This window comes from Streptomyces sp. NPDC111802 (assembly GCF_055634335.1).
In genome coordinates this window covers 1-43072 of sequence record NZ_JBVKCZ010000056.1, presented here as the reverse complement: position 1 = coordinate 43072, position 43072 = coordinate 1, and the positions used below count along the sequence as shown (strand labels likewise).

The following is a 43072-nucleotide window of genomic DNA, read 5'->3' as shown; positions in this document are numbered from 1 at the left end:
TCGGTGAGGGTGCGGATGGGACGGTGTGGGGTGAGGGTGCGGGGATGCTGGTGTTGGAGCGTCTTTCCGATGCCCGCCGTAACAATCACCCGGTTTTGGCGGTGGTGCGGGGGAGTGCGGTCAATCAGGATGGTGCGTCGAATGGGTTGACGGCGCCGAATGGTCCGTCCCAGCAGCGTGTGATCCGCCAGGCGTTGCGGAGTGCGGGGGTGGAGGCCGCGGATGTGGATGTGGTCGAGGCACACGGCACAGGCACGGCGCTGGGGGATCCGATCGAGGCGCAGGCGTTGCTGGCGACCTATGGTCAGGGGCGTGGTGCCGATGGGCCGTTGTGGTTGGGTTCGGTGAAGTCGAATCTTGGGCATACGCAGGCGGCCGCGGGTGCGGCCGGTGTGATCAAGATGGTGCTGGCGATGCAGCGGGAGTGTCTGCCCGCGACGTTGCATGTGGATCGGCCGTCGTCGCATGTGGACTGGGAGGCCGGTCAGGTCAGGCTGTTGACCGGGTCCCGGCCGTGGCCGCGTGGTGAGCGGCCCAGGCGGGCCGGTGTCTCCGCGTTCGGGATCAGCGGCACCAACGCCCACGTCATCCTCGAAGAAGCCCCCGAGCCGGAGCGGCCCGAGCGGCCCGGCACCGACGAGCCGCTCCCGCTCGTTCCGTGGGTCCTGTCGGCCCACCGGCCGGAGTCGCTGGCGCGGCAGGCCGGCCGTCTGGGCTCCGCGCTCACCGACGACCTCTCCGCGCATGACATCGGCCACTCGCTGGCCACCACCCGCGCGGCCCTGACCCACCGCGCCGTCGTCCTGGGACCGGACACACCGACGATGGCCGCTGCCCTCACGTCTTACGCAACCGGTACGCCCACCCCGCACATCGTCAGCGGCACCCTCACCGAGGGCGGCACGGCGTGGCTGTTCACCGGGCAGGGCAGCCAGCGCCCGGGAATGGGGCGGGAGTTGTACGGCCGGTTCCCTGTGTTCGCCAGGACCTTCGACGAGGTGTGCGCCCACCTCGACGGGGAGTTCGAGGGCGCCGCCGGCTTCACGAAGGGCGTACGGGACGCGGTGTTCGCGCCGGAGGGCTCGGCGGAGGCCGCGCTGCTGGACCGTACGGGCTATGCGCAGGCGGCGCTGTTCGCCGTACAGGTGTCTCTGGTGGAACTGCTGCGCTCGTGGGGGACCGTGCCCGACTGCGTGGTCGGTCACTCAGTGGGCGAGTTTGCGGCTGCGTATGCGGCCGGGGTGTTCGAATTGCCGGACGCCGTACGGCTGGTTGCCGCTCGTGCCCGGTTGATGCAGGCCCTCCCGGAGGGCGGGGCGATGGCGGCGATCGAGGCCACCGAGGAGGAGGTTGCCGAGGCGCTGCACCCGGGCGTCACGCTGGCCGCCGTGAACGGGCCGCGGTCCGTGGTCGTGTCGGGCGCGGAGGGCGCCGTCGAGGCCGTGGTCGCCGACTTCCGGGAGCGGGGGCGCAGGGTGTCCCGGCTGCGGGTCAGCCACGCCTTCCACTCGCCGCTGATGAAACCGGTTCTTGACGACTTCGCCGCCGTGGCCGACGGCATCGCCTACCGCATGCCGGCCGTGCCCGCCGTCAGCTCCGTCACCGGGAAGGCTCTGCGGGAGGGCGACTGGGCCACCGCCCGCTACTGGGTGGATCAGATCGTCGAGCCCGTGCGCTTCCACGACGCGCTCACCACCGCCACCGGTGCGCAGGGAGCCGGCAGGCTCCTGGAGATCGGCCCCGACCCGGTCCTCTCCGCGCAGGCGCCCGTCGGGACCGCCGTCGCCGTCAGTGTGCTGCGCCGCGACCGGGCGGAGGTCGCCGCGCTGTTCACCGCCCTCGCCGAGGTCTTCGTCCACGGCACGGACGTCGACTGGGGTGCCCTGTTCGCCGGGACCGGCGCGCGCCGGGTCGACCTGCCGACGTATGCCTTCCGGCGTCGTAGGTACTGGCTGCCCGACCGTATCGGCGAGAACGGCGCGATGAGCTTCCTCGGACTCTCGGGGCCGCCGCGCGAGTTCGCCCCGCACGTCGAGCCCGCGGTCCTGTCCACCCCCACCGACCGTCTTCGCTCGCTGTCCCCGGCCGAGCGCGAGAGTGCCGTCCTGGAACTCGTCGTCGCCGAGGTGGCCCGGGTCCTCGGACACACCGACACCGGTGAGGTCGTTGTCACGCAGCGGTTCTTCGAACTCGGCTTCACCTCCCTGTCGCTCGGCGACCTCCGCAACCGGGTGGGCCGGGCGTGCGGTGTCCAGTTGCCGACCTCCGCCCTGTACGAGCACGCCACACCGCGTGCCCTCGCCGCGCACATCAGCGGTGAACTGGCCGGCGGGGACGGGCAGTCCACCGCGCCCACAGACTCCGTGACCGCGCTGGTGCGTCACGCCTTCGAGCGGCAGCAGTACGACAGGGGACTGGACGTGCTGCACCTCGCGGCCGCGATGCGGCCCGGGTTCGGCCTGCCGGACACGCCGCCCCGCGGGGCCGCCGAGCTGGACGCGCGTCCCGGCGCGACGACCCCGGGGCCCCGGCCGGTCCGGCTCGCCACCGGCACCGAGGGCGAGGCCCTGCTGTGCCTGCCGTCCCTGGTCGCGCCCGCCACCGCCTACCAGTACTCCCGGTTCGCGGCCGCCCTGCACGGCACCCGCGATGTCTGGGTGCTGCCCGCACCGGGCTACGCGCCGGGCGAGCCGCTGCCCGACAGCGCCGAAGCCGCCGCCGCCCGGCAGACGGACGCCGTCCTCACGGCCTTGGGGGACAAGCCGCTCACCCTCGTCGGCTACTCCTCCGGCGGCTGGCAGGCCCACCTCCTGGCCGCCGCGCTGACCCGGGCCGGCGCACCCCCGCGCGCCCTGGTGCTGCTCGACTCGCCGGAGACGCCCGACGAGAACCTCGCGCTCCCCATGGTCGCCACCTCCTGCCGGCTCATGCGGGACTTCCCCGACGTCCCGGTCGGCGCCGACCAGCTCACCGCGACCGCCCACTACGGCCGCCTGTTCACCCGGTGGCGGCCCGCGCCCGCCGACGACGCGCCGCGGACCCTGTTCGTGGCCGCCGCCGAACACGACCCCGCCCTGCTGCTGGGCGCCGACCGGCCCGCCTGGCCGCTGCCGCACGAGCAGGTGGAGGTCCCCGGCAACCATGTCAGCCTGCTGGAAGGGGACGCGGACACCACCGCGCGGGCCGTCCACGACTGGCTGCTGGAGCGCTGAACACGCCGAGGGCCGCCGCGCGGTGTGCGCGGCGGCCCTCGGGGTTCGACCGGCCGACCGGTCCTGGGCCGGCAGCCGGTGCCGGTTCGATCAGTCGTCGAGCAGGCGGATCGGGTCCTCCTGCTCGTACCAGCCCAGGAACGGCGGGCACAGGCCCCAGCCCAGCAGCCGCTGGAGCTCCTCCGGGTACTCACGGACGATCTCCCGGGGCACGGCCAGATACTGGTTCTCCTCCTGGCGCAGATTGCCCCGCACCAGCGCGAGCGTGAGGCCCGTGCGCGCGTCGTCGGCGAGGTTCGCGCCGCCGCCGTGGAACAGACCGCCCACCCAGATCAGACAGGACCCCGGCGCCATCTCCGCCTGCACCGCCTCCTCCGGGCGCGGCGCACGCTCGGCCTCCCACAGGTGACTGCCCGGGTAGACGATCGTCGCCCCGTTCTCCTCGGTGAACTCGCTCATCGCCAGCATGATCTGCACCCGGTTCGTCGGTCCGGGGCTGGGCAGCAGGTGCGCGATGTCGTCGCGGTGCGGCGGCTGCGCGGTCTCGCCGGGCCAGATCTGGATCACCTGGGTGATGCTGACCTGGACGTTTGGGGCGAGATCGGTGCGCGTGCGGCCGAACCAGTTTGTCGAGGGCCGCTCGATCAGGTCCCGGGCGGCGCCCAGATACAGCGGGTCGAGCGCGATCCGCTCCATGTGCCGGGAGCGGGCGAACAGCGAGCTGAGCCGCTTGGTGCGCTGGCCGGTGAAGGAACTGTCCCCGTAGCCGGTGGCGTCGAGCGCGGGGCCGAGGTCGCCCCACAGTCCCTTCAGGGTCGTCTCGTCGACGAGGTCCTCGACGATCAGCCCGCCGTCGCGTTCCAGGACGGCGGTGACGTCGGACAGCGGGGCGGTTGCGGGAAGCCGGGTCAGATCTGCGGGCATGCGGAATCCTGGTTCTGTCGGTTTCGGTCGGCGATGCGGCCGGTCGGCGGGACGGTCACCAGCGCACCGGCAGTTCGGCGAGCCCGTACAGCACGCCGGCGTCCTTGGGGCGCAGGTCCTCGACGGCACAGTCGAGCCGGATCCCGGGCAGTCGCTCGAAGAGGACGCGGTAGGCCAGTTCCATCTCCACGCGCACGAGATGCTGGCCCAGGCACTTGTGCCGCCCGTGCCCGAAGGCGACGTGGCCCTGCGCCGAGCGTCCCGGGTCGAAGGCGTGCGGGCAGGCGAACTTGCCCTCGTCGAAGTTGGCGGCGGCCACCAGCGGTGCCACGCCCTCGCCCGCCCTGATGAGCTGGCCGCCGATCTCCAGGTCCGCCACGGCCACCCGCAGCGGCACCAGATCGGCGACGGAGTAGTACCGCAGCAACTCGTCCACGATCCCCGGGTCGCCGATCCACTCCGGATGCGTCATGAGGGGGACCGCGCCCAGGGCGATGTTGTTGGCGGTGGTCTCCTGGCCCGCGATCAGCAACAGCAGGGCCGCTCCGCCGACCTCCATCGGCGCCAGCTCCCCGGAGGCGATCATGGTGCTGATCAGGTCGTCGCCGGGCCGGTGCCGCTTGATGGTGACCATCCGGCCCAGGTAGCGCAGGAGTTCCGTCGTCGCCTTGTCCCGCTCCTCGTCGGTGGCGGCCAGGGTGACGAGGAGCGCGATACGGGACTCGAAGAACGCCCGGTCGGCGTTGGGCACGCCCAGCAGCTCGCAGATCACCAGCGACGGAATGGGCACCGCGTAGTCGGCCACCAGATCGGCCGAGTTGCCCTTGGCGGCCAGCGACTCCGCACAGTCCTCGACGACCTGCTGGATCCGGGGGCGCAGTTCCCTCATCCGCCGTGCGGTGAAGTCCTGCATCAGGATCTTGCGGTATCGGTCGTGCTCGGGCGGGTCGAGGGTGGCGAACCAGCCGGGAATCTGGGTCTGCGCGGGCGGCCCACCCGTACGGCCCGGGGTGGGGAAGCCCTCGTTGCGGGAGTCCGAGCTCAGGTGCGGGTGGAGCAGGGCCTGACGTACGTCCTCGAACCGGGTCAGCAGCCAGACCCGCTGGCCGCCCGGCATCATCGACCACACCAGCCCGTCCCGCTCGCGTATCTCGGCGTAACCGGGGGGTGGGAAGGGCTCGCCGGGCCGGCGGAACGGGAAGTCGACCTGCCGCGCGGCGTCGTCCCTCATGTCTGTCGCTGTCACGTGGCGTCCCCTCTCACCGGGAGGTGCACCGGGACATCCGGACCCCGGTGCGAGACGAAGGATGGGCCGCCGGCGGCGGGCAAATCCCTAGTCCTGGCACGAGATCCGAAGGCCCGGTACAGCCCGGTACACGATCGGGGGTCCTGCCGGGATCCTCCGCTACCACCGCACCGGCAGTTCGGCGGGCCCTCCGACGAGCCGCCCAGCGCTGGTGACGAGCCGCTCGTGCGAGACCGCCGGCCGCAGCTCCGGCATGCGCCCGAACAGCGCGCCGAACGCCTCCGCCAGCTCGATCCGGGCGAGTGAGGCGCCGAGGCAGTGCCAGATCCCGTGCCCGAACGACAGATGCGGGTTCGGCGTACGGCCCGGATCGAACTCTTCGGCCTGCTCGAAGACACGCTCGTCGTGGTTGGCCAGCGCGAAGTCCAGCAGCACCAGGTCGCCGGCCCGGATCGTCACCCCGCCGATGTCGATGTCGGCGGCGGCGTACCGGGGCAGGACGGACCCGGACTGCTTGCCGTTGCGCAGGATCTCCTCCACGAGCGCCGCCATCACCGCCGGATCGTCGAGCGCGGCCCGCAGCCGCTCCGGGTGGCGGGTGAGCAGTACGACGCCCAGGGTGATGAAGCTCGCGACGCTCTCCAGCCCCGCCATCAGCAGGGTCGCGGCGAGCGCGGCGGCCTGCTCCGTGGGGACGCCTGCGGTGACGAGCCGGGTCAGGACGTCGTCCTGCGGTGCGGCCCGCTTGGCCTCGGCGAGCGCGCCGAACAGCGCGAAGAGGGGGCCAGGCCCCGGCGCGGCCGCCCCGTCCGTCCCGACCCGCCCGATCTCGGCGAGCAGCCGCGCCGCGTGCTCCCGCTCCTCGGCGGGCACGCCGATCAGCTCGTGCAGGATGCTCAGCGAGTACGGCAGCGCGAAGTGCCGGTGCAGATCGGTGGGTTGTTCACGGTTGGCGAAGTCGTCGGCGAGCGCCTGCGCGGCGGCCGCCACGTGGGGGCGCAGTGCCTGCATACGGCGTGCCGCGAACTGCGGGCCGAGCAGGGCGCGGACCTGGCGGTGCATCTCCCGCGCGGTGTCGGCGTCGTCGATGATCAGCATCTCCACGAGGGGGCTGTCGACGTACTTGGGCGCGGTGGCGGGAGTGGGGTGGAAGCGGCCCAGCCGCTCGTCGTGCAGGAGCGCCTTCGTCTCGGCGTGCCGGGTGACCAGCCAGGCCTCGTGACCGGCGGGCGTGCGCACGCGGCAGACGGCTGCCTCGTCGCGCAGCGCCCGCAGCGGGCTGGGGGCCAACACGGGGCGCGCGTCGGTGTCGAGCGCGTGTAACGGCGGTGTGTGCGACATGCGCCCGAGCGTGACGCCCTGCCACTGGCGAATTCCCGAGAATTCGGCACCGTTTGGGCCCGGGAGTCCGGAGCCGGCCTCGCGGACCGCTCGTGTGTAGTGCACCACACTCGAATGTGACTCCCGCTCACTTTCTCCGCCGTGGATGTCCGAAGCATCGAACAAGGTTGCTCTCCCGTGGGCGCTCTGACCGGCGGCGGGGCACGGGCAGCCGGCCCCGAGTTGGCGATCGTGAATGCGCGAAGGGCGCTATGTGTCGTGCGCGACCGGATCGTGCGCGGCTGAGGGGCACCCCGTTGGATGCCTATGATCAGACAAGAAAAGGTCGTTCGGTTTGTGCTTTCCGCCAACTCCTCTGCTGGCGGGGGCAGTACAGGAGACTCGGTGGCATTAACGTCCGGTCTGAAGGCGGAAGACGAGCCTGTGCTGGTCGGCCGGGACCTGGAACTCGCCCTGATCCGTGAGCACCTCCACGGCGCGGGTGACGGACGCGCGGTCCTGCTCCGCGGGCCCGCCGGCATCGGAAAGACCCGGCTGATGTCCGCCGCGCTCGCCGAACCGGGCACCGACGCCCGCGTCCTCACCGTCAAGTGCCAGGAGAGCGGCGGCGCCGCCTACGAGGCCGTACGCACCCTGTTCGCGCCGCTCGGCCTCACCGACGGCGACCCGGCCCGCCATCCGCTGCTCGCCGGCAGCGCCGCACTCGCCGGCAGCGCCGCACTCGCCCTGCCCGCCCTCACGGCGGACGGCGCCCCCGACGGCCAGCCGGCCGACATGTACGGCGTCATGCACGGCCTGTACTGGCTCACCGCCTCCCTCGCCGCCGAGCGGCCCCTGATCCTCGCTGTCGACGACCTCCAGTGGTGCGACGAGGCGTCGCTGCGCTGGCTCGGCTTCCTGCTGCGCCGGGCCGAGGGCCTGCCGGTCGCCCTGCTCCTGACGATGCGCACCGAGGTCGAGCCCGCACGCCTCGACGTGCTGGACGAGATGGCCGACGTCGCCTCCTGCCTCACCGTCGACGTCGAGCCGCTCACCGACGACGCCGTGCGCGCCATGCTCACCGCGGCCCTCACCGTCACGCCCGACGCGTCCGTCGTCGAACGCTGCATGGAACTCACCGGCGGCACTCCGTTCCTGGTCCAGCTGGTCGTCCGCGAGCTGAGGGAACGCGCCCCGGACGCCGGGCTGGACGCCGACGCGCTCCGTGACGGCCTCGGGCAGGGCGCGGTGGCCCGCTTCTACCTCGACCGGCTCGGCCCCGACCGGCTCGCCGTCGCGAAGGCGCTCGCGATCCTGGAGTCCGACGACATCGAACCCGTCGCCGCCCTCGCCGGCACCACCCCCGGCCCTGCCGCCGGCGCCGTCGACGCCCTGCGCGCCGCTGGACTGCTGCGCCCCGACTCCCTCAACTACCGCCACGACCTCATGCGCCAGGCCGTCCTCGACGCGACCCCGGCCGAGGAACGCCTCGCGCTGCGCGAGCGCGCCGCCCGCCTGCTCAACGACTCCGGGCGCCCCAGCGACCAGGTCGCCGCCCAGCTGATGCACCTGCCCGAGGTGCCCGAGCCCTGGATGGTCACCGTGCTGCGGTCCGCCGCGCTCGGCGCCGAGCAGCGCGGCGCCCCCGCCACGGCCGGCCAGTACCTCTCCCGAGCCCTGCGGCACGACCTCGACGACATCGAGCTGCTGTCCGCCTCGGCCCGGGTCCTCGCCCACTCCGACCACCCCACCGCGCTCAGCCGGCTGGAACACGCGCTGTCCCTCGCCACCGACCCGCGTCTGCGCTGCCGTCTCGTCCTGCAGTACGTCATCACCTCCCTCGGCGTCCAGAACTCGCTGCGTGCCTTCGAGTTGGTGCGCGAGACGCTGCCCATGGTCGAGTCCGAACTCGGCGACTCCCCGGAGGAACAGGCGCTGCGCACCCTCGTCGAGGCGATGGCACTGGTCTCCGGACTCGACGAGAAGTCCACCGTGCGCCGCGTCAGCGAGCGGTTCCGCGACCATGTGCCGCCGCCCGGCGAGACCGCCGAGGAGCGCCTGCTGCTCGGCATGCTGTGCGCGCTCGGCACCCTGGAGGGCCGCCCCGCCGCCGAGCTGGTCCCGGCCGCCGAACGGGTTCTTCGGGTCGGGGATGTGTCACTGGGCGGCTGGGGTGCCCTCGGCGCCAGCCTCACCCTCTATCTCGCCGACGAGATCAAGCCCGTCGAGTTCGTGCTCACCGCCCTGCTGGAGCACGCCCAAAAGCGCGGCCAGGCCTGGAACAGCGCCCTCGCCTCCAACACCCGCGCCCAGGTGCACATGTGGACCGGCAACATCGCGCAGGCCCTGGTGGACGCGCAGCTCGCCTTCGACCTCGTCCACCGCGACCTGCATGTGAAGAGCGCCGTCGGCCCGCACTGCACCCTCGCGGACGTCCTCGTCCTGCGGGGCGACGCCGGCCGCGCCGAGGAGGTGCTCGACCTGATCAGGCGGCCCCGCCTGGACCAGTTCACGCTGGAGTCGCACACCTACATGATGAGCCGGGCCCGGACCCGTGCCGCGCTCGGCGACCTGGAAGGCGCCCTCGGCCACCTCGTGCGCTGCGGTGACAGCCTTGCCGAGGCGGGCATCGGCAACCCCGTCCTCGCCCCCTGGTGGTACGACGCCGCGCAACTGCTCGCCGAACTGGGCCGGCACGGCGAGGGACGCGACGTCGTCGACCGTGTGGCACCGGCCGTGGGGCGCTGGGGCACACCCCGCGCCCTGGGCATGCTCGCCCTCGCCCGCGGTGTCCTCACCCCCGGCGACACCGGCATCGACGAACTGACCGAGGCCGCCCGTCTCCTCGACGACAGCCCGGGCCGCCTGGAGCACGCCCGCGCCGAGTATCTGCTCGGCCGGCGGCTGCTGGAGCGCGGCGACGCCGAGAGCGCGCGCGAACGGCTGCGCCGCTCCATCGACATCGCCGTGATCTGCGGCGACCGGCTGCTCCTCGACCAGGCCGTGCCCGCCCTCGGCGCGGCAGGCGGACGGCTGCGACGCGGCACCGAGTCACCCACCGACGCGCTGAGCGGAAGCGAACGCCAGGTCGCCGAACGGGCCGCGGCCGGAGCCACCAACCGGGAGATCGCCGAGGCCCTGTTCCTCACCCAGCGCACCGTGGAGTTCCATCTCACCAGCGTGTACCGCAAGCTCGGCATCCGGGGGCGCGGCGAACTGGCGGCGGTGCTCGCCGCGGAACGCAGACCCGTCGGCTGACGCCGGCCGTCTTCCCCGCAGCGCCGGAAGTTTAGGGTTTTGCAGGTAGCGCGCTGCGTTCAATGAGGAGTGACGGCGGGCCGGTTGCCGCCCCGCACGGACGAAAGCCTCTGAAAGGGACGCCCATGTCGCGTATCGCCGACGACGCCACCACGGCGTGGATCCGTCGCTACCACCCCTCGACCGGCAGCTCCGCAAGACTGGTCTGCTTTCCGCACGCGGGCGGTTCGGCCAGCTTCTTCCACCCGGTGTCGGTGCGCTTCGCGCCGGAGGTCGACGTGGTCGCGCTCCAGTACCCGGGGCGCCAGGACCGGCGTACGGAGCCGTGCGTCGAGGACATCGGCAAGCTGGCGGATCTGCTGTGCGAGGAGATCCGCGAGCTGAGCGAGAAGCCGACGGTGTTCTTCGGCCACAGCATGGGCGCCGTCCTGGCCTTCGAGACGGCGCTGCGGCTGGAGGAACTCGGCGCCAATCCGCCGCGCGCGGTCATCGCCTCGGGTCGGCGCGCCCCGTCCTCCCACCGGGACGAGCGGGTGCACCAGAAGGACGACGCCGGGGTGATCACCGAGCTGCGGCTGCTCAACGGCACCGACGCGGCCGTGTTCGGCGACGACGAGCTGATGCGGATGGCGCTGCCCGCGATCCGGGGCGACTACCGGGCCATCGAGACCTACACCTGCCCGACCGGGCGCCGGCTGCGCGCAGCGCTGACCGTCCTGACGGGCGACGCCGACCCGCGTACCAGCCTCGCGGAGGCCGAGGCCTGGCGCGACCACACCGAGGGCGCCTTCCGTATGCGGGCCTTCTCCGGCGGCCACTTCTTCCTCACCGGGCATCTGAACGAGGTGTACGCCGAGATCGGCGCGGAACTCGACGGCGCCCGGACGACCGAGGCCTGACAAAGCCCGTGGGCCCCACCGCGGGGAAACGGTGGGGCCCACGAAACCTTCGGATACTCGCGGTCAGTCGGAGACGAACTCCGGGCGCACCCGCGGCGGCCACTGACCGACGGCGAAGACACCCAGGGAGTAGCTCTTCGATATCAGCGCCGGCCGGTTGGTCACCTTCATCTTCCGCAGCAGCGACGAGACGTGGTATTCCACTCCGCCGCGGCTGAGGAAGAGTTTCGTGGCCAGCTGGACCGTCGACTCACCCGACGCCACACCTTCCAGAATGCGGGCGTGCATCGGACTGAACAGTTTGCGCCGTGCGTTGGCGATCTGCGGACCGTTCGCGGATTCCTCCGGGTCGACCATCACCAGGATGCGGTCGACCCGGCCGACTCCACTTCGTACGGCGATTCCGGTCATCTCTCCGCGGAATACGGCGTCCTGCGCGCCCACCGCCACCAAGTGATCGGCGAACCGCGGGCTCTGACCGTCCGCCAGCCGGATCAACTCGTTCTTCAGCTTGCCCTGCACACTGGGGTGCAGGAGATCACAGAAGTCCTTTCCCGTACCCTGTCCCGGGGTCCAATCGAATTGACGGGCGAAGGATCGGTTGGCCTCCATTATCCGGAATTCCAGATCAAGATTCGCGATGCAAACGATGGACTGCTCGAAAAGCGCCAAATAGCTGTCGCGATACGGTTCCGGAGACCAGTTCCGCGGTGTGTCGGGGAGGATCTCGGCGGAGTCCAGGCCTGCGTTCTTCATGGGGGGTGGGCCACTCTCTCTCAGCGCTCATGACCAGTGGTGCATCCCGCAGCGGGGAGTGTTCCTTCACCCATGACATTGCCATCGAATGAAAATACATGTCAAGGCATACAGGGTTCGCCGGCCCCTATTTGCCGCTAAGACTGCGGTGCCCGCCGACGGTGGTTCGGTGCGCATTGCGGTCCCGCCTGCGGGCGCTTTCCGAGTACCGTTCGGTAACCTGCGAATGTGAGGTGCAGGTGACGCTGGAGTCGGTACTTGCCCATGTCAGCGGGGGTGTCCGGGGCGGGGGTGGGGCGTCGGGGTGTGCGGCGGTGAAGGTCGTGCAAATTCGACGGACATTGTGTTGCATGAATCCCATGAACACAATGAACAAAACTCCTCGCAGCTCTGCGGCATGGCTGCGGTGCCCCCTGGGCAGACTAGCCGGTTCCGTCCATTCCCATGGCCCCGGCCAGCTGCTCCCGGCCGGAAATACGGAATTTTCGGTAGGAGCTCGTGAGGTGTCTTTCCACGGCCCGTAGACTCGTTTCGAGTTCCTCCGCGATCTCCCTATTGCTGAGACCGCGGGCCGCGCGTTCCGCCACCCGCGTCTCGGCCGGAGTGAGTCCGGCCGCGAGTGCCCGCGCCGGGCGGGTGGTGGTGCCGTGCCCTGTGCCGGCCGGCACGTTCAGCAATTCGGCGGCCAGTCGGCGCCCACGTCTGAGCAGGCTGTCGCCCTCCGGGACCGACTCCTGCTGAAGACGCCTGCCCAGTTCCGTCAGGGCATGGGCCGACTCCAGGCGGCTGCCGTCCGTGTCGACCGTGGCGACGGCCTGCCGCAGCAACTCGACGCCCGGCGCGCCGTCGGTGACGACACCGAGCAGGCGCAGCGCGCGGCTCAGAGTGGTCGGCGCTCCCCAGCGAAGGGCGTGTTCGTAATGGGTGCGCGCCACCGCGAGGGCCTGGGCTCTGCGGCCCATCCGGTGCTGGACCAACGCGGCCCGCACCTGCCAATGGGCGAACGCCGGATTCACCCAGCCGGCGCGCTCCAGGACGCCACCGCAGTCCAGATAGTGCGCGAGCGCCACCGGCAGATCCCCCCGGGCCTCGGCCAGCATGCCGTTGAGCGCCCCGTGCAGGGCGAACAGCCGCAGGTCGGTGGGGGGTTCGGCGGGATCGAGCTGCTGCCCGGCGAGTTCGGCGTCGTCCGTTTCGAGAGCGACGAAGCCCAGGAGGAGGCTGGACTGCACCCGGTCCCGGGGCGCCGCACCCTCGCCCAGCGCGAGCGCGCGGTCGCCGCACTCCCGGGCCAGACCGACCTCGCCCCGCGCCAGTTGGGTGAGACCCCGCACCGCCTCGATCCGGGACAGCGTCGCGCGGTTGCCCTCCTGCGCGGCGTGCAGGCGCGCGGCGTCCAGCCAGGGCGCGGCGATGTGCGGGCTGTCCGTGCAGTAGAGCACCGGGGGAAGCAGTTCGAGCGCCAGGCCCGACAGGGGGCTGTGCGCGGGCTCCTCCTCCAGGACCTGCCGGGCCATGCGGGCGACGGTGCGGTGGTCGGTCTGTCCGCCCATGGCCGCCGTGAACACGAGGACGGTGCGCAGTTCGCGTTCGGCCGCCGAGGCGCCGTAGCGCCGCTCGTCGAGTTCGTGCAGCCGGCGCGCCGCCGACATCACCAGGCCGGGGTCCTCCAGACCGGCGTACCGGGCCCGGGCCTCCAGCCGCATCGCGAGATACCCGCCCTGCCGGTCGGACTCCCGCGGCGTGCCGAGACCGGCGGCCGTCTCCCGGACGAGGGCGGCGACCTCGGGATCGCTGCGCACGATGTCCATCGGCGTGCTGGAGACGACCTCGGCGCGGCGCCGCAGCCGGGGCATGAGCCGCGCGGCCTGCACGAAGTGGCGGCCCGCGACCGGGGACCTCAGATCCAGTTCGGTGACCCCGAGTTCGTACAGCAACTCGGCACGCACATGGCTGGCGGCCGGGACATCGACGAGGGCCCGGCTGAGATAGCGCACGGCGGTCTCGGGCGCGCCCCGGCGACGGGCCGCGGCCGCCGCCGCGCGCAGCTGGTGGATCTCCCACGGGTCGCCCAGCCGGTCGACGTGCAGCAGCGGCACGGCGACCTCCTCCGGTCCGGCACCGGACGCGTCCAGCAAGGAGGACGCCTCACGGTGGCGGCGGGAGCTCTCCTCGTCCCCCATCGCCTGGAGTACGACGGCGCAGGCCGCGCGCAGATGGGCGGCCGGGCCCTGGCCGACGGCCGGGGGCCACACATGCGCGAGGACCTCGCGGGCCTCCTCGCACTGCCGCAGGCTCAGCCCCGCCAGCTGCGCGACGAGGTCGTCGGTGGCCTGCTCGGCGAGCACGGCGGTGGCCTTGAGGAAGGCGTCCAGGACGGGTTCGCGGCGCAGCAGCGACAGCAGCCGCTCGCGGCGCAGCGACTCGCCGAGCCCGCGCAGTCGCTGCGTGTGCCAGTGCGGTGCGCCCAGCCGCCTGAGCCGGGCCCGGTCGCACAGCACCCTCAGATCCTTGGGTCGGCCGCCGGTGACGTCGTGACAGGTCCGGCCGAACTCCTCGGGGCAGCCCGGCCCGAGGTGACGGGTCACCAGTTCCGCCGTGGCACGGCGCGACAGGCCGCGGGCGCGGACCCGGTGGGTGGTGGTCGCGGCGATCTCGCCGACGAGCGCGCTGGACGCGCCGAGGCCGTCCTTGCGGACCACGGCCAGCAGCAGGCGCAGCCCGTCGAGGCGGGCGGCGAGGTGGGCGAGCGCCTCCAGCGAGGCGTCGTCGACCCAGCCCAGGTCGTCGACGGCGACGACCACGGTCCGCTCGGCGCTCAGTCCGGCGAACAGGATGTGCAGCCAGTGGAGCGTGTCGGCGCGGACGGCGGCGCCGCTCTCGCCGCCCGGCCCCGCGTGGCCGGTGCCGGGGGCGATGGGCGGCGGGGCGGTCAGCGGCGGGGCGAGCAGGTCGCGTTCGGCGATGAGCGGGAGCACGAGCTGGCGCAGCACACCGAAGGGGACGGTGCGTTCGCCGGGGGTTCCGGTGGAGCGCAGCACCAGGGCACCGGCCGCCGTCGCCCGGTCGGCCAGCCGGTTCAGCAGGGCCGTGGTGCCGGCGCCGGCACCGCCCTCGACGAGGACGAGGACCCCGGTGCCCGACCGGGCGTGGGCCACCGCCTCGTCCAGGACGGCCAGCTCCTTCTCGCGCTCCAGCAGCATGGATCAGGCGTCCTCCTGCCGGGCTCGCAGGTGGGCGACGAGGGCGGCGCGCCCCTTGACGCCCAGCTTGCGATAGACGTTCGTGAGCCGTAGCTCGACGGTGCGGGTGGCCAGGCCCAGCCGCCGGGAGATCTCGCGGTTGGCCAGTCCCTCGACGACGAGGGCGGCCACGTCGCGCTCGGAGGGAGTCAGGAGGTCCGGCTCCGGGGCGGTCTCGTCGGGTGCCGCAGGGGGTCTGTCACAGCCGGGCGTCCAGGGGATGTCGACGCCGTGCCGGGCCAGCGCCTCGTGGGTGCGGACGCGCAGTGCGGTGAAGGCGTCCACCGTTCCCCAACGCTCCGCGACGTCAAGCTCCTTGGCGAGCAGCTCGTTCGCCGTGGCGGGGGCGCCGAGGTGATGGTGGGCGACGGCCGCGGCGCTGCGCCACGGGATGAGCATGGGGTTGCGCCAGCGCTTGGCGTGCAGCACCCGGCCGCACTCCTCCAGCAGCAGCAGGGCCCGGGCGGCGTCCCCGTCGATGAGGGCGAGTTCGGCGCGGGCGTACAGCAGGAAGGCCGTGGTGACGCTGTGGCCCTCGGGCCGGCTCCGGGCCCGCTCCGAGGCGCGCCGGGCCTCGTCCACGCGGTCGCAGCGCACGAGGGCCAGGATCTCGGCGGCGGCGAGCCGGGGTGCGAGGAGGCTGTGCCACGAGGCGGGCGGGAGGGCACGCGTGGCGGCGGTCAGACGGCGCAGGGCCGCCTCGCCGCGGCCATGGCGCACTTCGGTCTCGGCACGGCTGAGCAGGGCCTGGGCGGCGGCCGCGACGGCGTTGTCGCGGTGGGCATCCGCGGCGACGGCGTCCAGGCGGTCGAGGGCGGTGGATACGTCGTCCGCGCACAGCAGGGCACGGGCCGCGGCTATGCGGCACATGTAGGGGACGGACGCGGGCTCGTCCAGTGCCGCGCGGGCGAGTTCCAGAGTGTGGGCCCGGTCCTCGCCGCGGGTGGCGAGGGTCCAGGCGAGCACGGCGGACTCGGCCGGGTGTCCGGGGCGGTCGGAGTGCAGGGGCGGTGGGGCGACGAGCGGCAGGCCCCCCTTCTCCTTGTGGGCGAGCCGGCCCAGGGCACGCAGCGGACGCAGCTCGTCGTCGGGGATCTTGGTGAGGGCCCGCTGGTGCACGTCGGCGATCACCCAGCGGGCGGTCTCGGCGTCGCCGCGCCCGAGCAGCAGATCGGCGGCGTGGAGCACATGCGGCCAGGTCGCGCGGCTGAGGTGGCGCAGCATCACCTGGCGGAGCCGGCCGTCCGAGGCCTGCGGGGCGGTCACGGTCTCGGCGGCGGCCAGCCGGATCAGGCGCCCGGCCCGCTCGGCCTCTGTGACCGGCTCGCCCAGCGAGTGCCGCAGGGTCGCGGTCGTGAGGTCGGCGGTCTGCCGCGGACGGGCGGAGGCGGTGTCCGAGGCGGTCCAGGGGCGCACGAGGGCGGTGACATCGCCGAGCAACTCGGCGACGGTGCCGACGCGGGAGCCTTCCTGACCGTTCAGCGAGGCGGCGCGACGGCGCAGACGGTCACGCTCGGGCCCGGTCATGCCCGCCACGACGTCATCGGCGAACCAGGCGTGGCGCAGCCGGGGAGTGTCGGTGTCGGCGAGCAGCCCGCAGGCCCGCAGGGCGTCCACGGCGTCGGCGAAGGCGGTGGCGTCGAGGCCGGCCAGGGCCGCGAGCCGGGCCGGCTCCGCCTGGTGTCCGGCGACGGCCGTGGCGCGCAGCAGCGCGACGACGTTCTTGGGCAGGCCGTGGATGGTGGTGAGGGCACGGCCTGCCCAAGTGGTGCGGGCGGCGGCGATGAGCTGAGGTACGGCGTCGGTGTCCAGCGGGCGGCCGAGGGCGGTGATCCGGTCGGCGACGGCGTGCAGGACGGCGGGGGACCAGCCGGCGACGCCGGCCACCGTGAGCACGGACCGCGGTACCGGGTGGCCGACGCGGGACTCGACCAGCCCGCGCGCCTCGGCGGTGGTGAGCGGGTCGAGGCGCACGATGTGCGCGGGGCAGCGGACCGCGGGCTCTGCTCCGGCCGCTTCGAGGACCTGCCGGACGGGCAGGGGGGAGGTGACGACGGCGAGGACGGCGCCCTGACGGGCCAGGTGGATGAGGTCGACGAGCCGGCGCAGCGAGTGGGGGTCGGCGAGGTGCACATCGTCGACGGCCAGCAGCACGGGCCGTCCGGCCGACAGCGTCAGAAGCGTGTCGCACATGCGGGCGACGGTGTCCGTGGGCCGGCTGGCGGGACCGATGCCGGAGGCGAGGGCACCGATCCGGGACGGACCGCACAGAGTGCCCAGCAGTTGTGTGATGGTGCCGTAGGGGAGCTGGGACTCGCGCGGGGAGCAGCGGGCGACACCGACGGCGAGACCGGCGGCCCGGGCCCGGTCGACGGCTCGTTCGAGCACGGCGCTGCGGCCGGAGCCGACGGGGCCGGTGATGACAGCGGCATCGGAGACACCGTCCTGCAGCCGGTGCACCAGTCCGTCGAGGGTGTCGAGTGCGGCCTGCCGGCCGACGAGTTGAGCGGGGACGAAAGCGGGGATGGTGGTCATGGGCGACCCTGAGGGGTCGCGGCACGCACACCGTGGGGGGCGGTGGGGGGTTGGGCGAGCCGCGGACGGTTTCGCATGCGCACCTCTCGTCTGATGACTGTCGGGTGACCTGCTCTTCCTTCGAATCGGAGATTAGCGAGCATCCAACCGCCATTACACGTTTCCCGAGGGATCCCTGAGCTTTTTTTGAGGTTACCGAGGAATCAACACGCGTTGATAAGTGGGCGGCACGGCCAGGAGCGCGTTCGTTGAATCCCGCGACGGCCGGTCGGCGTTCCTTCTCGTCAACCGGCCTGATCAGGCCAGGCACTTGGTTCTGCCCGGCCATCGCCGGGCCATCTGCGAGAAACTGGCCGGTAACGCGGGTGAACACTTGATTCCCGCGCCGGGGGTCATAGTTGGCCTTCATCCGTACCCAGCTTCGGAAAAACGAATCAACCAGCTCAGGCATGGATTCCTGACAGCCTTTCAGTTGACTTGTATTCGAATTTCCCGGCAACTGGCTCGCCCCCGCAGGGGCCGTCCCTCGGGCCTCAGCCGTCGGCGCCCCGAACGTTGAACACGCGACATGTGGCGCCCTGTGGGAAAAGATGCGCGCTTTGTGACCGTGTGGTGCTCTTGGTTGTGGAGGCTATGGCTGACCCCAGAGGAGATGGTGATATGCCTTCCATTGACAAGGCGATCCAGGACACGACCACCGTGCGGACCGGCCTCGAAGCGGCACTCGACCCCGCAGAACCCGACGGCGTCTTCCGTGACAGCCGCGAGTGCGGCGCTCTGGCGCTGCTCTCCGCAGACACCAAGCTGCTGCTGTCGCCGCCGACCCCTCGCCCGAAGAAGGGCTAGCGGACCGAACGGGAGCGACTGAATGGAGCAGTCAGGCACTTCGGCCCTCTTGCAGGGCGCTGTGCAGGACCTTGCGTCCGACGTGGTCTCCGCCCTTCGGGGTGGAGACCACGTGCGCATGTCCGGCACCGAGACAATGGACGACGTCGAAGCGGGCCTCGCCCTCGCCGCCGTCAGGGTGTTGGGAGCGGATCTGCTGCTCCCGCACGTTCTCTTCCCGACTCCGCCCGCACCGGAGGCACTTGCCGTCTTCCGCAGGACGGTGGAGGCCTTCCCGCCACGCCCGGACGCGGCACCCACCGTCAGGTGGAGCCACTGGGCCATGCGCCGCACACTGCTGCGGCTCGACACAGCTCTCGACGGCCCGCCCGCCGGAGCCGAGGACACCGAACCGGACGCCGGCTGGCTCGACGACGCGCCGTGGCAGACGCTGACCCACCAACTCGCCGTCCTGGCCCCCCTCGCCGTCCCCGGCGAGGACAGCGGCGTGGCCCGGGCGGCCCGGCGCCGCCCGGTCGACGTGGCCCGGGGCTTCGTACGGGCCGTACGCCGCAGGGACTGGCAGCAGGCGGCCGGAGCCGGACGCTGGCTGACCCTGTTCGACGGGGTCCCGGACACCCTCGGCCTCGAAACCGGCCTCGACTTCGTGGAGTTGATGGGCGGCACCGACCCCCGGGTGACCCTCCAGGTACAGGCGGCGCGGGTCATGCGGGCGGCCGGAGCGCTCGTATGACCACGATGGGCGTCAGGGAGATCAGGGAGGTGGGGACCGCCGCGTTCGCCTGGCTGGCCGCACACCGCGGCGACTTCGCGCTGGACGAGGACGCGCTCAGCGCGGACGGCCATGTGGACGCCACCTGGAAACCGCTCGGGGAACTCGCCCAGACCTGTCACAGCGTACGGACCCACCTGGCGCCGTCGGACCCGCTGCATGTGTGCGCCTCGGACCTGCTGCGGTTCGCCTGGCAGCAGACCGGCCGGGGCGAACTATTCGTACGGCTCCAGCGGTTGGAGCCCTTCGCCACGTACCCACTGGAGGTGTACTCCGTCTTCGCCGCGGCCGGACTGCGGCACTCCGGGTACGAGGCCGCCGCCGCCACAACGGCCCGTACCCGGGGCTGGCGGTTCACCGAACAGGAGCCCACCCGCCGGCTCGGCGTCCTGAAGGCCGAGCGGCGCAGCGGCATCGACCGGCCGGACGAGTCCGGGCCGGTGCTGCGGAGCACCTGGCTGGGCGGACTGCCGGAGCCCTGGACCTTCGAGCGCTCCTCGGGGTACGCCCTCACCCACGTCGTCTTCCACCTCACCGACTGGGGCCGTGATCCCGCGGGCGTCCCCGCGGACCTGGCCGCCTACCTGGCCCATTGGCTGCCGTCCTGGCTCGACAGCTGCCTGGACGCCGGAATGTGGGATCTGAGCTGCGAGTTGCTGGTCGTGGCCGCGAGCCTGCCGGACCCACCCGGCCGGGCGACCCTCCAGCACGCCTGGACCCGGATCGCGCGGGCCCAGCACGACTCCGGCGCGCTCCCGCAGGAGGCCACCCGCGACGACGCCGGAGCGGAGCCGGACTTCCTGCACTGCTACCACTCCACCCTGATGGCCGCCTTCGCGGCGGCACAGACCGTCAAGCGCCTCACGGGCGAACCCGGCGAACACCCCGACGGCCACGGATCGCGCGCGGGAAGCACGTCAACCCGCCGCAGCGGACAAGGAGTGCCCGGATGACCGACACCCGTCTGATGCACACCGTCGGCGTCCGCGCCCTGGAGTGGCTGTGGGCCCACCGCGACGGATTCCGCCTGGAGCCCGACGTCGATCCCGAAGTGGGCTTCCTGGAGCGCTTCAAGCCCGTAGGTGAACTGGCCCTGATCTGCCGGGTGCTGTTCCGCGAGGGCGTCGCCGGCTCCCGGCAGGCCGACCTCGCGCGCCGGCTCCTCGACCACACCTGGCGGCACACCCTGGACGGCGGCCGCATGCTGGTGCGCGGCCAGCGCATCGAGCCGATGTCGCCCATCCCCTTCGAGGTGTACCTCCCGTACAAGGAACTCGGCTACAGCGAGCCCGAGGTGGAGCGCGCCACCGTCCTCTACCACCGGCTCGAAAGCTGGTCGGCGCTCGAACTGGACCCGACCCGGCGGCTGGGACTGGCCGCGTTCCAGCGCCGCTTCGGCCTCACCCCCCGCCCGCCCGAGGCGGACCTCGTCGCTCCCACCTGGCTGGCCCGGACCCCCGAACCCTGGACGGTCGGCGGGCACATCGCCTACGACGTCACCCACACGGTGTTCCACCTCACCGACTGGGGCGAGCACCCCGAGGGCCTGCCGCCGGACATCGCCGACTACCTCGCCACCTGGCTGCCGGTGTGGATCGACGACTGGCTGGACCTGAAACGCTGGGACCTGCTCGGCGAACTCCTCGTCGTCGACGCCTGTCTGCCCCGGCCCACCCTGGACGAACGGGCCTGGGCGGGCTTCGCCGCCGCACAGCAGCCCAACGGGGCCATGCCCGCCGTACGGGCGATGCCCGAGGGCGAGCCGGACGAGGTGTTCGACATGGTCTACCACCCGACGCTGGTCGCGGCGTTCGCGTCCGTGCTGGCCATGTCCCGCGCCCTCACCGAGCTGACGCACGCGGCCTCATGACCGGCGGACCCACGCTGTGGCCCGGTGCCGCCGACGACACGGACCACGAACCCGCGGGCGACGTCCCCGGCGGTGACGAGGCGCTGCGGGAGCGGCTGGCCGCCGCCGTGGACGCCATCGACGCACCCGACGTCGTCTTCGCCGTCTCGCGGTCCGGCCGCCGCTTCCTGCGCTGCGGTGGCACCGCCCCGCACCCGCCGGTCCCCCGGCAGGACCTGCGGTACGAGATCGGCTCGGCCTCGAAGGCGTTCACCGGACTGCTGCTGGCCCAGCTCATCCGGCGGGGCCTGCTGACCGGCGGCGAGCGGGCCGTCGCCTGCCTCGCGCCGGGCCGACGGACCGAGGCGGACCCGGTGACGCTCGCCCACCTCGTCACGCACACGGCCGGACTGCCGACCCTGCCCGCCGACTTCTACCTGCGGGCGCTGCCCGCCTGGCGCACCAATCCGTACGGCAGTTATCCGGCCGAGCGGGTGACCGGCGCCTTCCTGCGCCACCGCCCGCGGCATCGGCCCGGCACCCGGTGGCAGTACTCCAACTTCGGCGTCGCCGTGCTCGGTCACGCCGTCGCCGCGGCAGCCGGCACACCGTGGGCGGAACTGCTCGGCGCACATGTGCTGCGTCCGCTCGGCCTGAGCGGCACCGCCCTGCGGGCGGAGGACCCGAAGGCCGACGCCGTCGGACACGCCAAGGACGGGCGCACGCCCACGCTCGGCTTCGACGCCGGGGGATTCGAGGCGGCCGGCGCCGTCCGCGCCACACCGCACGATCTGCTCACGTTCCTGGAAGCCCACCTCTACCCGGCCGCCTCCCCGCTGGCCGGAGCGCTGCGGGCGGTGCGCACACCCGTGCTGCGACGCGGGCACGGGCACCGGCATGTGCACACGGTGGCGTGGTTCCGGCATCCCACGAACGGCGGCCCGATGTACTTCCACAGCGGGGCGACCCTCGGCCAGCAGGCCTTCCTGGGCTTCAGGCCCGACACCGGCACGGCCCTGGTCGCGCTGTGCACCCGCCGTTTCCGTGCCCGCGACGCCTTCGTCGCCACCGCGTACTCGTTCCTCGCGGACGACCAGCAGCCTTGAGACGCGGGGGAGGCGGACGGTGCGGGGCCGCGCCCCGCACCGGAAGCCGTACGACTTCTGCATCCGCCTACAGCCGCTGCCACAGGGCCGGGGTGGCGCTCGGCGACCACCTGCCCTGCGCCTGGTGGGTCTGCAGGCACTGGTAGCGGACACCCCCGTGGGTCACGGTGGCGCCCGCCTCGAAGACGCGGCCGGCGGCCCAGCTGACCGCGGTGCCGTTGTCCTGCGGGGCGGGGGTGCCGGCCTGGGCGGCCGCGGTCTTCAGGACGAGCCCGAAGTCGCTGAGGATCGGGTTGATCGGCTGGTAGAAGGTGGTGCCGCCGTCCGTGCAGTCACCCGAGCCGCCGGAGGTCACGCCCTGTGCCTGGGAGCCGGAGAGGTACGGGCCGCCGGAGTCACCCGGCTCGGCGCACACGGTGGTCTCGGTGACGCCCTCCACCGTGCCCTGGGAGTAGCTGACACTCGTCTCGTGCTGCTCGATGGTGCCGCAGTGCCAACCCGTGGTGGAGCCGGAGCGGCAGATCGACGCGCCGACGAGCGCCTGGACCGAACCGGTGACCTGCGTGCGCTGGCCGCCTTCTCCCTTGACGTCGGGCGTGGCGGTCCAGTTGCTGTTGACGCTCACCCAGGACATGTCCTTGCCGGGGAACGTCGAGGCCTCGAAGGTGCCCTGCGCGGCCATGTTGAAGCCGGTGGTCGAGTCGTCGGCGTCGCCGCAGTGGCCGGCCGAGGCGAAGCCCTGCTGGGTGTCCTTGGTGACGGAGAACCCGATGGAGCAACGGGCGGTGCCCTCGATGTAGTAGGCCTCGCCGCCGACGAGGTCCGCCAGCGGCCGCGGCCGCGCCGTCGACACATGTACGCCCACGCCCTTGTTCTGGACGCCGGCGGCCTTGATGAAGGCGGTGGCGGCCGACTTCTTGACCGCCTGGACGACGACACGGTTCGTCGGTACGTCGACGTACCAGACCGGGGTGTCACGTGTGTCCACGCGGGCCGCGGCCTTGTCCAGCTTCTCCTTGACGGCCTTGAGGTCGCTCAGGGGTCGCTTGACGACGACGGCCTTGGCGCCCTGGGCCTGGATGGCGGACACGTCGTCGGCGTGCGTGGTCGCGACGGCGAGTTCGGCGGAGGTCGCTCCCCGCAGCCAGGCGCCCGCGAAGCGCTCGCCCAGGGCGTTGCGCAGGCGACCCGCTCGGACGCCCGCCTCCGCCTCGTTGACCAGCCGCTCGGCCGCCTGCCCCGGCTTCAGCTTCAGGTCGCGTTCCATGGCGCGCACCACCGCGGCCGGCGGCCGGTCGGCACCGAGCGTCTGCGCGGCGACGGACGCGGGTACCGGAGCGGGCGGCGGCGCGGCCGTGGCGGCCGTGCCGGCGCCGGTGAGAACGAGGGTGCCAACAGCGGTCAGGGCGGCGCGGCGACCGAGCGCGTTATGTCTGCCGAGCATGCGATGTACCTCCATCAAGGACGAGTGGGATTCCGACCAAGTGGAGGCCTTGACAGAAAGACCTGAGTCAATGTCAGAAAAGATGATTTTTCGCGCTTTGGGAGGCTCCCTCGGCCGTCATGTGCGCCAGCCGACGGAATGCGCAGACGCGGCACCAGACTTTCATCGTTCGTTTTCTTGAATGATTCGTGTTTAGAGAGGTAGGTTGTGCGCATGACCGCATCCCAGACTCCGACCCCCGCCGAGGAGCTCCGCGGTGCCGGCCTGAGGGTGACGGCCGCGCGTGTCGCGCTGCTCGACACCGTCCGGGCCGGTGACCACCTCGGTGTCGAGGCCATCGCCTCCGGGGTGCGTGATCGCGTAGGTCATGTCTCCCTCCCGGCCGTGTACGAGGGCCTCCACGCACTCACCGCGGCGGGACTCATTCGTCGTATCGAGCCGGCCGGAAGTCCGGCCAGGTTCGAGGGGCGGGTCGGCGACAACCACCACCACGTCGTGTGCCGGTCGTGCGGTGTCGTCGCCGACGTCGACTGCGAGGTCGGCGAGGCGCCTTGTCTGACCGCGTCCGACGACCACGGTTTCGCGATCGACGAGGCCGAGGTCATCTACTGGGGCCTGTGCCCCGACTGTTCCACCGCCAGCAGTGCACCCCCAGCACTGTGATCCACCTAGTTCGGAAGGTTTCCCATGGCTGAGAACCCCGATGCGATCGTCACTGACGCGAAGACGGAGGACACCGGTGGCTGCCCCGTCGCGCACGGTCGCGCCGCGCACCCGACGCAAGGTGGCGGTAACCGTCAGTGGTGGCCGGAGCGGCTCAACCTGAAGATCCTCGCCAAGGACCCCGTGGTGGCGAACCCGCTCGGTGCGGAGTTCGACTACGCCGAGGCGTTCAACGCCCTCGACCTGGCGGCCGTGAAACAGGACATCGCCGAGGTGCTGACGACCTCGCAGGACTGGTGGCCCGCCGACTTCGGCAACTACGGCCCGCTGATGATCCGTATGGCCTGGCACAGCGCCGGCACCTACCGCATCAGCGACGGCCGCGGCGGTGGCGGCCGCGGTCAGCAGCGCTTCGCCCCGCTGAACAGCTGGCCGGACAACGGCAACCTGGACAAGGCCCGCCGACTGCTGTGGCCGGTGAAGAAGAAGTACGGCCAGTCCATCTCCTGGGCCGACCTCATGATCCTCACCGGCAACGTCGCCCTGGAGACGATGGGCTTTACGACCTTCGGCTTCGGCGGCGGCCGCGCCGACGTCTGGGAGGCCGACGAGGACGTCTACTGGGGTCCCGAGACCACCTGGCTCGACGACCAGCGCTACACCGGCGACCGTGAGCTGGAGAACCCGCTCGGCGCCGTCCAGATGGGCCTCATCTACGTCAACCCGGAGGGCCCGAACGGCAACCCGGACCCGATCGCCGCGGCCCGCGACATCCGCGAGACGTTCCGCCGCATGGCGATGAACGACGAGGAGACCGTCGCCCTGATCGCCGGTGGTCACACCTTCGGCAAGACCCACGGCGCCGGCCCGGCCGACGCGGTCGGCAACGACCCCGAGGCCGCCTCCATGGAGGAGCAGGGCCTGGGCTGGAAGTCCACCTACGGCAGCGGCAAGGCCGGCGACGCCATCACCTCCGGCCTGGAGGTCACCTGGACCACCAAGCCCACCCAGTGGAGCAACGACTTCTTCGACATCCTCTTCGGCTACGAGTGGGAGCTCACGCAGAGCCCCGCCGGCGCCAACCAGTGGGTGGCCAAGGACGCCGAGGCGATCATCCCCGACGCCCACGACGCGTCGAAGAAGCGCCTGCCCACGATGCTCACCACCGACCTCTCGCTGCGCTTCGACCCGATCTACGGCGAGATCTCGAAGCGCTTCCACGAGAACCCGGACCAGTTCGCGGACGCCTTCGCCCGCGCCTGGTACAAGCTGACCCACCGTGATCTTGGCCCGAAGTCCCTGTACCTCGGCCCGGAGGTCCCGGCGGAGACGCTGCTGTGGCAGGACCCGCTGCCGCAGGCGGAGGGCGAGGCCATCGACGCGGCCGACGCCGCGGCCCTGAAGGCCAAGCTTCTCGACTCGGGCCTCACGGTCTCGCAGCTGGTCTCCACCGCGTGGGCCTCGGCCTCGACGTTCCGCGGCAGCGACAAGCGCGGCGGTGCCAACGGCGCCCGTATCCGCCTGGAGCCGCAGCGCGGCTGGGAGGTCAACGACCCGGACGAGCTCGCCCAGGTCCTGCGCGTCCTCGAGGGCGTCCAGGCCGAGTTCAACTCCGGCGCCAAGAAGGTCTCCCTGGCCGACCTGATCGTCCTCGGCGGTTCCGCCGCGGTCGAGAAGGCCGCCAAGGACGCCGGCTTCGACGTGACGGTCCCCTTCACGCCGGGCCGTGTGGACGCGACCGAGGAGCACACCGACGCGGAGTCCTTCGCCGCGCTGGAGCCGACCTCGGACGGGTTCCGCAACTACCTCGGCAAGGGCAACCGCCTGCCGGCCGAGTACCTGCTGCTCGACCGCGCCAACCTGCTCACCCTGAGCGCCCCCGAGCTGACCGTCCTCGTCGGCGGCCTGCGCGTCCTCGGCGCCAACCAGGGCGGCTCGTCGCACGGCGTCTTCACCGACACCCCCGGCACGCTGACCAACGACTTCTTCGTCAACCTGCTCGACCTGGGCACGACCTGGAAGTCCACGTCCGCCGACCAGACCACGTTCGAGGGCCGTGACGCCTCGGGCGAGGTCAAGTGGACCGGCACCCGTGCCGACCTGGTCTTCGGCTCCAACTCCGAGCTGCGTGCCCTCGCGGAGGTCTACGCGAGCGACGACGCCAAGGAGAAGTTCGTGAAGGACTTCGTCGAGGCGTGGGTCAAGGTCATGAACCTGGACCGGTTCGACCTCGTCTGACCCGCCCCGAGCAAGACGTCCAGGCCGGCCCGCACGGGCCGGCCTGGACGTTTTCTTTTGACCCACTGCCACCGGCCTCGCCAGCCCCACCATTCACAGAACGCACACCAAGCCCCGCCACTTCTTTATGTTTCAAGCGATAGGGTCGCTCGCGGAAACGGGGGAGTGACCCAGCACAGGAGACTCGGCGTGCTCGACGGCGACGTAGTGGTGATCGGCGGCGGCTATGCCGGCGTGCGTCTGGCAAAGCGGCTCGACACGACGGCGCGGGTCACGCTGGTGGACCGCAAGGAGGTCTTCTTCCACCGCATCGCCTCCCTGCGCGCCGGAGTGCGTCCGGACTGGTCGCACAGCCCGTTCATCCCCTACGACCGGCTGCTGAGCAACGGCCGCGTGGCCGTGGGCAAGGCGGTCCGCATCGACACCACCGAGCGACAGGTGATCCTCGGGACGGGCGAGCGGCTGCCGTACGACGTCCTGGTGATCGCCACCGGCGCCGACTACCCCGAGCCGGCCCGTTTCACCGGCACCACCACGGAGGAGGCGGTGAAGTCCTTCGTCACCCACCAGCAGCACATCGCCGCGGCCGAGCACGTCCTGGTCGTCGGCGGCGGCCCCTCCGGCGTCGAGCTCAGCGCCGAGATCCGTCTCGCCCGGCCCGACGCCCGGGTCACGCTCGCCCACTCCGGGCCGGAGCTGCTGCACTCCACGGGCAGCGCGCGGGCCGGGCGCAAGGCGCGGACCTGGCTGGAGTCGCACGGCGTGCAGGTGCGGCTGGACGCCTTCATGTCCCCCGGCAACGACTTCGGCACCTACCGCGACGCCCGCGGAAACCTCATCGAGGCCGACCGCTCCTTCTGGGCAACCGGCACCACGCCCAACACCCTCTGGCTGCGGCTGGCCGGGCACGGGGACTGGCTGAACGACACGGGACACGTCAAGGTCGACGAGGCGCTGCGGGTGCGGGGGTGGCTGGACGTGTTCGCGGTCGGCGACGTCAACGACGCCACCGACCTCAAGATCACCCCGGCCGCGCTCGCCCAGGCCGACCTGGCCGCCCACAACGTCCGCGCCTACCTGAACAGCTCCGGCAAGCACCGCAAGCGGCCCCGCTTCTACCGGCCGGTCCACCGCACCCCGCTCATCGTGCCGTTCGGCCCGGCCGACGGAGTGACCGTCCTGCCCGTGCTCGGCAGCGAGACAGCGGTCCTCGGCGGCCGCACCACCACCGTCGCCAAGGCGAAGACCCTCATGACGCCCTACATGAGACGGCAGCTCGGCTACACCGCCGCCTGAGCGCAGCCGCAAGGGCCCGCCGAGCGCCGTATCGAAAGCGGGCGTTGAGGGTACTCGGAGCCTCCACCGAGCCCGGCCCGGGCCGTGATGCGAACGGAGGCGTGATGACGCGGAACCCGGAGAGGGCGACACCTACTCGGCGACCTGGGTTTCCCGAGCTGCGCCCGGTGACGCGAGCGCCGGACCAGCCGTCCTGGGAACCGCTGTCGCCGACCCCCCAGGAGCCGCCCCCCGACCGCAGCCAGGCGATTCTCGAGGCGGCGAAGCAGATCGGCGCCCTGCTGAAACGCGAAGGGCACTCATTCGCCCTGGCCGGAAGCGTGGCCGTGTACGCCCACGGCGGCAGCGGCCGTCTGCGGCACGACGCCGACTTCTGCGTACGCCGCTCGGACGCCCGAGCCGTGGCGGACACCCTGACCCAGGCCGGTCTCACGGTGCGCACGCCGCCGGAGGACTGGCTGATGAAGACGACGTGCCTCGGCGAGGAGGTCGACTTCCTCTTCGAACTGGCCCACCGCCCGGTCACCACGGACCTGCTGGCCCGCGCAGAGGAGGTCCCGGTCGACTCGGTGCTCATGCCCGTCCTGGCGCCGACCGATCTCATGCGAGGCCTGATCGAGGCCTTCTCGGAGCACCACTGCGACTTCGGGCCGGTGCTCGCCGCGGCCCGTGCCCTGCGCGAGAAGGTCGACTGGGACGACGTACGCCGCTCCAGCGGCCGGGAGCCGATGCCCGACGCGTTCTTCTACCTCCTCGAACGCCTGAATGTGATCGCCCCGCGGGAGGAGCACCGATGAGCGGCCACGGCGGCACGACGGCTCCCGGCGCGGGTAGCGCGCGGAACCTGGACTACCGCGTCGCCCACGTCGCCGAACACCTGGCCGCGGGGGACCTCGGGGAGCTGGGCGTGCGGATCGAGATCCGGGGCGAGGCGGTGCTGCTGACCGGCACCGTGCCCTCCGAGCGGTGCCGGCTCGCCGTCCTGCGGTTGGCCCGCGAGGAACTGCCGGGCACCCCCGTCCACTGCGACATCGTGGTCGCGGAGGTCTCCGCGCCCGACCACGCCGAGGAGGTCGGATGATCCGGGTCGCGGCCGTAGGGGACATCCACATGGGCCCCGAGAGCGAGGGCACGCTCCGTCCCTCGTTCGAGACCCTGCACGAGTGCGCCGACATCCTGCTGCTCGCCGGGGACCTCACCCGCCACGGCACCCGCGAGGAGGCCCAGGTGGTCGCACGGGAGATCAAGGACCTGGCGGTCCCCGTGGTCGCGGTCCTCGGCAACCACGATCACCACGCCGACTGCCCCGAGGAAGTCGCCGCCGTGCTCCGGGAGGCGGGCGCGCGGGTCCTGGAAGGACAGTCGACCGTGGTCGGCAACGGCGACGCGCGGATCGGAGTGGCCGGTACGAAGGGGTTCGGCGGCGGTTTCGTGGGCCGGTGCGCCGGTGAGTTCGGCGAGCCGGTCATGAAGGAGTTCGTCAGGTACTCGCGTCGGCGGGCCGACAGCCTGCGCGCTTCCCTGGAGGATCTGCGCGGGCAGGACTGCGACGTACGCATCGCCCTGACCCACTTCTCCCCGGTGCCGGACACGCTGGCCGGCGAACCTCCCGAGATCTACCCCTTCCTCGGCAGCTATCTGCTCGCCGAGGCGATCGACACGGTGGGCGCCGACCTCGCGGTGCACGGACACGCGCACCTGGGCACAGAGCACGGCATGACCAGTGGGGGCGTGGAGGTGCGCAACGTCGCACAGCCGGTGATCGGCCGGGCGTTCCACGTCTACCACCTCGCGAGCCCGGACCGGACGGCCCGCGGCGGCGTCGCGAGCTTCACGGAGGGCTGAGCGCGCCCCCCGGTGTGGGCCCGGTGTGGGCGAGGCCACGCCGCTCACCGGCCCACAGGCATGTCCGCCACCGGGGACCAGGGGCTACCGTTTGATGGATTCCCGTTCACCAGATGGATGTCCGGTCGGCATGCAGCCGGCCGTGGGCAAGCCCATCGCCCGTACCCCGGACGGTCCGGCAGTGCTCGCAGATCTCTCCCCGCTCATCGCGGCGACCACCGAATGGCTGACGCGTTCCTACCCGGCGTGCGGCGGCGCCCTGGCCGCTGCCCTGGGCGAGGTGCAGGCCCGCCAGGCAGTCACGGTCGCGGCGTGGCTGCGCTACCCGACGCCGACGGACGCCGCCCTGGTCCACATGGCCGGCACCGGCGGTTCCGCCGCGCTGGACTGGATCACCGGCGCCGACGCGACCGCTCTCGGGCAGTCGGACGACTTCGCCTGGCGCACCTGGGTGGACGAGGTCGTGGCGAGCTGGGCGGCCTGTCTGCTCACCGACGCCGAACTGGCCCGGCGCGCGGTCGCCACGATCGCCGACGGCGGCCGTACGACCGCTGCCCCGATCGATTTCCGGCGCCTGGTGTCACCCGACGCCCACGACCGCGAGGCGGCCGCCCTGCTGCGTCACCCCGACCTCGTGGCCCCGGTGGCGGCCCTGCACCGCACGGCACTCCACGAGCGTCTCGACCCCGGCCCGGCGCTCATCGCCTGAGGCGGACGCGGGCCACCCGAGGGCCGTGCGACCCGAGGGCGCCGTCAGGCCTTCTTGCCCCGTCCCGTCAGCGCGTCGCGCAGGCGGTCGACGAGGCCGGCTCCCGGAGCCAGCAGCTTGTTGGCCGGCGGCTTGTCCGGGGCGAACGGGTGCGGTCGGGTCGGTGCCACCTTCTTGGCCTGACGCACCTTGTCGCCCAGGTCGTCGAGCGCGTCCGGCGGACAGGAAGCGCGCAGCCGCGGGAAGAGGTTGCCCTCCTCGTCGGCGATGTGCGAGCGGACCTCGGTCATCAGCATCCCGATGAGCCGGTCGAACTCGGGGTCGTCCGCGTCGCACCGCTCCAGGTCCTTCATGATCTGCTCGGCCTTGGAGTGGTCCTCGATCTCCCGGTCGGCGAGGGCGTCCCCGCCCGCCACGTGCTGCCGAACGGCCGGGTACAGGTAGGCCTCCTCGGCCACCGAGTGCCGCACCAGCTCCATCGTGACCTGGTCGGCGTACAGCTTGCGGTCCTTGTGACGGGGCGCGAGCCCCTCGATCCGGCCGAAGAGCTCCTCGACCTCGCGGTGATCGGTCATGAGCTCGTCGATGACGTTCCCGCCGTGACCCATGTTCTCCACCTCCAGCCTGGGACGGCGGCCCGGACGGACACGCCGTGGCCATCGAGTGCCCGCGGTGGGCGGGCTCACACGACGCCACCCCGAGCATCCGCGCCGTCACCGCGCGGCCCTAAGGTGCGGGCATGACCTCGCAGGCTTATCTCTCCGAACTGTTCTCCCTCGAAGGCCGCGTCGCCGTCGTCACCGGCGGCAGCTCCGGCATCGGCCGAGCCATCACCGAGGCGCTCGCCCGCGCGGGCGCCCGTGTCGTGGTCGTGGCGCGCAGGAAGGCCGAACTGGCCGCGACGGTCGGCGAGTTGGAGGCCCATGGCTGCCGGGCGGCCTGGGTGAGCGCGGACCTGGGCACGCGGGACGGGGTGCGCGCGGCGGCAGAGGAGGCCGTCGAGGCGTTCGGGGAGCCCGACATCCTCGTCAACTGCGCCGGGATCAACCTGCGGCCGCCGATGGGGGAGCTGGGCGAGGACGTCTGGGACACCACGATGGCCGTGAACCTGGAGGCGCCGTATCTCCTGGGCCGACGGTTCGCGCCCGGCATGGCCGAGCGGGGTTTCGGGCGGATCATCCACGTCAGCTCGCAGCAGGCGCACCGGGCGTTCGTCCACAGCGGTGCCTACGGCGTCTCCAAGGGGGCGCTGGAATCGCTGGCCCGCTCACAGGCGGAGGCCTGGTCGCCGTACGGCGTCACCTGCAACACGCTCGTGCCCGGGTTCGTGATGACGCCCCTCAACGAACGCCTGTCCTCCGACCCGGGGAAGGTCGAGGCGCTCGCCGCCCGCACGATGATCGGGCGCAACGGCCTGGCGGAGGACTTCGCCGGCGCGGCGGTCTTCCTGGCGAGCCGTGCCTCCGCCTACGTCACCGGGCAGTCGGTCTTCGTCGACGGAGGATTCTCGGTGCACTGAGCCCGCGAGCCGTGCGCCGGGTCCGTGGGACCGGTTTCTCAGCGCAGGTCGAGCCGCATCAGGACGCGCGGATGACCGGACAGCACGGATGTCGTGTCGGCGGCGTGGACGAACCCCGCGCGCTCGAAGTTCCTGCGCAGCCCGGCGTACGCCATCGTCAGGTCGACCTTGGCGTCACCGTTGTCGAGCGGGTACGCCTCGATCACCGGCGCGCCCCGGTCACGGGCGAACTCGACCGCGCCGGCGATGAGGGCGTGGGTGATGCCCTGCTTGCGGTGGCCGGGCCGGACGCGGATGCACCACAGCGACCAGACCGGCAGGTCGTCGACGTGCGGGATCTTGCGGTTGCGGGCGAAGGACGTGGCCGAGCGCGGAGCCACGGCTGCCCAGCCGACCGGCTCCGCACCGTCGTGGGCCAGCACCCCCGGAGGCGGATCGGCGTGGCACAGCTCGGCGACGTACTCTCCGCGGGCCGGGCCGCGCAGCTCGTTGTTCAGCTTCGACGGGATCCGATGGCTCAGACACCAACAGACGGTCGCCGTCGGCGACTTCGGGCCGAGGACCGCACGGACGTCCTCGAAGACGGATGCCGGGCGGACTTCTATGGCCATGGCACCACGATGTCACGGCGGCCACGTGAGCGTCGCGTGACCGGTGAGACGGAGTGCTCGTGCGGGGCCCTGACGGGCGTGGGCGGGTCGCCCCGTGTATCAGGCGGTCGCGTGGAACGTGTGCAGTGTGTCCGCGACCTGTGTGTCGGAGACCTGGCCGAAGTCCTCGTACCACTCACCGGCCGCATGGAGGCCCGGCGGTTGTTCGAGGCACACGAGGTCGTCGCACTCGGGGCGGATGGCGGCGACGGTCCGCGGGCTGCCGACGGGGACCGCCAGGATCAGCCGGGCCGGGCGGTGCCGGCGCAGGAAGCGCAGCGCCGCCGTGGCGGTCAGGCCGGTGGTCAGGCCGTCGTCGACGAGGACGACCGTGCGACCGTCGACGGACGGGGGCGGGCGGCGGCCGCGATAGAGGTATTCGAGGCGGTGCAGCTCGTTGCGTTCATGTACGACGACGTCGCCGAGCCGGTCCTCGGACAGATGCATCATCGCCAGGCTCTGCCGGTCGTACAGCGGTGGGTCGTCGGCGACGACCGCGCCGATCGGCGTCTCCGGCCGGATCGGGGTGCTGATCTCGCCGGCGACCAGCACATCCAGCGGCGCGTGCAGGGCACGGGCGACCTCGCAGGCCACGGGCACACCACCGCGCGGCAGGGCCAGCACGAGCACATTGATCAGATCGCCCGAGTCGGCCCACTCGACCAGCCGCAGGCCGAGTTCCTGTCCGGCGTGGGTACGGTCGCGGAATGGCACGGCGCTCCTCCCTCGCGTTCGGCGCAGCCGCCGAGTGCCCTGTGCGACAGACCGCGAAACGAGCCGGGCCCCGGGCCGGAGGCGCCTGATGTGGCTTAGGGCCGCTGCGAGGCGGGAACCCGGGCACCGTCCGTCCCCCCAGTGCCACAGGAGGCCGTCGTGACCGACTCCCAGCACGACCAGCAGAACCCGGTCACCCAGCATCCGCGCCCCGAGTTTCCCGCGCAGGACCAGCCCCACCCCGGATGGACCGGGCCGATGGACCCGCCCCCCGACCACGGTGAGGAGAGCTATCGCGGCGCCGGCCGGCTGGAGGGACGCAAGACCGTCATCACCGGCGGCGATTCCGGCATCGGGCGGGCGGTGGCCCTCGCCTTCGCCCGGGAGGGTGCCGACGTGTTGTTCACCCACCTCCCGGAGGAGGCGGACGAGGCACGCGAGACATCCCGGCTCGTGGAGGACGCCGGCCGCAAGGCGGTCGCCGTCGCCTGCGACATCCGGGACGAGGCCAACTGCCGGGACCTGATCGAGCGCGCCGTCGGGGAGTTCGGGCACATCGACGTCCTGGTCAACAACGCCGCCTTCCAGATGTCCCAGCCCGACGGCATCGAGGCGATCACGACCGAGCAGTTCGACCGGGTCATGCGCACCAACCTCTACGGCATGTTCTGGCTGACCAAGTTCGCCCTGCCGCACATCCCCGAGGGCGGCAGCGTCATCAACTCCACGTCGGTGCAGGCCTACAAGCCCAGCCCGCATCTGCTGGACTACGCGATGACCAAGGGCGCGATCGTGACGTTCACCCAGGGGCTCGCCCAGATGCTGGCCGGACGCGGCATCCGCGTCAACGCGGTCGCCCCGGGCCCGGTGTGGACCCCACTGATCCCGGCGACGATGCCCGACACGGTCGAGTTCGGCAAACAGAGCCCCTTGGGCCGCCCGGCGCAACCCGCCGAGCTGGCCCCCGCGTACGTCTATCTGGCCTCCCAGGAGGCGGGCTTCATCACCGCGGAGATCCTGAACGCGACGGGCGGGACGCCGCTGCCGTAGCCACCGGGCCCGCACGAAACGCCGCCCGAAGCCGCGTGTGACCGGCGCCCGGCTGGGTACTGCGGCGCGCATGACAGGCATCGAACTCAAGAGTTCCGCGTTCGACGACCAGGCGATGATCCCGCGCCGGTACGCCAAGGAGGGCGAGAACCTCTCCCCGCCCCTGACCTGGTCCGGGGTGCCCGACGAGGCGGTGGAACTGGCCCTGCTGTGCGAGGACCCGGACGCCCCGTCGGGGACGTTCGTCCACTGGCTGGTCACCGGTATCGATCCGCACGCCGACGGACTGCCGGCCGGCCGGACCACCGCCGGCAGCCACCCGCACCGGAACGGCTACGGGGAATCGGGCTGGGGCGGACCCCAGCCCCCGGTCGGTGATGACGCGCACCGGTACTTCTTCCGGCTCTACGCCCTCCCGGGCCCCGTCTCCATCCCGGAGGAGGCGACGGCCGGCGAAGCCCACCAGGTCCTCGACCAGCAGGAACTGGCCAGCGGGACACTCGTCGGGCGGTACCAACGCTGACGACCCATATTGGTGACGATTCAACTGTGGCCGGTACGCCGGGCTGCGTTCGCGCCACTCAGAGCGCATGGTGGTGGCATGAGCACGCGTCCCCTTGTGGTGGTGTCGCCGCCGGAGCCGGACGGCGGGCGTCAGGTGACGATCCGTGGCGAGCCGACGGGCACCGCGTACAGCCTGTTCGACGTCATGGACCTGGTGCATCGCGCGGGCCTGCCCGGCGAGGACCGGGCCGTCGACGACCCCGACCTGATCGAGTGGCGTGGCGGCGGGCCGTACGACTGGAACGGCACCGACACGTCCGACCCGGCGGACGAGTGAGGGCGAGTGCCACCCTGCCAACTCTGAGGTTCCCGTCGAAGAGCCGCTGACCTTCACTGAAGGCGGCAAGTCCGAACGGACCACTACTTCACGGGGACACACATGAACCGCAGCAAGAGCATCGTCACGGCCGGCCTGTCCGCCACCCTGTCCGCCCTGGCCCTCACCCTCGGCGCCCTGGCCGCCCCGGCGCAGGCGGCGCCGGGCGACGCCGCGACCTTGGCGGGCACCGTCGACTGTGACGGCTGGGTGCACAACAACAACCCTGACCACGGCATCGCGGGCTGCCAGAACAACACCGACCGCACCGTCACCTTCCGCGCCGAGATCGTCTGCGGCTGGGCCCCGGACGTCTCCGGCCAGTGGGTGACGCTGGCGCCCGGTCAGTACGGCGAGTCGTCGGGTGTCTGCGCGATCTACAGCTCGGGCGTGGGCAGCGTCGGCTGGACCATCCAGTGATCGCCGGCCGGGCCCTTCGGTGACGACCGAGTCCGGTGGGGTGTCCGATACCGACTGGCGGGGTACGCGGCGACGGACGGAAGGGGAGACCCATGCAGTTCCGGGACCGCGCGGAGGCCGGGCGGGAGCTGGCGGCGCAACTGCGCCTGCGCCAGGAGAAGGGCATCCTGCCGGATCCCGTCGTGCTCGCACTGCCGCGCGGCGGCGTAGCGGTCGCCCGGGAGATCACCCGGGCGCTGCAAGCCCCACTGGACGTCCTGGTCGTACGCAAGATCGGGGCGCCGTTCCACGAGGAGTTCGGGGTCGGCGCGGTCGCGGGCGACGGCCCCGTGCTCTACGACGAGCACACGCTGTCCCGGCTGGGGCTGAGCGAGGCCGACCTGGCGCCGGTGGTGGAACGGGAGCGCAAGGAGCTGCGCCGACGCGAGGAGCGCTATCGGCAGGGCCGCCCGGCTCCGGAGCTGCGCGGCCGTACCGCTGTCGTCGTCGACGACGGTGTGGCGACCGGCTCCACCGCACGCGTCGCGCTGCGTGCCGTACGCCATCAGGGCCCCGAGCGGCTGGTGCTCGCCGTACCCGTCTGCGCTCCGGAGGCGGCCGAGGAGCTGCGCCGGGAGGTCGACGAGTTCGTCTGTCTGCATCAGCCGCCGCTGTTCAGCTCGGTCGGCGAGTGGTACGAGGACTTCCGTCAGCTCACCGACGCCGATGTGCTGGCGGCGCTGCGGGGCGACGACTGAGGTTCACCCCAGGGCGGCGGGCTTCCTGAGGGTGAGCGCGCCGTCCGGGCCCAGGGTGACGTGGACGCCGTAGCCGATCCGGTCGAGGGTCGTGTGCAGCCAGCCGCGGTCCTTCTCCGGCGCCGGCTCCAGGCGCATGCGGCGGGCCAGCAGGGGTTCCATGCGCAGGTCGGTGAGAGCGCCCGTGTCCGCGGCGAGCGTGACGAAGTAGGCGATGCGCAGGTCGTCGCGGTACTGCTCGTAGCCGGGGATGCCCTCGTAGTCGTCGATGAAGTCGCCGCAGCCGTGCAGGATCAGCCGGTCGCGGTAGACCTCGACGGCGCGCGGGTGGTGCGAGGAGTGGCCGTGCACGACATCGGCGCCGCCGTCCACCAGGGCGTGCGCGAAGTGGCGCTGGTCGCGCGGGACGGGGTAGCCCCAGTTGGAACCCCAGTGCACGGACACGACCACGAGGTCGCCGGCCCTTTTCACCCGCCGTATGCGGCGCACCGCGGCGGCGGCCGCGGCCGGCGACAGTTGGGGGACGTGGGCGACACCGGGCAGCTCCGCCGTCGCCGCCCAGCTCGCCGGGATGCCGCTGTCGCCCGCGCCCAGGGCGAAGACCAGCAACCGGCCGCCGTGGGGGAGCGGCAGCGCCACGGGCGCGTACGCCTCCTCGGCGCTCCGCCCGGCGCCAGCCGTCCGCAGACCCGCCCCGTGCAGCACGTCGAGCGTCTCCTTGAGCCCTGCGCGACCGAAGTCCTGCACATGGTTGTTGGCCAGCACGCAGACATCGGGCCGGGCCACCGTGAGGGCGGGCAGGTTGGCCGGATGCATGCGGTAGTGGACCGCCTTGCCGGGCTCGAACGCGTCACTGCGCGTGACGGACGTCTCCAGATTGACGATCCGGGCGTCCGGGTCGCTCGCCTCCAGCAGCCGGAGCGCCTCGCCCCACGGCCAGGACGGGTCGACCGGCGCCGGGATCGGTCCGCTGACCGACTCCGCCATGGTCACGTAGGAGCGGGCGTCCGTGACGTACCCCTCCCGCAGCACCGGGTCGCCGGGCCGGGCCAGGATCTGGTCGACACCGCGTCCGAGCATCACGTCGCCGCAGACGAACAGCGTCACCGTGCCGCCGCTCATGTCTCCACGGTACGAGCACGTGCCGACCCGGGGGAACGCCCACGCGCGCGCTTCACCCCGCCCCTCATACGTCCACGGTCACCGCGCAGGACCACCCGTAGGGACCCGGCCCGATGCTCAGCCCGTGCCAGCTGATGTCCTTCGGAGTGGCGCCGGTGACCTGCACGTCCGTCAGTTCGGCCAGGGCGAGCCGCACGTCCAGATCGCCCTCCGTGACGTCCGCCTCCAGGTCGACCGGAACCCGGCCGTCCACGTCGAGACGCACGACGACCTCGTCGAGCAGGGCGGTCAGCAGCCCCTCGTCGCTGTCCTGCGCCAGCCGTACCCGCTCCACCGAGGTCGGCCGCACCGCCGTGACATCGGCGAAGCACTCCGCCACCCCCAGCGCGGCCTCCACCAGACAGCGCTCCCGGCTCACACCCCAGGCCTCGATCCGTACGTCATCCGTGTGCGGCACCGCCCGATGGCCGCTGTCGCCGCGTCGCCGCGCCTGGATGTCGTCGTCCGTGTCACCGACCATCGGCACCACCTGATCCGCCGAGCCGTCCCCGAGGAGTGCTACACGGATAGGGGTACCCGAGACGGGGCACCGCGTACCGCCGGGACCGAAGGAGCCGACATGCCGGACATGGAGCTGGACGAGGCACGGGAGCGGTTCGCCACGGCGTCCGTCGCGCGGCTGGCGACGGTCGACCCCGAGGGCCGTCCGCATCTGGTGCCCGTCGTGTTCGCGGCGAGCGGCGACGAGATCGTCACCGCAGTGGACGCCAAGCCGAAGCGGTCGCAGGGGCTGAAGCGGCTGCACAACATCGCCGTCCGTCCGGCCGTCTGTCTGCTGGCGGACGAGTACGACGGCGACTGGGACCGGCTGTGGTGGGTCAGGGCGGACGGCGGCGCACGGGTCCTGCCACCCGATACGGCCGACGAGGCGGTGCGCGGCGAGTACGCCCACGCGGTCGAACAGTTGCGGCGGAAGTACCCCCAGTACCGGCAGGAGCCTCCGACAGGGCCGGTGATCGTGATCACCGTCCTGCACTGGAAGGGCTGGCGGGCCGCACCGGGCGTCGGCTGAACCGCGGCCGCGGTAATCCACAGGCACGGACCCATTGACCTTGACCATCCACGAACATAATCTCCGTCCTCATATGTAGACGACGTCTTCATGTGAGGACCCCATTCAGTGGGGTGAACGTAGGCGGCCGGCGTTCAAAGGAGAACTGACATATGCCGCTCGTGGTGGTCGGGATCAGCGTGCTGGTCCTGCTCGTCCTGATGACCAGGCTCAAACTGAACGGCTTCGCAGCCCTGCTCCTGGTGGCCGTGGGTGTCGGTCTGGTGCAGGGAATCGGGCTGGAGAAGATCCCGGACGTGCTCGCCGAGGGCATCGGCGACCAGATCGGCGACACGATGCTCACCATCGGCCTCGGGGCCATGGTCGGCCGGGTGATGGGGGATTCCGGCGCCGCCCAGCGCATAGCAGGCAAGCTCCTGGAGGTGTGCGGGCCCCGCTGGGTCCAGGTCGCCATGGTGCTGACGGCCATGCTCATCGGCGTGACGATGTTCTACGAGGTGGCCTTCGTCATCATCGTGCCGATCGCCTTCACCCTCGTCCGGGTCACCCGGGCGAACCTGCTCTGGGTGGGGCTGCCCATGTCGATAGCACTGTCCACCATGCACAGCTTCCTGCCGCCCCACCCCGGCCCCACCGCGGTGGCCGCCACCTTCCACGCGTCCGTCGGACTCACCCTGTTCTACGGCCTGTTCATCGCCGTCCCGGTCGGCGCGTTCATCGCCCTGCTGTGGCCGCGCCTGCCCTTCGTCCGGGCGATGAACCCGTCGATCCCCAAGGGCCTGGTGAGTGAGCGGGTCTTCGAGGACGACGAGATGCCCGGCACGGGCTGGTCGCTGTCCGTCGCCCTGCTGCCCGTGGTGCTGATCGCCGGTGCCGCGGTGACCGATCTGGTGGCCTCCGGCGACAGCGGCCCGCTGCACTTCGTCGCCTTCATCGGCTCCGCGCCGATCGCCCTGCTGCTCACCCTGCTCGTGGCCGTCTGGGCCTTCGGCCCGCGCGTCGGCCGCAGCCTCGCCGAGGTCGGTGCCTCGTGCAAGGAGGCCGCCCAGGCGATGGCGATGATCCTGCTGGTCATCGGCGCGGGTGGCGCCTTCAAGAACGTCCTCGTCGAGGGCGGGACATCCGACTACATCAAGGACGTCACCGACGGCTGGTCCATCTCCCCGATCATCCTGGCCTGGCTGATCGCGGCCATCCTCCGCGTCGCCCTCGGCTCCGCGACCGTCGCCGTCGTCACCGCCTCCGGCGTGGCGCTGCCGCTGCTCGCGGGCAGCGGAGTCCACCCCGAGGTGATGGTGCTCGCCGTCTCCTGCGGCTCGATCGCCTTCTCCCACGTCAACGACCCGGGCTTCTGGATGTTCAAGGAGTACTTCAACCTGTCCGTCCTCGACGCCATCAAGGCACGCACCACGTACACGACGGTGCTCGCGATCCTAGGCCTGGGTGGCGTACTGGTCCTGGAACAGGTCCTCGACTCCCTCAGCGTCTGACCCCCTGCCCGCCCTCACGAGAACGGCACTTCCCCTCATGACCCAGCCCGTCGTCACCCGCCTCTCCGTGTATCCGGTCGCCGGCCGGGACTCGATGCTCCTCAACCTCTCCGGCGCCCACGCCCCGTACTTCACCCGCAATGTCGTCGTGCTGGAGGACTCCGAGGGCCGTACGGGTCTTGGCGAGGTGCCCGGCGGGGAGAGGATCACACAGACCCTGCGGGACGCCGCACCCCTGGTCGTCGGCGCCCGCGTCGGTGACTACAAGAACGTCCTGCGCGCGATCGGGGCGACGTTCGCCGACCGTGACGCGGGCGGTCGCGGCGCCCAGACCTTCGATCTGCGCGCGACGGTGCACGCCGTCACCGCCGTCGAGTCCGCCCTCCTCGACCTGCTCGGGCAGCACTTGGAGGTGCCGGTCGCCGCCCTGCTCGGCGACGGCAGGCAGCGCGACGCCGTACGCGTCCTCGGCTACCTCTTCTACGTCGGCGATCCGGACCGCACCGACCTGGACTACGTCCGCGAGCAGGACTCGGCCGTCGAGTGGTACCGCGTCCGGCACGAGGAGGCGCTGACCGCCGAGTCCGTCGTCCGGCAGGCCGAGGCCGCCTACGACCACTACGGCTTCCGTGACTTCAAGCTCAAGGGCGGTGTCCTGCCCGGCGCGGAGGAGGTCAGGGCCGTGACCGCGCTCAAAGAACGCTTCCCGGACGCGCGGATCACCCTCGACCCCAACGGCGCCTGGTCCCTGCGCGAGGCCGTCGAACTGTGCCGCCCCCTGGTCGGCACCCTCGCCTACGCCGAGGACCCCTGCGGGGCCGAGGGCGGCTACTCGGGCCGGGAGATCCTCGCGGAGTTCCGCCGCGCCACCGGCCTGCCCACGGCGACCAACATGATCGCCACGGACTGGCGCCAGCTCACCCACGCCCTGGCCCTGCAGTCGGTGTCCATCCCGCTCGCCGACCCGCACTTCTGGACCATGCAGGGCTCGGTGCGCGTCGCCCAGCTGTGCAACGCGATGGGACTGACCTGGGGCTGCCACTCCAACAACCACTTCGACATCTCCCTGGCGATGATGGCCCACTGCGGAGCCGCCGCCCCCGGTGAGTACAACGCCCTGGACACGCACTGGATCTGGCAGGAGGGGCTGGAACGGCTCACCGTGGAGCCGCCCAGGATCACCGGCGGCGAGGTCGCCGTGCCGGACACGCCCGGACTCGGCGTCGAACTGGACATGGACCAACTCCTCGCCGCACACGAGCGGTACCAGGAGAAGGCTCTGTCGGGCCGGGACGACGCCGTCGGCATGCGGTACCTGATCGAGGGCTGGACCTTCGACGCCAAGCGGCCCTGTCTCGTGCGCTGAGTGCCGCGAGGGCGCCGCCGTGCAGAAACAGCTCCCGCGTCAGCCGGAGATCGACCGGTTCAACGCCGAGGCGCGGGCACTATCGTGAGGCCATGTACACGACGCGCGTCTCCCGGCATGTGAACTCCACGCGCGCGGCCGTCTACCGCGCTCTGCTGGACGCGGACGCCGTCGCGAAGTGGCGGGTGCCGGACGGTATGACCGCGCGGGTGCACGAGTTCGACGGCAGCCAGGGTGGCGCGTTCCGGGTCTCGCTCACCTATGACGTGTCGGCCGGCACCGGTAAGTCGGACGCGCGGACCGACACGTACCACGGCCGTTTCGTGCGGCTCGTGCCCGATGAGCAGGTCGTCGAGGAGGTCGAGTTCGAGACCGGCGACCCCGCCCTGCGCGGCACGATGACGATGACCACCACGCTCACCGATGCCGCGGGCGGCGGCACGGACATCCTGATCGTGCACGAGGGGATCCCCGACGTCGTGCCCGCCGAGGACAACGAGACGGGCACCCGAATGGCCCTGGACAACCTCGCCCGGCTCGTCGAGTCCGGGTGAGGGTGATCCCGTCGGAAAGACCGAACGACCACCACAACTGCCCCGGCGCTTACCTGATCTTTGCCTGTAGTTCGCCGCGCGTATGAAAGCGCTCGCTTCCATGCGGAAGTATGGACACCGAACTGCTGTCAGGGCTACGCGTCGACTACACCGACCAGGACGACCCCGTGCTGATCCGGCCGGACGGCAGCCCGGTGGACACCTGGCGCGAGAACTACCCGTACGAACAGCGCATGGAGCGCCCGGAGTACGAGTGGCACAAGCGGCTCCAGCAGATCGAACTGCTGAAGCTGCAGGGCTGGGTCAAGGAGACCGGCCGCCGGCTCGTCGTCGTCTTCGAGGGACGGGACGCGGCCGGCAAGGGCGGCACGATCAAGCGGTTCACCGAGCACCTCAACCCGCGTGGCGCCCGGGTGGTGGCGCTGGAGAAGCCGACCGAGCGTGAGCGCGGGCAGTGGTACTTCCAGCGGTACGTCGAGCATCTGCCGACCGCCGGCGAGATCGTGCTGTTCGACCGGTCCTGGTACAACCGGGCCGGCGTGGAGCGCGTGATGGGTTTCTGCAGCGACGACGAGTACCGGCGTTTCATGCGGCAGGCCCCCGCCTTCGAGCGGATGCTGGTCGACGACGGGGTGGACCTGATCAAGTTCTGGTTCTCGGTGTCCCAGGGCGAGCAGCGCACCCGTTTCACCATCCGCCAGGTCGACCCCGTACGGCAGTGGAAGCTCAGCCCCATGGACCTGGCCTCGCTGGACCGCTGGGACGACTACACCGCCGCCAAGGTCGCGATGTTCCGGGAGACCGACACCGAGCACGCGCCCTGGACGGTGGTGAAGAGCAACGACAAGAAGCGGGCCCGCGTCGAGGCCATGCGCAGCGTGCTCGCCCGCTTCGACTACAACGACAAGGACGACGAGGTCGTCGGTACGCCCGACCCCCGCATCGTCGGCGCGGCCGCCGGTCTGCTGGAGGCGGGCGAGGACGACATCGGGCACCAGAACTGACCGTCGCCCGTCCGTGCGCTAGGGCCTGTCCGGCGGATCAGGTCGGCTCAAGGCAACGGCGAACCTTCCAGCCGACCCGAGCGGGGTCTGGTGCGTGCAGCTGCAAGGCGGGGGAGGGAGTCGACGCGATGGGGGTCCCCCCGCTCGAGCGAAGTCGAGAGTGGGGGAGTCGGCGACCGACGACAACGCGGCAGATGTGCGTGCCAGGCCCCGCGACGCCGGCATGATCCGCCGGACAGGCCCTAGTGAGCTGGTTCGGAGATGCGTGAGCAGTAGCGGCAGATGCGGTCGATGATCTGGTCGGCGGTCTTGGTCCACTTGAACGGCCGGGCCT

The 43072-nt window shown here is 71.9% G+C and carries 38 protein-coding genes; 26 read left to right on the top strand and 12 right to left on the bottom strand.

Annotated elements, in window-relative coordinates; translation table 11 throughout:
* Positions 1-3212, top strand: a 3212-nt coding sequence (locus ACZ7NC_RS39170) for a type I polyketide synthase (protein ID WP_471495916.1), incomplete at its 5' end; no start/stop codon positions are given.
* Positions 3213-3302: 90 nt separating this feature from the next.
* Here the strand turns inward: ACZ7NC_RS39170 and ACZ7NC_RS39165 are convergent.
* The 3 genes from ACZ7NC_RS39165 to ACZ7NC_RS39155 form a co-directional block, all read right to left on the bottom strand.
* Positions 3303-4136: a phytanoyl-CoA dioxygenase family protein gene (locus ACZ7NC_RS39165; protein ID WP_471495914.1), complete on the bottom strand. Its 834-nt coding sequence runs from the start codon at positions 4134-4136 to the stop codon at positions 3303-3305.
* Between the two features lie 55 nt (positions 4137-4191).
* Positions 4192-5382, bottom strand: a complete 1191-nt coding sequence (locus ACZ7NC_RS39160) for a cytochrome P450 (protein ID WP_471495912.1) — start codon at positions 5380-5382, stop codon at positions 4192-4194.
* A 159-nt stretch (positions 5383-5541) separates the two neighbouring features.
* Positions 5542-6723, bottom strand: a complete 1182-nt coding sequence (locus tag ACZ7NC_RS39155) for a cytochrome P450 (RefSeq protein WP_471495910.1) — start codon at positions 6721-6723, stop codon at positions 5542-5544.
* A 384-nt stretch (positions 6724-7107) separates the two neighbouring features.
* Here ACZ7NC_RS39155 and ACZ7NC_RS39150 point away from each other — a divergent pair, with 384 nt between their 5' ends.
* Together ACZ7NC_RS39150 and ACZ7NC_RS39145 are read left to right on the top strand one after the other, a co-directional pair.
* A complete protein-coding gene (locus ACZ7NC_RS39150) occupies positions 7108-9960 on the top strand; it encodes an ATP-binding protein (protein ID WP_471495908.1) in 2853 nt (950 codons plus the stop codon).
* 125 nt (positions 9961-10085) lie between these two features.
* Positions 10086-10859, top strand: a complete 774-nt coding sequence (locus tag ACZ7NC_RS39145) for a thioesterase II family protein (RefSeq protein WP_471495906.1) — start codon at positions 10086-10088, stop codon at positions 10857-10859.
* A gap of 63 nt (positions 10860-10922) precedes the next feature.
* On the opposite strand, the gene ACZ7NC_RS39140 is transcribed toward ACZ7NC_RS39145, so the two are convergent.
* The 3 genes from ACZ7NC_RS39140 to ACZ7NC_RS39130 form a co-directional block, all read right to left on the bottom strand.
* Positions 10923-11615, bottom strand: a complete 693-nt coding sequence (locus ACZ7NC_RS39140) for a LuxR C-terminal-related transcriptional regulator (RefSeq protein ID WP_471495904.1) — start codon at positions 11613-11615, stop codon at positions 10923-10925.
* Positions 11616-12037: 422 nt separating this feature from the next.
* Positions 12038-14818 (bottom strand): AAA family ATPase, encoded by a 2781-nt coding sequence (locus tag ACZ7NC_RS39135; protein ID WP_471495902.1) that lies wholly within the window; start codon positions 14816-14818, stop codon positions 12038-12040.
* A 3-nt stretch (positions 14819-14821) separates the two neighbouring features.
* Complete coding sequence (locus tag ACZ7NC_RS39130; protein ID WP_471495900.1) at positions 14822-17392, bottom strand: AAA family ATPase; 2571 nt, start codon at positions 17390-17392, stop codon at positions 14822-14824.
* 660 nt (positions 17393-18052) lie between these two features.
* On the opposite strand from ACZ7NC_RS39130, the gene ACZ7NC_RS39125 reads away from it, so the two are divergent.
* The 5 genes from ACZ7NC_RS39125 to ACZ7NC_RS39105 are packed head-to-tail and all read left to right on the top strand — an operon-like array spanning position 18053 to position 21965.
* Positions 18053-18238 (top strand): hypothetical protein, encoded by a 186-nt coding sequence (locus tag ACZ7NC_RS39125; protein ID WP_471495898.1) that lies wholly within the window; start codon positions 18053-18055, stop codon positions 18236-18238.
* Positions 18239-18260: 22 nt separating this feature from the next.
* Positions 18261-18971 (top strand): hypothetical protein, encoded by a 711-nt coding sequence (locus ACZ7NC_RS39120; protein ID WP_471495896.1) that lies wholly within the window; start codon positions 18261-18263, stop codon positions 18969-18971.
* Positions 18968-19963: a DUF6895 family protein gene (locus ACZ7NC_RS39115; protein ID WP_471495894.1), complete on the top strand. Its 996-nt coding sequence runs from the start codon at positions 18968-18970 to the stop codon at positions 19961-19963. The genes ACZ7NC_RS39120 and ACZ7NC_RS39115 overlap by 4 nt, the downstream gene beginning before the upstream one ends.
* On the top strand, positions 19960-20880 hold the full coding sequence (locus ACZ7NC_RS39110; RefSeq protein ID WP_471495892.1) for a DUF6895 family protein: 921 nt from the start codon (positions 19960-19962) through the stop codon (positions 20878-20880). The genes ACZ7NC_RS39115 and ACZ7NC_RS39110 overlap by 4 nt, the downstream gene beginning before the upstream one ends.
* On the top strand, positions 20877-21965 hold the full coding sequence (locus tag ACZ7NC_RS39105; RefSeq protein WP_471495890.1) for a serine hydrolase domain-containing protein: 1089 nt from the start codon (positions 20877-20879) through the stop codon (positions 21963-21965). Before ACZ7NC_RS39110 ends, ACZ7NC_RS39105 begins: the two co-directional genes overlap by 4 nt.
* 67 nt (positions 21966-22032) lie before the next feature.
* On the opposite strand, the gene ACZ7NC_RS39100 is transcribed toward ACZ7NC_RS39105, so the two are convergent.
* The gene (locus tag ACZ7NC_RS39100; protein ID WP_471495888.1) at positions 22033-23409 is read right to left on the bottom strand and encodes an alpha-lytic protease prodomain-containing protein; all 1377 of its coding nucleotides are present in this window, start codon (positions 23407-23409) and stop codon (positions 22033-22035) included.
* Positions 23410-23622: 213 nt separating this feature from the next.
* Between ACZ7NC_RS39100 and ACZ7NC_RS39095 the strand changes: the two genes are divergently transcribed.
* The 7 genes from ACZ7NC_RS39095 to ACZ7NC_RS39065 all read left to right on the top strand — a co-directional run bounded on the left by ACZ7NC_RS39095 (position 23623) and on the right by ACZ7NC_RS39065 (position 30160).
* Positions 23623-24072, top strand: coding sequence for a Fur family transcriptional regulator (locus tag ACZ7NC_RS39095; protein WP_471495886.1), 450 nt, complete (start codon positions 23623-23625; stop codon positions 24070-24072).
* A 24-nt stretch (positions 24073-24096) separates the two neighbouring features.
* Positions 24097-26310 (top strand): catalase/peroxidase HPI, encoded by a 2214-nt coding sequence (gene katG, locus ACZ7NC_RS39090; RefSeq protein ID WP_471495884.1) that lies wholly within the window; start codon positions 24097-24099, stop codon positions 26308-26310.
* A gap of 189 nt (positions 26311-26499) precedes the next feature.
* Positions 26500-27606 (top strand): NAD(P)/FAD-dependent oxidoreductase, encoded by a 1107-nt coding sequence (locus ACZ7NC_RS39085; RefSeq protein ID WP_471495920.1) that lies wholly within the window; start codon positions 26500-26502, stop codon positions 27604-27606.
* A 104-nt stretch (positions 27607-27710) separates the two neighbouring features.
* Positions 27711-28403, top strand: coding sequence for a nucleotidyltransferase family protein (locus ACZ7NC_RS39080; RefSeq protein WP_471495882.1), 693 nt, complete (start codon positions 27711-27713; stop codon positions 28401-28403).
* Positions 28400-28687 carry a BON domain-containing protein gene (locus ACZ7NC_RS39075; protein ID WP_471495880.1) on the top strand — a complete coding sequence of 96 codons (288 nt, stop codon included), beginning with the start codon at positions 28400-28402 and terminating at the stop codon, positions 28685-28687. The genes ACZ7NC_RS39080 and ACZ7NC_RS39075 overlap by 4 nt, the downstream gene beginning before the upstream one ends.
* Positions 28684-29451 carry a metallophosphoesterase family protein gene (locus tag ACZ7NC_RS39070; RefSeq protein ID WP_471495878.1) on the top strand — a complete coding sequence of 256 codons (768 nt, stop codon included), beginning with the start codon at positions 28684-28686 and terminating at the stop codon, positions 29449-29451. The genes ACZ7NC_RS39075 and ACZ7NC_RS39070 overlap by 4 nt, the downstream gene beginning before the upstream one ends.
* A 181-nt stretch (positions 29452-29632) precedes the next feature.
* Positions 29633-30160 (top strand): hypothetical protein, encoded by a 528-nt coding sequence (locus ACZ7NC_RS39065; RefSeq protein ID WP_471495918.1) that lies wholly within the window; start codon positions 29633-29635, stop codon positions 30158-30160.
* Positions 30161-30204: 44 nt separating this feature from the next.
* On the opposite strand, the gene ACZ7NC_RS39060 is transcribed toward ACZ7NC_RS39065, so the two are convergent.
* Positions 30205-30768: a hemerythrin domain-containing protein gene (locus tag ACZ7NC_RS39060; RefSeq protein ID WP_471495876.1), complete on the bottom strand. Its 564-nt coding sequence runs from the start codon at positions 30766-30768 to the stop codon at positions 30205-30207.
* A 131-nt stretch (positions 30769-30899) separates the two neighbouring features.
* Between ACZ7NC_RS39060 and ACZ7NC_RS39055 the strand changes: the two genes are divergently transcribed.
* Complete coding sequence (locus ACZ7NC_RS39055; protein ID WP_471495874.1) at positions 30900-31679, top strand: SDR family NAD(P)-dependent oxidoreductase; 780 nt, start codon at positions 30900-30902, stop codon at positions 31677-31679.
* 38 nt (positions 31680-31717) lie between these two features.
* On the opposite strand, the gene ACZ7NC_RS39050 is transcribed toward ACZ7NC_RS39055, so the two are convergent.
* Complete coding sequence (locus ACZ7NC_RS39050; protein WP_471495872.1) at positions 31718-32290, bottom strand: GNAT family N-acetyltransferase; 573 nt, start codon at positions 32288-32290, stop codon at positions 31718-31720.
* 99 nt (positions 32291-32389) lie between these two features.
* Positions 32390-33043, bottom strand: a complete 654-nt coding sequence (locus tag ACZ7NC_RS39045) for a phosphoribosyltransferase (protein ID WP_471495870.1) — start codon at positions 33041-33043, stop codon at positions 32390-32392.
* Between the two features lie 159 nt (positions 33044-33202).
* Here ACZ7NC_RS39045 and ACZ7NC_RS39040 point away from each other — a divergent pair, with 159 nt between their 5' ends.
* From ACZ7NC_RS39040 to ACZ7NC_RS39020, 5 genes are all read left to right on the top strand, one after another.
* The gene (locus ACZ7NC_RS39040; protein ID WP_471495868.1) at positions 33203-34093 is read left to right on the top strand and encodes an SDR family oxidoreductase; all 891 of its coding nucleotides are present in this window, start codon (positions 33203-33205) and stop codon (positions 34091-34093) included.
* Positions 34094-34163: 70 nt separating this feature from the next.
* Positions 34164-34616: a YbhB/YbcL family Raf kinase inhibitor-like protein gene (locus tag ACZ7NC_RS39035; protein WP_471495866.1), complete on the top strand. Its 453-nt coding sequence runs from the start codon at positions 34164-34166 to the stop codon at positions 34614-34616.
* Positions 34617-34694: 78 nt separating this feature from the next.
* A complete protein-coding gene (locus ACZ7NC_RS39030; protein WP_471495863.1) occupies positions 34695-34934 on the top strand; it encodes a hypothetical protein in 240 nt (79 codons plus the stop codon).
* A 102-nt stretch (positions 34935-35036) separates the two neighbouring features.
* Entirely contained in the window at positions 35037-35393 is a 357-nt protein-coding gene (locus tag ACZ7NC_RS39025) for a hypothetical protein (protein WP_471495861.1), read from the top strand.
* Between the two features lie 92 nt (positions 35394-35485).
* Complete coding sequence (locus ACZ7NC_RS39020; RefSeq protein WP_471495859.1) at positions 35486-36130, top strand: phosphoribosyltransferase; 645 nt, start codon at positions 35486-35488, stop codon at positions 36128-36130.
* A gap of 3 nt (positions 36131-36133) precedes the next feature.
* On the opposite strand, the gene ACZ7NC_RS39015 is transcribed toward ACZ7NC_RS39020, so the two are convergent.
* Together ACZ7NC_RS39015 and ACZ7NC_RS39010 are read right to left on the bottom strand one after the other, a co-directional pair.
* Entirely contained in the window at positions 36134-37252 is a 1119-nt protein-coding gene (locus tag ACZ7NC_RS39015) for a CapA family protein (RefSeq protein ID WP_471495857.1), read from the bottom strand.
* A gap of 64 nt (positions 37253-37316) precedes the next feature.
* On the bottom strand, positions 37317-37772 hold the full coding sequence (locus ACZ7NC_RS39010; RefSeq protein WP_471495855.1) for an archease: 456 nt from the start codon (positions 37770-37772) through the stop codon (positions 37317-37319).
* Between the two features lie 99 nt (positions 37773-37871).
* On the opposite strand from ACZ7NC_RS39010, the gene ACZ7NC_RS39005 reads away from it, so the two are divergent.
* The 5 genes from ACZ7NC_RS39005 to ppk2 all read left to right on the top strand — a co-directional run bounded on the left by ACZ7NC_RS39005 (position 37872) and on the right by ppk2 (position 42738).
* On the top strand, positions 37872-38324 hold the full coding sequence (locus ACZ7NC_RS39005) for a TIGR03668 family PPOX class F420-dependent oxidoreductase (RefSeq protein ID WP_471495853.1): 453 nt from the start codon (positions 37872-37874) through the stop codon (positions 38322-38324).
* A 152-nt stretch (positions 38325-38476) separates the two neighbouring features.
* The gene (locus tag ACZ7NC_RS39000; protein ID WP_471495851.1) at positions 38477-39814 is read left to right on the top strand and encodes a gluconate:H+ symporter; all 1338 of its coding nucleotides are present in this window, start codon (positions 38477-38479) and stop codon (positions 39812-39814) included.
* A 37-nt stretch (positions 39815-39851) separates the two neighbouring features.
* Positions 39852-41180: an enolase C-terminal domain-like protein gene (locus ACZ7NC_RS38995; protein WP_471495849.1), complete on the top strand. Its 1329-nt coding sequence runs from the start codon at positions 39852-39854 to the stop codon at positions 41178-41180.
* A gap of 92 nt (positions 41181-41272) precedes the next feature.
* Complete coding sequence (locus ACZ7NC_RS38990; protein ID WP_471495847.1) at positions 41273-41734, top strand: SRPBCC domain-containing protein; 462 nt, start codon at positions 41273-41275, stop codon at positions 41732-41734.
* A 110-nt stretch (positions 41735-41844) separates the two neighbouring features.
* On the top strand, positions 41845-42738 hold the full coding sequence (ppk2, locus tag ACZ7NC_RS38985; protein ID WP_471495844.1) for a polyphosphate kinase 2: 894 nt from the start codon (positions 41845-41847) through the stop codon (positions 42736-42738).
* Positions 42739-43072: the final 334 nt, after the last annotated feature.

Bases quoted from the DNA above. Each gene is read 5' to 3' on its own strand.
- ACZ7NC_RS39155 (WP_471495910.1), bottom strand. From the start codon at position 6,723: ATGTCGCACACACCGCCGTTACACGCGCTCGACACCGACGCGCGCCCC.
- ACZ7NC_RS39050 (WP_471495872.1), bottom strand. From the start codon at position 32,290: ATGGCCATAGAAGTCCGCCCGGCATCCGTCTTCGAGGACGTCCGTGCG.
- ACZ7NC_RS39145 (WP_471495906.1), top strand. From the start codon at position 10,086: ATGTCGCGTATCGCCGACGACGCCACCACGGCGTGGATCCGTCGCTAC.
- ACZ7NC_RS39115 (WP_471495894.1), top strand. From the start codon at position 18,968: ATGACCACGATGGGCGTCAGGGAGATCAGGGAGGTGGGGACCGCCGCG.
- ACZ7NC_RS39005 (WP_471495853.1), top strand. From the start codon at position 37,872: ATGCCGGACATGGAGCTGGACGAGGCACGGGAGCGGTTCGCCACGGCG.
- ACZ7NC_RS39000 (WP_471495851.1), top strand. From the start codon at position 38,477: ATGCCGCTCGTGGTGGTCGGGATCAGCGTGCTGGTCCTGCTCGTCCTG.
- ACZ7NC_RS39165 (WP_471495914.1), bottom strand. From the start codon at position 4,136: ATGCCCGCAGATCTGACCCGGCTTCCCGCAACCGCCCCGCTGTCCGAC.
- ACZ7NC_RS39100 (WP_471495888.1), bottom strand. From the start codon at position 23,409: ATGCTCGGCAGACATAACGCGCTCGGTCGCCGCGCCGCCCTGACCGCT.
- ACZ7NC_RS39135 (WP_471495902.1), bottom strand. From the start codon at position 14,818: ATGCTGCTGGAGCGCGAGAAGGAGCTGGCCGTCCTGGACGAGGCGGTG.
- ACZ7NC_RS39130 (WP_471495900.1), bottom strand. From the start codon at position 17,392: ATGACCACCATCCCCGCTTTCGTCCCCGCTCAACTCGTCGGCCGGCAG.
- ACZ7NC_RS39030 (WP_471495863.1), top strand. From the start codon at position 34,695: ATGAGCACGCGTCCCCTTGTGGTGGTGTCGCCGCCGGAGCCGGACGGC.
- ACZ7NC_RS39035 (WP_471495866.1), top strand. From the start codon at position 34,164: ATGACAGGCATCGAACTCAAGAGTTCCGCGTTCGACGACCAGGCGATG.
- ACZ7NC_RS39120 (WP_471495896.1), top strand. From the start codon at position 18,261: ATGGAGCAGTCAGGCACTTCGGCCCTCTTGCAGGGCGCTGTGCAGGAC.
- ACZ7NC_RS39015 (WP_471495857.1), bottom strand. From the start codon at position 37,252: ATGAGCGGCGGCACGGTGACGCTGTTCGTCTGCGGCGACGTGATGCTC.
- ACZ7NC_RS39125 (WP_471495898.1), top strand. From the start codon at position 18,053: ATGCCTTCCATTGACAAGGCGATCCAGGACACGACCACCGTGCGGACC.
- ACZ7NC_RS39020 (WP_471495859.1), top strand. From the start codon at position 35,486: ATGCAGTTCCGGGACCGCGCGGAGGCCGGGCGGGAGCTGGCGGCGCAA.
- ACZ7NC_RS38990 (WP_471495847.1), top strand. From the start codon at position 41,273: ATGTACACGACGCGCGTCTCCCGGCATGTGAACTCCACGCGCGCGGCC.
- katG (WP_471495884.1), top strand. From the start codon at position 24,097: ATGGCTGAGAACCCCGATGCGATCGTCACTGACGCGAAGACGGAGGAC.
- ACZ7NC_RS39095 (WP_471495886.1), top strand. From the start codon at position 23,623: ATGACCGCATCCCAGACTCCGACCCCCGCCGAGGAGCTCCGCGGTGCC.
- ACZ7NC_RS39105 (WP_471495890.1), top strand. From the start codon at position 20,877: ATGACCGGCGGACCCACGCTGTGGCCCGGTGCCGCCGACGACACGGAC.
- ACZ7NC_RS39075 (WP_471495880.1), top strand. From the start codon at position 28,400: ATGAGCGGCCACGGCGGCACGACGGCTCCCGGCGCGGGTAGCGCGCGG.
- ppk2 (WP_471495844.1), top strand. From the start codon at position 41,845: ATGGACACCGAACTGCTGTCAGGGCTACGCGTCGACTACACCGACCAG.
- ACZ7NC_RS39080 (WP_471495882.1), top strand. From the start codon at position 27,711: ATGACGCGGAACCCGGAGAGGGCGACACCTACTCGGCGACCTGGGTTT.
- ACZ7NC_RS38995 (WP_471495849.1), top strand. From the start codon at position 39,852: ATGACCCAGCCCGTCGTCACCCGCCTCTCCGTGTATCCGGTCGCCGGC.
- ACZ7NC_RS39025 (WP_471495861.1), top strand. From the start codon at position 35,037: ATGAACCGCAGCAAGAGCATCGTCACGGCCGGCCTGTCCGCCACCCTG.
- ACZ7NC_RS39070 (WP_471495878.1), top strand. From the start codon at position 28,684: ATGATCCGGGTCGCGGCCGTAGGGGACATCCACATGGGCCCCGAGAGC.
- ACZ7NC_RS39140 (WP_471495904.1), bottom strand. From the start codon at position 11,615: ATGAAGAACGCAGGCCTGGACTCCGCCGAGATCCTCCCCGACACACCG.
- ACZ7NC_RS39055 (WP_471495874.1), top strand. From the start codon at position 30,900: ATGACCTCGCAGGCTTATCTCTCCGAACTGTTCTCCCTCGAAGGCCGC.
- ACZ7NC_RS39010 (WP_471495855.1), bottom strand. From the start codon at position 37,772: ATGGTCGGTGACACGGACGACGACATCCAGGCGCGGCGACGCGGCGAC.
- ACZ7NC_RS39060 (WP_471495876.1), bottom strand. From the start codon at position 30,768: ATGGGTCACGGCGGGAACGTCATCGACGAGCTCATGACCGATCACCGC.
- ACZ7NC_RS39110 (WP_471495892.1), top strand. From the start codon at position 19,960: ATGACCGACACCCGTCTGATGCACACCGTCGGCGTCCGCGCCCTGGAG.